At 59.3% G+C, this 46032-nt stretch carries 39 protein-coding genes (1 of these 39 running past the window's edge); 18 read left to right on the top strand and 21 right to left on the bottom strand.

Annotation, left to right across the window (positions count from 1 at the left end; all coding sequences use genetic code 11):
- Positions 1–206 precede the first annotated feature (206 nt).
- The 9 genes from msrQ to mrcB form a co-directional block, all read right to left on the bottom strand.
- Positions 207–827, bottom strand: coding sequence for a protein-methionine-sulfoxide reductase heme-binding subunit MsrQ (gene msrQ / locus HX868_RS22140; RefSeq protein WP_177004357.1), 621 nt, complete (start codon positions 825–827; stop codon positions 207–209).
- Positions 827–1840, bottom strand: coding sequence for a protein-methionine-sulfoxide reductase catalytic subunit MsrP (msrP, locus tag HX868_RS22135; RefSeq protein ID WP_177004356.1), 1014 nt, complete (start codon positions 1838–1840; stop codon positions 827–829). Before msrP ends, msrQ begins: the two co-directional genes overlap by 1 nt.
- A 63-nt stretch (positions 1841–1903) precedes the next feature.
- Complete coding sequence (pssA, locus tag HX868_RS22130) at positions 1904–2761, bottom strand: CDP-diacylglycerol--serine O-phosphatidyltransferase (RefSeq protein WP_177004355.1); 858 nt, start codon at positions 2759–2761, stop codon at positions 1904–1906.
- 144 nt (positions 2762–2905) lie between these two features.
- Complete coding sequence (ilvC, locus tag HX868_RS22125; protein ID WP_056859781.1) at positions 2906–3922, bottom strand: ketol-acid reductoisomerase; 1017 nt, start codon at positions 3920–3922, stop codon at positions 2906–2908.
- Positions 3923–3969: 47 nt separating this feature from the next.
- Positions 3970–4461, bottom strand: a complete 492-nt coding sequence (ilvN, locus tag HX868_RS22120) for an acetolactate synthase small subunit (RefSeq protein WP_003176102.1) — start codon at positions 4459–4461, stop codon at positions 3970–3972.
- Positions 4462–4463: 2 nt separating this feature from the next.
- Positions 4464–6188: an acetolactate synthase 3 large subunit gene (locus HX868_RS22115; protein ID WP_177004354.1), complete on the bottom strand. Its 1725-nt coding sequence runs from the start codon at positions 6186–6188 to the stop codon at positions 4464–4466.
- 431 nt (positions 6189–6619) lie between these two features.
- Positions 6620–6949 (bottom strand): YqcC family protein, encoded by a 330-nt coding sequence (locus HX868_RS22110; protein ID WP_021492878.1) that lies wholly within the window; start codon positions 6947–6949, stop codon positions 6620–6622.
- Positions 6949–7683, bottom strand: coding sequence for a tetratricopeptide repeat protein (locus HX868_RS22105; RefSeq protein ID WP_177004353.1), 735 nt, complete (start codon positions 7681–7683; stop codon positions 6949–6951). Before HX868_RS22105 ends, HX868_RS22110 begins: the two co-directional genes overlap by 1 nt.
- Before the next feature lie 16 nt (positions 7684–7699).
- A complete protein-coding gene (mrcB, locus tag HX868_RS22100; protein ID WP_177004352.1) occupies positions 7700–10024 on the bottom strand; it encodes a penicillin-binding protein 1B in 2325 nt (774 codons plus the stop codon).
- 118 nt (positions 10025–10142) lie between these two features.
- Between mrcB and HX868_RS22095 the strand changes: the two genes are divergently transcribed.
- The 3 genes from HX868_RS22095 (at position 10143) to HX868_RS22085 (ending at position 12601) form a co-directional block, all read left to right on the top strand.
- Positions 10143–11699, top strand: a complete 1557-nt coding sequence (locus HX868_RS22095; protein WP_177004351.1) for an AAA family ATPase — start codon at positions 10143–10145, stop codon at positions 11697–11699.
- Between the two features lie 93 nt (positions 11700–11792).
- Complete coding sequence (locus tag HX868_RS22090) at positions 11793–12137, top strand: pentapeptide repeat-containing protein (RefSeq protein WP_016976848.1); 345 nt, start codon at positions 11793–11795, stop codon at positions 12135–12137.
- A gap of 191 nt (positions 12138–12328) precedes the next feature.
- Positions 12329–12601: a TfoX/Sxy family protein gene (locus HX868_RS22085; protein WP_010206563.1), complete on the top strand. Its 273-nt coding sequence runs from the start codon at positions 12329–12331 to the stop codon at positions 12599–12601.
- A 243-nt stretch (positions 12602–12844) separates the two neighbouring features.
- Here HX868_RS22085 and HX868_RS22080 read toward each other — a convergent pair whose 3' ends face one another.
- Genes HX868_RS22080 through HX868_RS22070 form a run of 3 tightly spaced genes read right to left on the bottom strand, consistent with a single transcriptional unit; the run spans position 12845 to position 15524 of the window.
- Positions 12845–13612 (bottom strand): heme ABC transporter ATP-binding protein, encoded by a 768-nt coding sequence (locus tag HX868_RS22080; protein ID WP_016976846.1) that lies wholly within the window; start codon positions 13610–13612, stop codon positions 12845–12847.
- Positions 13612–14649, bottom strand: a complete 1038-nt coding sequence (locus HX868_RS22075; RefSeq protein ID WP_177004350.1) for a FecCD family ABC transporter permease — start codon at positions 14647–14649, stop codon at positions 13612–13614. The genes HX868_RS22080 and HX868_RS22075 overlap by 1 nt, the downstream gene beginning before the upstream one ends.
- On the bottom strand, positions 14646–15524 hold the full coding sequence (locus tag HX868_RS22070) for a heme/hemin ABC transporter substrate-binding protein (RefSeq protein WP_177004349.1): 879 nt from the start codon (positions 15522–15524) through the stop codon (positions 14646–14648). Before HX868_RS22070 ends, HX868_RS22075 begins: the two co-directional genes overlap by 4 nt.
- 156 nt (positions 15525–15680) lie before the next feature.
- Between HX868_RS22070 and HX868_RS22065 the strand changes: the two genes are divergently transcribed.
- On the top strand, positions 15681–15998 hold the full coding sequence (locus tag HX868_RS22065; RefSeq protein WP_016976843.1) for a Rieske (2Fe-2S) protein: 318 nt from the start codon (positions 15681–15683) through the stop codon (positions 15996–15998).
- Here HX868_RS22065 and sfsA read toward each other — a convergent pair.
- Positions 15995–16705 (bottom strand): DNA/RNA nuclease SfsA, encoded by a 711-nt coding sequence (gene sfsA, locus HX868_RS22060; protein WP_095013561.1) that lies wholly within the window; start codon positions 16703–16705, stop codon positions 15995–15997. The genes HX868_RS22065 and sfsA overlap by 4 nt on opposite strands.
- Positions 16705–17877 carry a pyridoxal phosphate-dependent aminotransferase gene (locus HX868_RS22055; RefSeq protein WP_177004348.1) on the bottom strand — a complete coding sequence of 391 codons (1173 nt, stop codon included), beginning with the start codon at positions 17875–17877 and terminating at the stop codon, positions 16705–16707. The genes sfsA and HX868_RS22055 overlap by 1 nt, the downstream gene beginning before the upstream one ends.
- 319 nt (positions 17878–18196) lie before the next feature.
- Between HX868_RS22055 and dksA the strand changes: the two genes are divergently transcribed.
- From dksA to HX868_RS21985, 14 genes are all read left to right on the top strand, one after another.
- Positions 18197–18640, top strand: a complete 444-nt coding sequence (gene dksA / locus HX868_RS22050) for an RNA polymerase-binding protein DksA (RefSeq protein WP_025857127.1) — start codon at positions 18197–18199, stop codon at positions 18638–18640.
- Between the two features lie 83 nt (positions 18641–18723).
- On the top strand, positions 18724–19611 hold the full coding sequence (gene gluQRS / locus HX868_RS22045; protein WP_177004347.1) for a tRNA glutamyl-Q(34) synthetase GluQRS: 888 nt from the start codon (positions 18724–18726) through the stop codon (positions 19609–19611).
- Positions 19612–19802: 191 nt separating this feature from the next.
- Complete coding sequence (locus HX868_RS22040; protein ID WP_003176118.1) at positions 19803–19979, top strand: hypothetical protein; 177 nt, start codon at positions 19803–19805, stop codon at positions 19977–19979.
- Positions 19963–22917, top strand: a complete 2955-nt coding sequence (locus tag HX868_RS22035; RefSeq protein WP_177004346.1) for a sensor histidine kinase — start codon at positions 19963–19965, stop codon at positions 22915–22917. The genes HX868_RS22040 and HX868_RS22035 overlap by 17 nt, the downstream gene beginning before the upstream one ends.
- A 22-nt stretch (positions 22918–22939) precedes the next feature.
- Positions 22940–24367 (top strand): sigma-54-dependent transcriptional regulator, encoded by a 1428-nt coding sequence (locus tag HX868_RS22030; RefSeq protein WP_016976837.1) that lies wholly within the window; start codon positions 22940–22942, stop codon positions 24365–24367.
- Positions 24368–25064: 697 nt separating this feature from the next.
- Positions 25065–26453, top strand: coding sequence for a polynucleotide adenylyltransferase PcnB (locus HX868_RS22025; protein WP_016976836.1), 1389 nt, complete (start codon positions 25065–25067; stop codon positions 26451–26453).
- 2 nt (positions 26454–26455) lie between these two features.
- Entirely contained in the window at positions 26456–26938 is a 483-nt protein-coding gene (gene folK / locus HX868_RS22020; RefSeq protein ID WP_177004345.1) for a 2-amino-4-hydroxy-6-hydroxymethyldihydropteridine diphosphokinase, read from the top strand.
- Positions 26939–27260: 322 nt separating this feature from the next.
- A complete protein-coding gene (gene panB, locus HX868_RS22015) occupies positions 27261–28061 on the top strand; it encodes a 3-methyl-2-oxobutanoate hydroxymethyltransferase (protein ID WP_016976834.1) in 801 nt (266 codons plus the stop codon).
- Complete coding sequence (panC, locus tag HX868_RS22010; protein ID WP_177004344.1) at positions 28058–28909, top strand: pantoate--beta-alanine ligase; 852 nt, start codon at positions 28058–28060, stop codon at positions 28907–28909. Before panB ends, panC begins: the two co-directional genes overlap by 4 nt.
- A gap of 225 nt (positions 28910–29134) precedes the next feature.
- Entirely contained in the window at positions 29135–30799 is a 1665-nt protein-coding gene (gene pgi, locus HX868_RS22005; protein WP_177004343.1) for a glucose-6-phosphate isomerase, read from the top strand.
- A gap of 105 nt (positions 30800–30904) precedes the next feature.
- Positions 30905–32842: an acetate--CoA ligase gene (gene acs / locus HX868_RS22000; RefSeq protein ID WP_177004342.1), complete on the top strand. Its 1938-nt coding sequence runs from the start codon at positions 30905–30907 to the stop codon at positions 32840–32842.
- Positions 32843–32858: 16 nt separating this feature from the next.
- Entirely contained in the window at positions 32859–33728 is an 870-nt protein-coding gene (locus tag HX868_RS21995) for an oxygenase MpaB family protein (RefSeq protein ID WP_177004341.1), read from the top strand.
- A 57-nt stretch (positions 33729–33785) separates the two neighbouring features.
- Positions 33786–34802 carry a class I SAM-dependent rRNA methyltransferase gene (locus tag HX868_RS21990; RefSeq protein ID WP_177004340.1) on the top strand — a complete coding sequence of 339 codons (1017 nt, stop codon included), beginning with the start codon at positions 33786–33788 and terminating at the stop codon, positions 34800–34802.
- An 87-nt stretch (positions 34803–34889) separates the two neighbouring features.
- Positions 34890–37808: a DUF748 domain-containing protein gene (locus HX868_RS21985; protein ID WP_177004339.1), complete on the top strand. Its 2919-nt coding sequence runs from the start codon at positions 34890–34892 to the stop codon at positions 37806–37808.
- A 246-nt stretch (positions 37809–38054) separates the two neighbouring features.
- Here HX868_RS21985 and HX868_RS21980 read toward each other — a convergent pair whose 3' ends face one another.
- The 7 genes from HX868_RS21980 to nusA all read right to left on the bottom strand — a co-directional run.
- Complete coding sequence (locus HX868_RS21980) at positions 38055–38675, bottom strand: BON domain-containing protein (RefSeq protein WP_016976827.1); 621 nt, start codon at positions 38673–38675, stop codon at positions 38055–38057.
- Positions 38676–38970: 295 nt separating this feature from the next.
- Positions 38971–41076, bottom strand: coding sequence for a polyribonucleotide nucleotidyltransferase (gene pnp / locus HX868_RS21975; protein ID WP_016976826.1), 2106 nt, complete (start codon positions 41074–41076; stop codon positions 38971–38973).
- 195 nt (positions 41077–41271) lie between these two features.
- The gene (gene rpsO, locus HX868_RS21970) at positions 41272–41541 is read right to left on the bottom strand and encodes a 30S ribosomal protein S15 (RefSeq protein WP_003177875.1); all 270 of its coding nucleotides are present in this window, start codon (positions 41539–41541) and stop codon (positions 41272–41274) included.
- A gap of 115 nt (positions 41542–41656) precedes the next feature.
- A complete protein-coding gene (gene truB / locus HX868_RS21965; protein ID WP_003235022.1) occupies positions 41657–42574 on the bottom strand; it encodes a tRNA pseudouridine(55) synthase TruB in 918 nt (305 codons plus the stop codon).
- Between the two features lie 3 nt (positions 42575–42577).
- Positions 42578–42973: a 30S ribosome-binding factor RbfA gene (gene rbfA, locus HX868_RS21960; RefSeq protein ID WP_016973761.1), complete on the bottom strand. Its 396-nt coding sequence runs from the start codon at positions 42971–42973 to the stop codon at positions 42578–42580.
- Positions 42974–43132: 159 nt separating this feature from the next.
- Complete coding sequence (gene infB / locus HX868_RS21955) at positions 43133–45658, bottom strand: translation initiation factor IF-2 (protein ID WP_016976824.1); 2526 nt, start codon at positions 45656–45658, stop codon at positions 43133–43135.
- A gap of 27 nt (positions 45659–45685) precedes the next feature.
- A protein-coding gene (gene nusA / locus HX868_RS21950) for a transcription termination factor NusA (protein WP_025857112.1) crosses the window boundary here: on the bottom strand, positions 45686–46032 show its 3' portion. 1135 nt of this gene lie beyond the right edge of the window; the window shows 347 of its 1482 coding nt (coding positions 1136–1482); its start codon lies off the right edge, out of view — the gene reads right to left on this strand; its stop codon occupies positions 45686–45688.

Below are 46032 nucleotides of genomic sequence, written 5' to 3'. Positions count from 1 at the left end.
CCGATCTCTCGTCAGCGGGAGGCGAATTCTACAGCGTTACACGCTGCTGTCAACACCTCTTTTTCAACTTCCTTTTGGCTTCGATGAACTGAAGCAACCTGCTGCCGAAACCTACATAACTCATTGTTTATCAAGGAGTTTTCCGTTTCGACTGCGCCGGAAGTGGGGCGAATTATAGACAGTTAATATTCGCCGTCAACCGTTAATTACGCTTTTGTGGCAGAAAGTGATTTTTTCGCAATAAGGCGCGGGATTCGACGCATTACAGGCGGGATCCGTAGCACCAGGAGCAGTGCACCTATAGAAGCATAGATAGCCCATTCCTTGAGGTCCGCACGCACAATCCACAACATGTGAAGCAAGCCAAGTCCCAGAATCACGTACACCAGACGGTGCAGCTTCTTCCAACGGCTGCCCAACCGACGCTGACTGTAACGATTCGACGTCACCGCCAATACTAACAGCGACAGGAAACCCAACGCGCCCACAATAATGTAAGGCCGCTTGCGCAACTCAACGCCTAGCTGCGACCAATCCAATCCAAGCACAAACACACAATAAGCAGCCAGATGCAGCACGACATAAGCAAAGCACCACAACCCAAGCTGCCGACGCACCGCTATCCACCCTGCCCAACCACTAAGCTTCTGTAGTGGGGTCATTGCCAGGGTGATCAACAACAGTATCAGCGTGCCGAGGCCCAGCAGATCAACCAACACCTTTCCCGGATCCGGCCCCAGGACAGAACTCCAAGCTTCATATAGCCAGAACAACGGCCATACCGCCGCCGCTATAAAGACGCCAATACGCCAGATTGGGTAACGCATCAGTAGTTCTTCCGCAGATCGAGATCGGTATATAGAGACGCCACCTCATCCGAGTAACCATTGAACATCTGCGTCTCGCGCACATTGGGGCTGAACAGGCCACTCGGTAGACGACGCTCCCGCGCCTGGGTCCAACGCGGGTGATCGACCGTAGGGTTCACATTTGCATAAAAGCCATATTCGTCCGCTGCAATGCTCTGCCAGGTGGTTTTCGGCTGCTCGCTGACAAGGCTGATGCGAACAATAGACTTCACACTCTTGAAGCCATATTTCCATGGCACTACCAAACGCAACGGCGCGCCATTCTGGTTAGGCAGTTCGCGTCCGTACATTCCCACAGCCAGGATCGCCAAAGGGTTCATCGCCTCATCCAGACGCAAGCCCTCTACATAAGGCCAATCGATCAAGCCAAAACTCGACCGCTGGCCCGGCATGCTCTTGGAATCTTGCAGCGTTTCAAAACGAATGTATTTGGCCTTGGAAGTCGGCTCAACCTGCTTGAGCAACGCCGAGATCGGAAAACCGATCCATGGAATAACCATTGACCATGCCTCAACACAGCGCAGACGGTAGATACGCTCTTCCAACTGATACGGCTTCATGAAGTCTTCCAGGGCATATCGACCTGGCTTCGCGACTTCGCCATCAATCACCACGCTCCAAGGCTCGGTCTTGAGTGAGCCCGCGTTCGTTGCTGGGTCGCCCTTGCCTGTACCGAACTCGTAGAAGTTGTTGTAGTGGGTCGCATCCTTGAACGGGGTGATCGCCTCGTCCTTTACCGTGACAGCCTGCCATTTCGTGCCTGGCAGTTTCTCGGCAAACCAGCCCGGCGCCCTGCCCGCTTCGACATCGGCATAACGCGAGGCTTCGTCCGCACTCGCCCAACGCGGCAAGCTGCTGGCAGCAACGCCGGCAAGCGCACCACCGAGCAAGCTGCGGCGAGAAAGATAGAAGGATTCAGGTGTGACATCCGATTCGTGGCAATCGGACGCTTTGGGCAATTTGATTAACATGGCAACTCCGCAGCATTGGAGAACTGATGCACCAATAGACTGCGGAGTATGGGGGAAATTACATTAAGGCAATGTTTTGTCGCGGCGCAGATGCAGCAAGTACTGAACCGGCCCCGAAGCGGCGTAAACCAGGAACGCCAGCAACAGAATACGCGGCGGGTCGCTGAACACCACGGCGAACACCAGCACCACGGCCAGAATCGCCACGAAAGGCACACGCCCCTTCAGGTCCAGCTCCTTGAAGCTGTTGTACTTGATGTTACTGACCATCAGCATGCCGGCCGCAGCCACCATCAAGGCCACGAGGAACGACATCTTCGAACCCTGGATGCCGTAATCACTGAACGCCCAGACGATACCCGCCACCACACCCGCAGCAGCCGGGCTGGCCAGACCGATGAAGTAACGCTTGTCGGCAGTTCCCACCTGGGTATTGAAGCGCGCCAGACGCAAAGCAGCACCCGCGACATAAATGAAGGCAACCATCCAGCCGACTTTCCCCATATCACCCAGCGCCCACGCAAATGCGAGTAACGCAGGGGCAACACCAAACGCGACCATGTCCGACAGCGAGTCATACTCGGCACCAAAGGCACTTTGCGTATTGGTCATGCGCGCCACTCGACCATCCAGACCGTCGAGCACCATGGCGACAAAGATGGCGATGGCCGCAAAACCAAAATACTTACTGGCACTCGCCGCGTCACCTGCCGCCAGTGCGCTTTGGGCGCTCATGGAGTTGATGATGGAATAGAAGCCGGCAAACAGGTTCGCCGTGGTGAACAGGTTGGGCAGAAGATAGATGCCACGATGCCGGACCTTGCGACCTTCCGCATCATGCCCTTCTTCGACATGCTCATCGATCGGCAGCAGGCTTTCGGCGTCAGAGGCCTGGTTTGGCTCTTCGGGACGTTCGGTCATGGACTTTACCTTGCAACGGTGTGAAAAGAATTCGACAAATACTTGCGGCGCGTGTTCGCCTGCAAACGATGCAGCTTTATACCAGAACCCGCCCCCAAACGAAAAAACGCGGCCTAAGCCGCGTTTTCCGTTGATGCGTACGACTTAGTTTTTGGCTTTGTCGACGATCTTGTTGGCACCGATCCACGGCATCATGGAGCGCAGTTGCTCGCCGATGACTTCGATACCGTGAGCGGCGTTGTTACGACGCTTGGCGGTCATCGAAGGGTAGCCGGTAGCGCCTTCGCTGATGAACATTTTGGCGTATTCGCCGTCCTGAATACGTTTCAGGGCGTTGCGCATGGCCTGACGGGACTCGGCGTTGATCACTTCCGGGCCAGTCACGTACTCGCCGTACTCGGCGTTGTTGGAGATCGAGTAGTTCATGTTGGCGATACCGCCTTCGTACATGAGGTCAACGATCAGTTTCAGTTCGTGCAGGCATTCGAAGTAGGCCATTTCCGGCGCGTAGCCGGCTTCAACCAGGGTTTCGAAACCGGCTTTTACCAGTTCAACGGTACCGCCGCACAGAACGGCTTGTTCGCCGAACAGGTCGGTTTCAGTCTCGTCCTTGAAGGTGGTTTCGATGATGCCGGTACGACCGCCACCGACGCCAGCAGCGTAGGACAGTGCCACGTTCTTGGCGTTGCCCGAAGCGTCTTGGTAGATCGCGATCAGGTCGGGGATGCCGCCGCCTTTGACAAACTCGGAACGCACGGTGTGGCCCGGGGCTTTCGGCGCGATCATGATCACGTCGAGGTCAGCGCGCGGCACAACCTGGTTGTAGTGGATCGCGAAGCCGTGGGAGAAGGCCAGGGTGGCGCCCTTCTTGATGTTCGGCTCGATTTCGTTCTTGTACAGCGCGGACTGGAACTCGTCCGGGGTCAGGATCATGACCAGGTCGGCAGCAGCAACGGCGGAAGCAACGTCAGTCACTTTCAGGCCGTGGGCCTCAGCCTTGGCAACAGTGGCCGAACCTTTACGCAGGCCAACAGTCACGTCAACGCCGGAATCTTTCAGGTTGCAGGCTTGCGCGTGACCCTGGGAGCCGTAGCCGATGATGGCGACTTTCTTGCCCTGGATGATCGACAGGTCACAATCTTTTTCGTAATAAACTTTCATGAGGTTCCTCTATATATCCAGGCCGTAAGGCCATTCGCTAATTTGGGTTAGATGCTGAGTACTTTGTCGCCACGGGCAATCCCGGTGACACCACTGCGTACCGTTTCCAGAATCGAGGCCGTCCCGATCGACTGGATGAAGCTGTCCAGCTTGTCGCTTGTACCGGTCAGTTGAACGGTATAAACGCTGGCGCTCACATCGACGATCTGCCCGCGATAAATGTCGGTGGTGCGCTTGATCTCGGCACGTTGGGCACCCGTGGCCTTGACTTTAACCAGCATCAGCTCGCGCTCGATGTGGGCACTTTCCGACAGGTCGACCAGCTTGACCACTTCGATCAGCTTGTTGAGGTTCTTGGTGATCTGTTCGATCACCTCATCGTGGCCCACAGTGGTCAACGTCAGGCGCGACAGGGTCGGGTCTTCGGTCGGGGCCACGGTCAGGCTTTCGATGTTGTAGTTACGTTGCGAAAACAGGCCGACAACACGAGACAGAGCGCCGGGTTCGTTCTCCAGAAGCAGGGAGATAATGTGCCGCATGATTAAGTACGCTCCGTCTTGTTCAGCCACATGTCGCGCATAGAGCCGTCTTTGATCTGCATCGGGTAGACGTGCTCGCTGGTATCCACCTTGATATCGATGAACACCAGGCGGTCCTTCATGGCGAACGCCTCTTCCATCTTCGGCTTCAGATCTTTCAAATCGGTGATGCGAATGCCGACGTGGCCATAGGCTTCAACCAATTTTACGAAATCCGGCAGCGATTCCATGTAGGAGTGGGAGTGACGGCTGTTGTAGCTCATGTCCTGCCATTGACGGACCATGCCCAGCACGCCGTTGTTCAAGCAGACGATCTTCACTGGAAGGCCATACTGCAGGCACGTCGACAGTTCCTGAATGTTCATCTGAATGCTGCCCTCACCGGTGACGCAAGCGACGTCGGTATCCGGGAAACTCAGTTTCACGCCCATGGCCGCAGGGAACCCAAAGCCCATCGTGCCCAGGCCACCGGAGTTGATCCAGCGGTTAGGCTTGTCGAACTTGTAGTACTGCGCGGCGAACATCTGGTGCTGGCCCACGTCGGAGGTCACAAAGGCGTCGCCCTTGGTCACTTCGCACAGGGTCTCGATCACGGTTTGTGGCTTGATGATGCTGCCGTCGCCCTTGTCGTAAGGGAACAGGCCGCGATCACCGCGCCATTCGTCGATCTGCTTCCACCAACTGGCAACGGATTCCTTGTTCGGCGCCTCGCCGATGTCCTTGAGCGCGGCAACCATTTCGGTCAATACGCTTTCCACCGGACCTACAATCGGCACGTCGGCCTTGATGGTCTTGGAGATGGACGCCGGGTCGATGTCGATGTGGATGATCTTGGCATTCGGGCAGAATTTGCTCGCGCCGTTGATCACTCGGTCATCGAAACGCGCGCCCACGGCCAGGATCACGTCGGCATGGTGCATGGCCAGGTTGGCGGTGTAGCTGCCGTGCATGCCGAGCATGCCGACGAACTGACGGTCCGTACCCGGGAAGGCGCCGAGGCCCATCAAGGTGTTGGTTACCGGCAGGTTGAGCAGCTTGGCCAACTCGGTCAACGGTGCGGAACCGCCGCCCAGAATGACGCCACCGCCCGAGTACAACACTGGACGCTTGGCCGCCAAGAGCATTTCTGCTGCCTTGCGGATTTGCCCCGAGTGCCCACGAACGGCCGGGCTGTAGGAGCGCAGCTTGGCTTTCTTCGGGAAGACGTATTCGAATTTTTCCGCCGGGTTGGTCATGTCTTTCGGGATATCGACCACGACAGGACCCGGGCGACCGGACTGTGCAAGGTAGAACGCCTTTTTCATGACATCCGGGATTTCCGAAGGATGCTTGATCATGAAACTGTGTTTCACGATCGGCCGGGAAATACCGATCATGTCGGTTTCCTGGAATGCATCGGTGCCTACCATGGTGCTAGGCACCTGGCCGGAAATGATCACCATCGGGATGGAGTCCATATACGCAGTCGCGATGCCGGTAATGGCATTGGTTGCGCCTGGGCCGGACGTTACCAGCACCACACCGGCTTTACCGGTGGCACGGGCATAACCGTCAGCCATATGGGTTGCCGCTTGTTCGTGGCGAACCAGGATGTGGGTAACAGCCGGTTCCTTGAACAGTGCGTCGTAGACATGCAGCAGAGCACCACCTGGGTACCCGTAGATATAGTCGACGCCTTCGTCACGCAAAAAGCGGACGAGCATCTCACCACCAGATAAAAGCTCCACGTTGTTCACCTCTAAAACGCCAGAATACCGTCCGTTGAAAACCGACGGGTCTTAATAGGTTTACTTCTCAACAGAGCATGAGCGACGGTGGTCGCCGACTACGTCAGCACTGACTGAGCAAGTATTGGGATCGTCCCAAGTGTTGCGGGCTTTTCCCACCCAGCGCGAGGTAACGCGTTGCGGGTGTAACAGGTCGGCGCGGATGTGCGCCTCATGATCTGCTGAGCGGGCCTGCTTCTGGCAGTCCCGATACAGCGGACTTTGGATTCTTCTGTTTCAGGCCCTTCAAGTCAAGCAATAATTGCGCTTTTTTCCAACTAAGCGCATGAGAACATAGAAGAAAGGGCTTTGAGGAGGGATAAAACTCGTCTGAATGTCGTCAAGCGGTAGAAATGTGCGCAAGACTGCCGGAAAACCCGGCAGTCAGGCAATTAACGAGCGTCGACGATCAGTTGGTCGAACTTTTTCAGCGCGTTACGCAAGCCAAGGCTCTCTTGCGGACGATCGGCGTAGACCATTTCGGCCATCTCCAAAATGCCCGAGGCATTGGGCAACGGCAGGTCCTGTTCGAGGATCTGCTTCATGCGCACCAGGAAGATCCATTGCAGCCACTGGTGAAAATCCAGGGTATCCACAGAAAAGGGCTCGACACTGCTGAGCGCCTCGACGCTGGGGGACACATCGTCCCACCAGCCCTGCACGCGCAACTCTCGCTCTATCAGCAGCAGCTGTTCGGCGATGGCGGGAAACCGTGCATCCATCAGAGGCTGACCTTTGCTTTTTGGCGTGCCTGGGCAGCGCCAGCGGCATCGCCTTGTGCGGCACGCGCATCGCCAATCAACGCCCACAGGCTGGCTTGCAGGTCGGGACGACCGTTGGCGAGCGACAAGCCGCGACGGGCGAACTGTTCGGCTTGCGGTGCATCACCCTGGGCCATGCGCACCTGGGCCAGGCGATACAACACTTGCGGCTCACGCGGCGCAACGCGTTGGGCACGCTCGAGACTCGAGGATGCGCCATTCAAATCGCCACCCGCCTGCTGTTGCTGGGCAGTGGTCAACAAAGCCAGCACCGGGCCATCCAGTTGCTCATCAGCCGACAAGCCGCCAGCGCTGGAGGACGATGGAATGCCACTCGGCGTTGACGGCATGTTGTAGGTGCCCTGGTTGATCGGGGTTGTCTGGATCGGCGTGGTATCGATCGGGCCAGATGTGCTTGGCCCTGGGGTCCACGGCTGCGTGCTGATGGGCGCCGATGTGGCTGCACCACCGCCCGGCACCATCACCACCACGCCCGAATCCTGCGGCATGGCCTGCGGCTTGGCTTGGGCAGGACGATTGGTGACGGTCTGGCGGAACCCGCCATTGGCCGAGATCCGGTCGTTATTGGAGACGGCCGTGCTCGAGTCCACCACGGGAATGGAGCCGCGCTGCACGCTGGAGCAACCGCCGAGCAAAGCCAGAGCTGTAATAGCTGGAAACAACCACTTGTTCACTTGAAACCCTCTTTGCTTAATTCATCCAGCCCTTGACCCAATCCATCACCGATTCCGCATCAGCGGGGGCACTGCCACCGCATGCGGCGCCGGGTGGCGGTTCGCTGCCGCGAATATACGGCATCTGTACCGCGCCCGGACAGTTGGCATCGGAGCCCTGCCCCGTGTGCGGATCAATCCAGGCCTGCACGATGTTATCCGGCTGCGGCATATTCAACGGCAGCGGGTCGGCCTTGCGCATGAAACTGGTCCAGACCTGCAGCGCACCGGTAGCACCGGTGAACGGGGTCTTGCCGTTATCGTCACGCCCCAGCCACACCACTGCCAGCACATCCTGGCCGAAACCGGCAAACCAGCTGTCACGCGAATCGTTACTGGTACCCGTCTTGCCCGCCAAGGTCAGGTTCGCCGGCAGCACGCTGTAGACCGAGCGCCCCGTACCTTCACGCATCACGCGCTGCATTGCGTTCTGGATCAGGTAGATGGAGCCCGCATCAAAACGTTGCTGAATCTGGAACGGGTAGCGCTTGAGCGGCTCGCCCTCGGCGGTCAAAACACTGCGGATTCCGCGCATCGGGGTATTGAAACCACCGTTGGCGAGGGTCTGGTACATGGTCGCGACTTCCATCGGGGTCATCGCACCCGCGCCCAGCAGAATCGAAGGGAAGGCCGGGAACTCACGGGTAACGCCCAGCCGCGCAATGGTCTTGAGGACGTTCGGGACGCCGACTTCAAGGCCGAGTCGCGAAGTGGATATGTTGTAGGAGTGCGCAATCCCCTGATACAGGAATACGGTACCGTGAGAGCGGCGGTCGAAATTCTGCGGCGTCCACACCTGACCACCCGCACCTTTGACCGACAGCGGATCATCCGACAACCAACTGGTCAGCGTGTATTTGCTCGGCTTTTCCAAAGCCGTCAGATAGACCGCTGGCTTGACCAGCGAACCGATCGGCCGCACTGCATCCAGCGCACGGTTGAAGCCGGCAAAGCTAGCCTGGCGACTGCCGATCATGGCCTGGACTTCACCGGTTTCCGGGTTGGTCACCACCATGGCCGCTTCGACTTCATCGGAACCTTTACGGCCCGTCAGGCGCTTGAAGGTGTCGTTCACCGACGCTTCGGCCTTCATCTGCAGGATCGGATCGAAACTGGTAAAGATCCGCAGGCCTTCTTCGGTCAAGTCTTCGTCGCGATAGTCTTCACGCAGTTGGCGTTTGACCAGATCGATAAAGCCTGGGAAGGAGCTGTCTGCCAGCTTGCCGCGAGTGGTTACACCCAGTGGCATTTTCTTGGCCGCGGCGACTTGTTCAGCCGTGGCGACGCCCTGCTGCTCAAGTACGTCGAGCACCAAGTTGCGGCGTTCCAGCGCACGCTCGGGATTGCGGCGAGGGTTGTAGTAGGAAGGCCCCTTGACCATGCCCACCAACAACGCGACCTGGTGCAACTTCAATTCGGACAGCGGCTGACCAAAGAAGAACTGGCTGGCCAAACCGAAACCGTGCACGGCGCGCTGCCCATCCTGACCGACGAACACCTCGTTGAGGTACGCCTCAAGGATTTCCTGCTTGCTGTAGTGCAACTCCAGCAGCATCGCCATCATTGCTTCGGTGAGTTTGCGGGTCAGGCTGCGCTCGTTGGTCAGGTAGAAATTCTTGACCAATTGTTGCGTCAGCGTACTGCCGCCCTGGGTCATCTTGCCGCCGGAGGTGTTCACCCAGACTGCGCGGGCAATCGACTTCGGCGACACACCCCAGTGACTGTAGAAATCGCGATCTTCAACGGCAACCAAGGTTTCCAGCAGATACGGTGGCACCTGATCAAGTTTGATCAGGATGCGGTCTTCAAGGTTTTTCGGGTAAATGCCACCGATCATCAACGGTTCGAGGCGAACCACTGGCAACTTTGAACCGTTGAGCGACGACAGTTCAGCTACATAATCGCCAGAGAAGCGCACGCGCACCGGCTGGGCTTTCTCCAGGCCTTCGTAGAACTGGAAGCCACGGGTATTCAGGTCGACAGTGTTACCACTGACGGCTGCGGCCCCCGGACCGTTGCTCACGGGTTCGCGGCGGTAGCCCAAGGCGTCGAGTTCGGTGAGGAAGTCATCCTTGCTCAGCTTCTGGCCGGTGAACAGTTCCAGCGGGCGCGCGTACACCTTGGCCGGAATGGTCCAGCGCTTGCCGGAGAACTTCTCCTGCACCACGGCGTCGAGATACACCGCAAAGCCGGCGAGCACGACGAGGCCTACAAGGCCGAGCTTGAGCGCCCAGCCCAGCCAAGGGCGCAAGCCGCGGGAAGGAGGTTTTTTACGGGAACGGGGAGATCGGGTTCGAGTCATGGCGGCGGATTATACGCACTTTATTGATGATCAACATGAGCCGGACAGCGGTTTGCACGACCGCTCGTAGCGGCCATAATGCCCGCCATGTTTTTCCCCAGACTCTGAAGGATCGCCCGTGAGCCAGTCCCTGATCGCTGCCCTGCAAAACCCGGCTTTATACCCTCACCCGGTTGAAGCGTTCCAAGTCATCGAGACCCATATTTCCTGGGTCGTCCTGACCGGCCCGTACGCCTATAAGCTGAAGAAGCCGATGAACTTCGGCTTTCTCGACTTCACCGACCTGGAAAAACGCGGCCACTTCTGCCGGGAAGAATTACGCCTCAACCAGCGCCTGACCGAAGATTTGTACCTTGAAGTGTTGCCGATCACCGGCACCGCCGAAGCGCCGCAATTGGGCGGCGACGGCCCGGTCGTCGAATACGCGCTGAAAATGCGCCAGTTCCCACAAAGCCAACTGCTCAGCACCTTGCAGGCCAACGGCGAACTGACCAGCGCGCACATCGATGAGATGGCCAAGCAAATCGCGCACTTCCACCTCACGGCGCCAAAAGTCCCGCAGGAACACCCGGCCGGCACCCCGGATGAGGTCATGGCACCGGTTCGCCAGAACTTCGACCAGATCCGTCCGTTCCTCAGCGACAAGGCCGACCTGACTCAGTTGGACGCTCTGCAGGCCTGGGCCGAAAGCAGCTTCGAGCGCCTCAAGCCACTGTTCTCCCAGCGCAAAAAAGACGGTTTCACCCGCGAATGCCACGGTGATATTCACCTGGGCAATGCCACCTTGATCGATGGTCATGTGGTGATCTTCGACTGCATCGAGTTCAACGAGCCGTTCCGCTTCACCGATGTGTATGCCGATACCGGCTTCCTCGCGATGGACCTTGAGGACCGTGGCCTCAAGTCTCTGGCTCGCCGCTTTATCAGTCAGTACCTGGAACTGACCGGTGACTATCAAGGCCTGGAAGTACTGAACTTCTATAAAGCCTATCGTGCTCTGGTCCGCGCCAAGATCGCGCTGTTCAGCATGCCGAGCGAAGCCAGCCCGGTGCAACGCGCCACGACCCTGCGCCAATACCGCAACTACGCCAACCTGGCGGAAAGCTACAGCACCATCCCGTCGCGGTTCCTGGCCATTACCCACGGTGTTTCAGCCGTAGGCAAAAGCCACGTGTCCATGCGCTTGGTGGAAGCATTGGGCGCCGTGCGCTTGCGTTCGGATGTGGAGCGCAAGCGCCTGTTCGGCGAGCAACAGGTGGAAAACACGCCACAGGCTGGTATCTATGCGGCCGACGCCAGTGCGGCAACTTACGCACGCTTGAATGACATTGCCGATACCGTGCTGCGCGCCGGTTACCCGGTGGTGCTGGATGCGACTTTCCTGAAACGCGAACAACGCGATGCAGCGGCCAAGGTAGCTGAAGCCACCGGTGCGCCCTTCCTGATCCTGGATTGCAATGCGCCGCAAGCCGTTATCGCCAGCTGGTTGGCGCAACGTCAGGCGGACAAAAACGATCCTTCCGACGCGACATTGGCGATTATCGAAGAACAGCAGGCCAAGCGTGACCCGCTGACTGCCGAGGAATTACTCCTCAGCAAACGCGTCGAGACCAATGAAAGTGGCACCCTCGATGCGCTGGTGGCGCATATTCGTCAGCGCCTGCCTGGCCTGTAAGAAAAATTTCTTGGTCGTGTCGTCTACTTAGGGGGCACGGCCAAGCAATAGTGGCACTATAATGGCGTCATAAATCCAACAGGAGTCGCCGTCATGAGTCACCCCAAGCTTCTTGATACGCCGCTTTACTCGCTCCTGCATAAAGACGATATCCGTGGCTTCAATCAGGAACGCCCGAAAGATGGCGTCATCGACATGCGTGGTGGCGACTTCCGCGGGCTGGATTTGCGCGAACTGAACACTGCTGGCGTGGACTTCACCGATGCCTACTTCCGTTCCGCCGACCTGCGCGGCCTGGACCTGCGCGACTGCCCACTGGAAGGCGCCAGCCTGGCCCACGCACAGATTTCCGGTACCTACTTCCCGCCAGAACTGACTGCCGATGAGATCCTCATGTCGGTTAATTTCGGGACTCGCCTGCGCTACCGCACCCGCTGAAACCCTCTGCTTAAGCCCCGGTTCGCTCAGCCGAGCCGGGGATTTCCCGCCTGTCTGCCCTCGTCGTACTTATAAGCTTTAGGCCGTTTCCGACTAAAGAACTACGCTTTTCCTACTGAGCGCTACACTCCTTTGCAGGCTTGCCTGGTCTCGATACCCACCGCACCATTCGGCCGTCGCAAGGAGGCTTGATGAACGATGAGCTGCAACACCTGAAAAACCTCGGCAAGACGTCAGCACAGTGGCTGCATGCGGTGGGCATCCACAGCGCGTCGGACTTGCGCCGCCTGGGAGCGGTCGATGCATACCGGGCCGTCAGGACACGCGGATTCCGCGCGTCGAAAGTATTGCTGTATGCAATCGAAGGGGCCCTGATGGATGTGCACTGGAATGACATTCCTGCCGAACGCAAGGAAGCATTGAACCGTCAATTGGACGCGCTATCTGCACGCCAGAAGAATTAGCTCGTGAACTAACCCCAACATCTATAGGCATTCCGAACAAGCGTTTGAGAAAACGCAGAGCACAGGCAAAAACAACTGTTGACTCTCAAATGAGAATCGTTATGATTATCACAACTGATCGCGAGATCAGCCGATAACTGAAAGACCATTGGTTCGGACTCTCAGATTATCTCCTCATCAGGCTAATCACGGTTATTTGACCCGGCTCTTGCCGGGTCTTTTTTTGCCTATAAAAAGCCGACTTCAGCGCGCAATGATCAACGGATGCCCACGCTCCGGGTGTGGTTGCACCAGCACATCCAAGCCAAATACCGCTTTCAACGGTTCAGGCCGCATCACCTGCGCCGGCGTATCCAACGCGTGTGGCCGCCCCGCTTCCAGCAGCAGAATGCGATCGCAGTAACGCGCCGCCAGGTTCAAGTCGTGAAGAATCACCAACACTGCCGCACCCCGATCAGCGAAGGTACGAATAGCCTGTAAGGTGGTGTGTTGATGCAAAGGATCCAGCATCGACGTCGGCTCATCCAACAGCAACGTCTGCCCTGCCTCGCCCGGCCATAACTGCGCCAGCACGCGTGCCAGATGCACCCGCTGGCGCTCGCCACCAGACAGCGCCAGGTAGCTGCGGCCGCTCAAGTGGCCGACATCTGCTGCCTGCAACGCCGCCTCAATGATCTCATCATCGCGGGCTCGCCCGGTCTGATGAGGCAGGCGGCCCATGCCGACCACCTCTTCGACACGGAAAGCAAAGTCCAGCGTCGAGCTTTGCGGCAATACCGCCAGGCGCTGCGCCCGCTGCGCGCCACTCCACTCACTCAACGGGCGTTGATCCAGCCACACGTTGCCTTGGTCGGGGTGCAGCTCACCGCACAACCCACCGAGCAGCGTACTTTTGCCCGCACCATTGGGACCCAACACGCCGAGCACTTCGCCCGGTAACAGGTCGAGGGTGACATCCGCCAATACAGTTTTGCGACCGCGACGGATCTGCAGGTCTTCCACACGCAGCATCAGGCACGCCCCCGCAACAACAGGTAAAGAAAAAACGGCGCGCCGATAAATGCAGTGACGATACCGATCGGCAACTCAGCCGGCGCCAGCGCGAGCCGTGCGACCAGATCGGCAAACAACAACAGGCTCGCACCTGCCAGAACCGATGCCGGCAACAACACCCGATGGTCCGGCCCCGCCAGCAAACGCACCAGATGCGGCACCACCAACCCCACAAAACCGATCATGCCCGCGGCAGCCACCGCAGCCCCGACGCCCAGCGCCGTGCAGAAAACCAGTTCGCGCTTGAGCCCTTCTACATCGATGCCGAGATGATTGGCCTCCGACTCACCGAGCAACAGGGCATTCAGCGCTTTGGCCCGGCGCGGCAGCCACAGCGCCACACCTGCACTCACCAACAACAGCGGCCATAACCGTGAATAGCTGGCACCGTTGAGGCTGCCCAGGTTCCAAAACGTCAGGGTGCGCAAAGTGGCGTCGTCCGCCAGATAGGTAAACAATCCCACGGCCGAACTGGCGAGCGCTGTCAGGGCAATGCCGGCGAGCAGCATGGTTGCGACGTTGGTCTGCCCGTTGCGCCGCCCCAGTCGATAAACCAGCGCGGTGACGCCCAGGCCGCCAAGGAATGCGCAGAGTGACAAAAGATAAGGCCCGAACGCATCGGGCAGCCCACCAAAAAACGAACCGCCGACGATCGCCACCGCAGCCCCCAGCGCAGCACCGCTGGAAACCCCGACTAACCCCGGATCAGCCAGGGGATTGCGAAACAACCCCTGCATCGCCACGCCTGACAAAGCCAACACACCGCCGACAGCCAAGCCCAGCAGCGTACGCGGCAAACGGATCTGCCCCAGGATCAGCTCAGCCTGCTCCAGCCCTTGGGCCTCGATCGGCAACCCCATCAAGCGCAAGGCAGCTTTGAGCGTATCCATCAACGGTAAGCTGACCGGCCCCAGTGCCAGCGAAAGCCAGATCGCCAAGACACACAACAGCGCCAGCCCAACAAACAGCGTCTTCGGTTTTACCAGAGTGGTCATGGGGCTGGCTTGGCCTGGGACGGGTAAAACCCGGCAGACAGGTCAGCGAGGCTTTGTGGCAAACGCGGCCCAAGCCCGCCGACCAGCAAGGTAGGATCCACCTCAAATACCCGCCCAGCCTTGGCCGCCGGCGTGGACGCCAGGATCGGATTCTCCTTGAACAGTGCCGCACGCGCCGCATCTCCGGTCAGGGCACGATCGGCAAACACCAGCACATCCGGGCTCAACCCCGCCAACGACTCCACCGAAAACGGTTTGTAGCCCGTATGCGTCGCCAGATTGCGCCCGCCCGCCTGCTGCAACATCCAGTCAGCCGCCGTGTCTTTGCCAGCGATCAGTGGCTTGCCGCCTGCATGACCCAGCAACAGCAATACGCCGGGGGCCTTTTGGGTGGCCTGAGCCTTGGTGACCCAGCGTTTCTGCTGGTCCAGCGCCTGCTCATATCCGGTAAACAATTCGTTGGCCTTGGCCTCGGCGCCCAGCAACTTGCCCAAGTGCTGAAGGTTGCCCTTCAGCGTCGGCAAGTCAGGCTCCGCCGAAAACATCTCCACCTGCACACCTGCGCTGCGAATCTGCGCCAGTATCGGCGGCGGGCCCATTTCCTCAGTACCTACCAACACCTGCGGGCGCAAACTCAAGATGCCCTCGGCGGATAACTGTCGCTGGTAACCAATGCTCGGCAACGCCTTGAGAGACTCAGGGTGCTGGCTGGTGGTATCCACCCCCACCAACTTCGACTCGCCGCCCAGCGCCGTTACCCACTCCGACAGCGCCCCACCGGCACTGACCCAGCGTTGTGGCAGTTCAGAGGCTTGAGCCCCCGGGTTGACCAGCAGTCCGACAACAAGCGCAATAGCGCTGGCACTCAGGCGCATAACAGGGTTTCCTTCCAAGGGCAGGGCCGCTCAAACGCTCATCAATGTGACAGATAACCCCTGCCCCGCATCGTATTGAGCGCCCGGTCAGCTAACGGGCGAAGCCGGCATTTGATAATTGTTTGCATTTGAACGTCAAGGCACTTAAGGATTGAAATGAAGTTTCTCTGCTCCTCCGATACCCTCGCGCCAGACAGCAGCCTCGGTTTTGAAATCGATGGTTGCAAATTGTTGGCCGTGCGCCGGGACGGCATTGCCTACTTCTATATCAATCGCTGCCCCCATCGTGGCATTCCACTTGAATGGCAGCCCGACCGGTTTCTCGACGACAGTGCCAGCATGATCCAGTGCGCCACCCACGGCGCGCTGTTCCTGATCGAGAACGGCGAGTGCATCGCAGGCCCTTGCGCCGGGCAAAGCCTGACCGCCTTGCCTGGACGCGAAGACGCCCAGGGGCTGTGGGTGCAACTCTAGTCGAGGAGCACGTCCAGGCGCCGGTCCACACAAATTTCTTCGGCTGTCACGCGCACGCCATACGCCAGCACTTCCACGCCGGCCGCCTTGGCTTCGCGCAGGGCAGCAGCGTAGGCCGCGTCGATCTCCACGGCCGGGCGCACAGCATCAATCCCCGAGAGGTTGACGCAATACAACTGCACCGCTCGCACACCGTCACGCGCCAGATGGGCCAGTTCGCGCAAATGCTTGGCGCCACGCTGGGTCACTGCATCCGGGAAAGCGGCAACCGAAGTGCCGTCAAAACCCAGGGTTACACTTTTGACTTCGACGTAGGCCGCACCGTCGGGATAGTCCAGGCGGAAGTCGATGCGGCTTTTCTCCTGACCATAAGGCACTTCGCGCTTCAAGGCGGTAAAACCGTTCAGCTCGGTGATGACACCCGCACGTAACGCCTCCTCGACCAACTGATTGGCACGCGCCGTGTTCACACACGCCAAGCGACCCTGGGGCGTCTCGGCGATTTCCCAGGTGCCCGGCAACTTGCGCTTGGGGTCATTGGAGCGACTGAACCAGACCTGCCCACCTTCGACCATGCAATTGAGCATCGAGCCGGTGTTGGGGCAATGAATGGTCAACAACTCGCCGGTAACGGTTTCGATATCGGTAAGAAAACGCTTGTAGCGACGAATCAGCCGCGCTTCTTCGAGGGGAGGATGAAAGCGCATCAGCCTTGCCAGCTCCGTAAGCCACGGGCGATCCGCTCTACCGCTTCCTGTAGCCGATCGAGGTTTTGCGTGTAAGCAAAACGCACATGGTGGCCGGCTTGATAGCGACCAAAATCCAGGCCGGGCGTAAACGCCACATGTTCGGTTTCGAGGAAGTGACGGCAGAATGCGAAGGCATCACCGCCGAACGCGCTGATATCGGCATATAAATAGAACGCGCCCTCCGGCTCGACCGCGATGCCAAACCCAAGCTCGCGCAAGGCGGGCAGCAGGAAGTCGCGACGATGGCCGAACTCAGCGCGGCGCTCTTCCAGAATGCTAAGGGTTTGCGGGGTAAAACAGGCCAATGCCGCATGCTGGGCCATGCTAGGCGCACTGATGTAGAGATTTTGCGCGAGTTTCTCCAATTCACCCACCGCCGCCGGCGGTGCCACCAGCCAACCCAGGCGCCAACCGGTCATGCCGAAATACTTCGAAAAACTATTCAGGACGAATGCATCGTCGTCGACTTCCAGCACGCTGGCCGCATCGGTGCCATAGGTGAGGCCATGGTAAATCTCGTCCACCACCAAATGACCGTTGCGCGCCTTGATCGCGCCGGAAAGCTCGGCCAATTCGTCGCGTGTGAGGATCGTGCCGGTCGGGTTGGCCGGGGATGCCACCAATGCGCCCACACTGTCCTGATCCCAGTGTTTGGCCACTAGGTCAGCGGTCAACTGATAGCGCACTTCAGGACCGACCGGCACCAGCTGCGCCGCGCCCTCCACCAATCGCAGGAAGTGACGATTGCAGGGGTAGCCAGGGTCGGCGAGCAGCCAATGCTTGCCCGGGTCCACCAGCAAACTGCTGGCGAGCAGCAATGCGCCGGAGCCGCCGGGCGTGATCAGGATACGCTCGGGGTCCACGTCCAACCCATAGCGCTGCTGGTAGAAACCGCTGATGGCCTCGCGCAACTCGGGCAAGCCACGGGCGGCGGTATAGCGCGTCTTGCCGTTGGCCAACGCTGCCTGGCCGGCCTGGATGATCGGCTCGGCGGTGGTGAAGTCCGGCTCGCCGATTTCCAAGTGAATCACGTCATGGCCGGCGGCCTGAAGCTCATTGGCGCGCGCCAGCAATGCCATGACATGAAAAGGTTCGATGGCGCGACTGCGCGCACTGTAGGGCTGAGCCATTAGCCTTCCTTAACGGTGAGGACAAATTCTGGATTCTACCGAACCCGCGCCGTAAAACATGTTCTATTGCCTGCCCGACGGCCTGTGCCGTCCGGGCAAGTGCCCGCAAAACGACTAAAATCAACATTCGAGAGGATACATACCCAGTCACGACGGGCTGTCGCAGTTTGCGACACTGACGCGATGGGCCTCGACAACCGGGAGTGGCGCACCCCGAATCTATCTGGTAAGTTCGCCCGCTTGCAGCCGCAGGGCCGGCAGGTGTCGGTGACGTTGCAATCCTGCGCAATGGATTAGAAGAGTGAGAGGCGGTCTATTCATGTCCACCCAAGCAAAGCAACAGCAGACTCAAGGCCTCAATGGCTTCGAACCTTACGTAGAAAAGAAAGGTGAGGAGTACATGGGCGAGCCCATGCGCGAGCACTTCACCAAAATCCTGAACAAGTGGAAACAGGACTTGATGCAGGAGGTCGACCGTACGGTTGACCATATGAAGGACGAAGCAGCCAACTTCCCTGACCCGGCCGACCGTGCCAGCCAGGAAGAAGAATTCGCCCTTGAACTGCGCGCCCGTGATCGCGAGCGCAAGTTGATCAAGAAGATCGACAAGACGCTGCAGCTGATCAAGGACGAAGAATATGGCTGGTGCGAGTCCTGCGGTGTCGAGATCGGCATCCGTCGCCTGGAAGCCCGCCCAACCGCGGACCTCTGCGTAGACTGCAAGACCTTGGCTGAAATCAAGGAAAAACAGGTCGGCAAGTAATCCCGCCGAGCTGAACGAATGGGGCGTGCGAACGCCCCATTTTTGTTGCTGGCGTTTACCGAATTTCCAGTAGTATCCGGCCCATGACAGCCTCTACCTATATTGGGCGCTTTGCCCCCACACCCAGCGGCCACTTGCATTTCGGCTCCCTGGTCGCCGCCCTTGCCTCCTACCTCGACGCCCGCGCCAACCATGGCCTATGGCTGATGCGTATGGAAGACCTCGACCCACCCCGTGAAGAACCTGGCGCACAGGCAGCAATCCTGCACGCGCTGGAAAGCTATGGCTTCGAGTGGGACGGTGGACTGGTCCGGCAAAGCGAGCGGCACGAGGCCTACGCCAAAGTACTGAACGACCTGTTCAACCACGGCCTGGCATACGCTTGTACCTGCTCACGCAAACAGCTTGAACCCTACAACGGCATCTATCCGGGTCTGTGCCGCAATGCTGGCCACGACCAACAAGATGGGGCCATCCGTCTGCGTGTTCCCGAGCTTGAGTACCACTTTACTGACCGCGTCCAAGGCGAATTCCGACAGCACCTGGGCCGCGATGTAGGCGATTTCGTCATCCGTCGCCGCGACGGCCTGTACGCCTATCAACTGGCCGTGGTGCTCGACGATGCGTGGCAAGGTGTGACCGATATCGTGCGTGGCGCCGACCTGCTGGACTCGACGCCACGCCAACTCTACCTGCAAGAACTGCTCGGCCTGCGCCAACCGCGCTACCTGCACGTGCCGCTGATCATCCAGCCGGACGGCAATAAACTGGGTAAATCCTACCGTTCCCCGCCGTTGACACCCGACCAGGCCACGCCTTTGCTACTGAGGGCATTGCGCGCCCTCGGCCAGCAACCCAGTGACGAACTGTTGCACGCCAGCCCGAGGGAACTGCTGGATTGGGGCATTGCGCACTGGGATGCCACGCAGATCCCGCGCACACTCACGCTGGCCGAAGCACAATTGAGCTGAAGGCGCTTGCAGCTTGCCAAGCATCCGTTACCATCGCCGCAACTTTCACACTGTAGGAGCGAGCTTGCTCGCGAAAATCGTCAAGGCGCCACGCTCATCCAGGATGGACGCGTTATCGTTAACGACCTTCGCCGGCAAGCCAGCTCCTACAGTAAAGCGTGGCATTTTCGAGTTCTCAATCAGAGGCCAACATGTACATCTATCGATTGGTCCTGCTGCTGGTCGTCGGGATCTACCTGTTCTCCCCCGCCATCATGGATTGGTGGATCGACGCCACGGGCGCTTGGTATCGCCCTTATCTGCTGTGGTTGATCCTGATCGTCGTGACTTTCATCCTGCAGAGCCAAAAAGATGCCGATGAGCTTTAGCCTCACCCAGATGCTGCTGATCAGCGCCGCCTACCTGGCCGCGTTGTTCGGAGTCGCCTGGATCAGTGAGCGCGGAATGATTCCGCGGGCGATCATTCGCCATCCGTTGACCTACACCTTGTCCCTCGGCGTATACGCCAGTGCCTGGGCGTTCTATGGCACCGTGGGCCTGGCCTATCAGTACGGTTATGGCTTTCTGTCCAGCTACCTCGGGGTCTCCGGCGCATTTCTGCTGGCGCCGGTGCTGCTGTACCCGATCCTGAAGATCACCCGCACCTACCAATTGTCTTCCCTGGCCGACCTGTTTGCCTTCCGCTTTCGCAGCACTTGGGCCGGCGCGCTGACCACTATTTTCATGCTGATCGGCGTGTTGCCGTTGCTGGCCCTGCAAATTCAGGCCGTAGCCGATTCCATCAGCATCCTGACCCGCGAGCCGGTGCAACACCGCGTCGCGCTGGCCTTCTGCGCGTTGATCACGCTGTTCACGATTTTCTTCGGCTCGCGCCATATCGCCACCCGCGAAAAACACGAAGGCCTGGTATTTGCGATTGCCTTCGAGTCGGTGATCAAGCTGATCGCCATCGGCGGCGTCGGCCTCTATGCGCTCTACGGCGTGTTCGATGGCCCACAGCAGCTTGAGCTTTGGTTGCTGCAAAACCAGACCGCCCTCGCCGCCCTGCACACGCCGCTGCAGGAAGGCCCGTGGCGCACGTTGCTGCTGGTGTTTTTCGCCTCGGCCATCGTGATGCCGCACATGTACCACATGACCTTCACCGAGAACCTCAACCCGCGCTCGCTGGTCAGCGCCAGCTGGGGCTTGCCGTTGTTCCTGCTGTTGATGAGCCTGGCGGTGCCGCTGATCCTGTGGGCCGGTTTAAAACTGGGGGCCACCACCAACCCTGAATACTTCACCCTCGGCATCGGCATTGCGGCCAATAGTCCGGCACTGGCGATGCTCGCCTATGTCGGTGGTTTGTCGGCGGCGAGCGGGTTGATCATCGTCACGACCCTGGCACTGTCCGGCATGGCGCTCAACCACCTGGTGCTGCCGCTGTACCAGCCGCCGGCCGAGGGCAATATCTACCGCTGGCTGAAATGGACACGCCGCGCGCTGATCGTCGCGATCATCATGGCCGGCTACGGGTTCTACCTGTTGCTGGGTGCCGGGCAGGACCTGGCCAACCTGGGTATCGTCGCATTTGTCGCCACCTTGCAGTTCCTGCCGGGCGTGTTGTCGGTGCTGTACTGGCCGACCGCCAATCGCCGTGGCTTCATCGCTGGTTTGCTGGCCGGGATCCTGGTGTGGATCGTGACCATGCTGTTGCCGCTGGTCGGTAACCTGCAGGGCTTCTACATCCCGCTGCTGAACATGATCTACGTGCTCGATGACACCAGTTGGCACATGGCCGCGATTGCCTCCCTGGCCGCCAACGTCCTGATGTTCACCCTGATTTCCCTGTTCACCAACGCCAGCCCGGAAGAAACCAGCGCCGCCGAAGCGTGCGCGGTGGATAACGTGCGTCGTCCGCAACGCCGCGAACTGCACGCGGCATCACCCCAGGAGTTCGCCACGCAACTGGCCAAGCCCCTCGGCGCCAAGGCGGCGCAGAAGGAAGTTGAACAGGCGCTGCGTGATCTGTATCTGCCATTCGATGAACGGCGCCCCTACGCCCTGCGCCGTCTGCGTGACCGCATTGAAGCCAACCTGTCCGGCTTGATGGGGCCGAGCGTGTCCCAGGACATGGTGGAAACCTTCCTGCCCTATAAAGCCGGCGGCGAAAACTATGTGACCGAAGACATCCATTTCATCGAAAGCAGGCTGGAGGATTACCACTCACGCCTCACCGGTCTCGCCGCCGAACTCGATGCCTTGCGCCGCTACCACCGCCAGACCTTGCAGGAATTGCCCATGGGCGTGTGCTCCCTGGCCAAGGACCAAGAGATCCTAATGTGGAACAAGGCCATGGAAGAACTCACTGGCATCGCCGCGCAGCGGGTCGTCGGTTCACGCCTCAATACGTTGGGCGATCCCTGGAAAGAATTGCTGCAAGGTTTTATCAACCTGCCCGACGAGCACTTGCACAAGCAGCACCTGGCACTCGACGGCCAGACACGCTGGCTCAACCTGCACAAAGCCGCTATCGACGAGCCCCTGGCACCCGGTAACAGCGGCCTGGTGTTGCTGGTCGAAGACCTGACCGAAACCCAGATGCTCGAAGACAAACTAGTGCATTCCGAGCGCCTGGCCAGCATTGGCCGGCTGGCGGCGGGCGTGGCCCATGAAATCGGCAACCCGATCACCGGTATCGCCTGCCTGGCGCAGAACCTGCGGGAAGAGCGCGAAGAAGACGGCGAAATCACCGAGATCAGCGGGCAGATCCTCGAACAGACCAAGCGCGTTTCTCGCATCGTGCAGTCGCTGATGAGCTTCGCCCACGCCGGCGCCCATCAGAACCAGGACGAAGCGGTATGCCTCGCCGAAGTGGCGCAGGATGCCATTGGGCTGCTGGCCTTGAACCGGCGCAACTTCGAAGTACAGTTCTTCAATTTATGCGATCCCGACCACTGGGTGGATGGCGACTCACAACGTCTGGCCCAAGTGCTGATCAACCTGCTGTCCAACGCCCGTGACGCCACTCCGGCCGGCGGTGCGGTACGCGTCAAGACCGAGGCTTTCGAACATACGGTCGATCTGATCGTCGAAGATGAAGGTAGCGGTATTCCACAGAACATCATGGACCGATTGTTCGAACCCTTCTTCACCACCAAGGACCCAGGTGAAGGTACCGGTCTGGGCCTTGCACTGGTCTATTCCATCGTTGAAGAGCATTATGGACAAATCACCATCGACAGCCCGGCTGACACCGAAAGCCAACGCGGCACCCGTATTCGGGTGACCTTGCCGCGTCATGTCGAAGCGACGTCCGCTGTGAACTGAGACCGTCGAGAGAATTGAATCAATGCCGCACATTTTGATCGTCGAAGACGAAACCATTATCCGCTCTGCCTTGCGTCGCCTGCTTGAACGTAATCAGTACCAGGTCAGCGAAGCCGGCTCGGTGCAGGAAGCCCAGGAGCGTTTCAGCATTCCCACGTTCGACCTGATTGTCAGTGACCTGCGCCTGCCTGGCGCGCCTGGCACCGAGTTGATCAAGCTCGGCCAGGGCACCCCGGTGCTGATCATGACCAGCTACGCCAGCCTGCGCTCGGCGGTCGACTCCATGAAGATGGGCGCGGTGGACTACATCGCCAAGCCTTTCGACCATGACGAGATGCTCCAGGCCGTGGCTCGCATCCTGCGTGACCGTCAGTCGGCCAGCAGCGCGCCGGCCGAACAGCGTCCTGCGGGCAAAGCCGCCGACAAGCCAGGCGTCGACAACAGCAACGGCGAGATCGGCATCATCGGCTCCTGCCCACCGATGCAGGACCTGTACGGCAAGATCCGCAAAGTCGCGCCGACGGACTCGAATGTCTTGATCCAGGGCGAGTCCGGCACCGGTAAAGAACTGGTGGCCCGTGCCCTGCACAATCTGTCCAAGCGTGCCAAGGCGCCGATGATCTCGGTGAACTGCGCAGCGATCCCCGAATCCCTGATCGAGTCCGAACTGTTCGGCCACGAGAAAGGCGCGTTTACCGGCGCCAGCGCCGGGCGGGCGGGCCTGGTGGAAGCGGCGGACGGCGGCACGCTGTTCCTCGATGAAATCGGTGAGCTGCCACTGGAAGCACAAGCGCGGTTACTGCGTGTGCTACAGGAAGGTGAAATTCGCCGCGTGGGCTCGGTGCAGTCGCAGAAGGTCGATGTGCGTCTGATCGCGGCGACTCACCGCGACCTCAAGAGCCTGGCCAAGATCGGCCAGTTCCGTGAAGACTTGTATTACCGCCTGCACGTGATCGCTCTCAAACTGCCGGCCCTGCGTGAGCGTGGCGCCGACGTCAACGAGATCGCCAACGCTTTCCTGCTGCGCCAGAGCGCGCGCATCAACCGTACCGACCTCAAGTTTGCGCCAGACGCCGAGCAAGCGATTCGCCATTACTCGTGGCCGGGTAACGTGCGGGAGCTGGAGAATGCGGTGGAGCGTGCGGTGATCCTGTCGGAGAGCCCGGAGATTTCCGCCGAACTGCTGGGCATCGATATCGAGCTGAGCGACCTGGAGGACGACGACTTCATCGGCCTGGCCCCACAGCAGGGCGGTAGCAATACCAGCCATGAACCGACGGAAGATTTGTCACTGGAAGATTACTTCCAGCATTTCGTCCTTGAGCACCAGGACCATATGACCGAGACCGAACTGGCGCGCAAACTGGGCGTTAGCCGTAAATGCCTGTGGGAACGCCGCCAGCGCCTGGGCATTCCACGGCGCAAGACCGGTGTGGCCAGCGAGAGTTGAGGGCGCGCGCCCACAGGTAACACCCACAGATGTGAAAAAACTGTTACCGCGGATATTTCGCGTAACAAAAGCCGGGGCTTACGGTAACGAAGCCCCGGCTTTTTTTGGCCCGTCAAAAACCCGAAACCGCCTCAACCCCCTGATTTTGCTGGGTGGCGCAAAAGTTGGCACGCACCCTGCTATATGCTTAGTACAAAAACAATAACAAGCTTTGTACAAGACAATAAAAATAAGACGAATCGACTCACGCATAACAAAAACAACACGGCGGAGGCGCAGCTAACTGATTCTTTTGGAGAGGCGTTGCATTTGGGGCTTGCCCCGCAACCAGGCCGAGAACAACAAAAACTGCCCTAAGGCAGAGCCTGAACTGGTTGGATCGTAGATCAGCAACACAGCGACCAAAGCAATCCGTTTGCTCTTGACTCCCAATTGGGAGTGTCATGAAAGTGAAGCTTCATGACGAGGGCGATCAACAAAAACAAGAAGCCCGAAATCAATAATAAAAATAGAGCACGCAACTACTTCTGGGGGAGCTTCGGCTCCCCTTGTAGTTTCTGCGATTTGACCTCTCAAGGCTTATGGCGCAATGCCTGTAGCTTGTTCCTACACCATCCCCTGACTAAATGCTAGAATCCCCGCCCATCATGCGGTCATTCTTCGTTATGGCCGAACATTCCTTCAAACAGTGCATCCCATGCTGAAGAAGTTGTTCCAGTCATTCCGTTCTCCCTTGCGTCGTACGCAACACAAACGCAGCACGCCTGAAGTGCTCAACAGCAGCCAGCATTCGCTGCAGCGCGCTCAATTCAGCCGTTATGCAGTGAACATCGTCGAACGTTTGCAGAACGCCGGCTACCAGGCTTACCTGGTGGGCGGGTGCGTACGCGACATGCTGCTCAATATCACGCCCAAGGACTTCGACGTCGCCACCAGCGCCACGCCTGAGCAAGTGCGTGCGGAATTCCGCAACGCGCGGATCATCGGCCGACGCTTCAAGCTGGTGCATATCCACTTCGGTCGCGAAATCATTGAAGTCGCAACGTTCCGCGCCGGTCACCCGCAAAACGATGAAGAGGAAGACACCAATCAGTCCTCCCGCAACGAAAGCGGGCGCATCCTGCGCGACAACGTCTACGGCACCCTGGAAGAAGACGCGCAACGCCGCGACTTCACCATCAACGCCCTGTATTACGACCCGGTCAGCGAGCGCATCCTCGATTACGCCAATGGCGTACACGATATTCGCAATAACCTGATCCGCCTGATCGGCGACCCGGTCCAGCGTTACCAGGAAGACCCGGTACGCATGCTGCGAGCCGTGCGGTTTGCCGCCAAGCTGAACTTCGGCATCGAGCGCCATACCGCTGCGCCGATTCGCGAACTGGCGCCAATGCTGCGGGAGATCCCCTCGGCACGCCTGTTCGAAGAAGTGCTCAAGCTGTTCCTCTCAGGTCATGCCGCCGACACCTTTGAAATGCTGGTGGACCTGCAGTTGTTCGATCCATTGTTCCCGGCCAGCGCCGAGGCTTTGGAATATAACCCGACGTACACTCACACCCTGATCAGCGAGGCGCTGATCAATACCGACTTGCGCATCAAGCAGAACAAGCCGGTCACCCCGGCGTTCCTGTTTGCCGCGCTGTTGTGGCCAGCCTTGCCTAAACGCGTACTGCGCCTGCAGGAGCGCGGCATGCCGCCGATCCCGGCCATGCAGGAAGCTGCGCATGAGCTGATCGCCGAACAGTGCCAGCGCATCGCCATTCCGAAACGCTTCACGATGCCGATCCGCGAGATCTGGGACATGCAGGAGCGTCTGCCACGCCGCAGCGGCAAACGCGCCGACCTGTTGCTGGACAACCCGCGCTTCCGCGCCGGCTACGACTTCCTGCTGCTGCGTGAAAGCGCTGGCGAGCAGACCGATGGCCTGGGCGAATGGTGGACCGATTACCAGGACGCCAATGACAGCGAGCGCCGCGACATGATTCGTGACCTCGGCAGCAAAGGCGACGGCGAAGGCCCGAAGAAGCGTCGTCGCAGTGGCAGCAAGCGCAAGCGCAGTTCGGCTGACGCCTCGGGCGAATAAACGTGGAACGCATCTACATCGGCATGGGCAGCAACCTGGCTGCCCCGGACCAGCAATTGCGCAGCGCTATCGAAGCACTGGCGCAGTTGCCGGGCACCACGGTCGCTGGTGTGTCCGCCTTTTATCAAAGTGACTCCCTGCTCCCAGGCCAGCCGCGCTACACCAATGCGGTTGCCGCCCTGGACAGCGATTTGGCGCCCCTTGAGTTGCTGGATGCACTGCAAACCATCGAAAACGACCAGGGCCGCGAACGCCTTGAGCGCTGGGGCCCGCGCACGCTCGACCTGGACATCTTGCTGTTTGGCGATCACCTGATCGACGAACCGCGCCTCAAGGTCCCGCACTATCAGATGCACCTGCGTGCTTTTGTGTTGTACCCGTTGGCCGAACTGGCGCCCGCCACTCTGCAATTACCCAATAGCCAGCAACTAAGTGACCTACTGGCTGCGTGCCCATTCGTCGGACTGGAACGCCTCCCCCTGTAGGAGCGAGCTTGCTCGCGAAAATCGTTAACGATAACGCGCGCAACCTGATTCAACGCGGGGCCAACACGTTCTTCGCGAGCAAGCTCGCTCCTACAATCGCGTCAGTAACAGCGGTAACACCGCCATCGTAACAATGCGGTAACACATCCAATTGACTTCCCGTGTCCTCCTCACGACTATAGGCGTCCCGCTGCCGCCAACCCGGCGCTAAAGGGCGCAATCCAGGCCATATAAGCACTGCTCTCAAGACCGTGCGCCTGTATAAACGAAGACTCACGCGCGTTACTCGCTGTTTCCAAGCGCCTGAATGAGGACCCTTTTCATGCCAGACATTACCCTGACCACCTTGCAGAGCCTCAAGCTCAAAGGTGAAAAAATCGCCATGCTGACCTGCTATGACGCCACCTTCGCCCACGCCAGTTGCCAGGCCGGGGTTGAAGTGTTGCTGGTGGGCGACTCCCTGGGCATGGTTCTTCAAGGGAATGACAGCACCCTACCCGTCACCACCGATGAACTTGCGTACCACACCGCCAGCGTCAAGCGCGGTAACGATGGCGCCTTCATCATCGCCGACCTGCCGTTCATGGGTTACGCGACACTCGAACAGACCTTCCAGAATGCCGGCAAGCTGATGCAAGCCGGGGCGCACATGATCAAAGTCGAAGGCGCAGTGTGGCTGGCCGAGTCGATCCGCCTGCTGGCGGAACGCGGCGTGCCGGTGTGCGCACACATGGGCCTGACGCCACAGTCGGTGAACATCCTCGGCGGCTACAAGGTACAAGGCCGCAATGAGGCCCAGGCGCGGCAGATGCGCGCGGATGCCATCGCTCTGGAACAGGCTGGCGCGGCAATGATCCTGCTCGAATGCGTGCCGAGCGAACTGGCGGCAGAAATCACCCAGGCCGTCAAAGTGCCGGTGATCGGGATTGGCGCAGGCTCGGCCACCGATGGCCAGGTGCTGGTGCTGCACGACATGCTCGGCCTGTCGATCAGCGGCCGTGTGCCGAAGTTCGTCAAGAACTTCATGGCCGGCCAGGACAGCATTCACGCCGCATTGAGCGCCTACGTCGCCGAAGTCAAAGGCGTGACCTTCCCTGGCGCTGAACACGGATTCTCTGCATGAACACCGTAAGAACCGTACGTGAACTGCGAGCCGCCGTTACCCACGCCCGCAATGCCGGCAAGCGCATTGGCTTTGTGCCGACCATGGGCAACCTGCACAGCGGCCATGCCACGTTGGTGACCAAGGCCGCCCAGCAGGCGGATTTCGTGGTCGCCAGCATCTTCGTCAACCCGCTGCAGTTTGGTGCTGGCGAAGACTTGGACAAGTATCCACGCACCCTGGCCGCCGACCAGGAAAAGCTGCTGCAAGCAGGTTGCAACCTGTTGTTTGCGCCCACCGTCGAGGAAATGTACCCCGGCGGCATGACCGGCCAGACGCGCGTCAGCGTGCCGCAATTGTCTGAAGGCCTGTGCGGCGCCAGCCGTCCCGGGCATTTCGAAGGCGTGGCGACGGTGGTCAGCAAGCTGTTCAACATGGTTCAGCCGGACATGGCGGTGTTTGGCCAGAAGGATTACCAGCAACTGGCCGTGATCCGCGCCATGGTCCACGACCTGAACATGCCGATCCAGATCATCGGCGAGCCCACCGTGCGCGCCGAGGACGGCCTCGCGCTGTCGTCGCGCAACGGCTACCTCACCGACGAGCAACGCGCCATTGCGCCGGTGCTGTACCGCAGCCTCAGCCAGATTGGCGCCGCGATCAAAGCCGGTGACCACGACTTCGGCAAGCTGCGCGCCGAACAGGTCCAGCAGATCGAAGCCGCCGGGTTGCGCCTGGACTACCTCGAAGTGCGCCAAGGCGTGCATTTGCGCCCGGCCACGGCCGAAGATCGGGATATCGTGATCCTGGTAGCCGCCTATCTCGGCGCTACCCGACTCATCGACAACCTGCACCTGACCCTCGACTGACCCCTTTCAGTCACCTTCCTCGCTGCGTCAATAAAAAGGGCCGGTATAAAAAAGTACCGGCCTTAGCGCAGACAAAGCCAAGACATATCGACACGCTAGGTTTAATGTAATCGCCCTGCGCTATGGTTAGCGCTGTCCGGAACCCAATGCTTGATCAAAGACTGGACGTTCCGGACTTAGAAGTGTCCTAAAGGCAGTCCCCGTAATAAAAGGAAACCCGCAGCGATGGCGTACTACCGCACTCCTCATGACGTTACCGCTCTGCCCGCCTGGCAAGCGCTCAATCAACATCGCCAAGCCATGCAGGATTTCAGCATGCGCGAAGCGTTCAATGCCGATCCTCAGCGTTTTTCCCAGTTCACCCTGAGCAGCTGCGGACTTTTCCTCGATTACTCGAAAAACCTGATCACCAGCGAAACCCGTGACCTGCTCGTAGGCCTGGCCAAAGAAGTCGGCCTGAAAGACGCGATCAACTCGCTGTACGCCGGCGAGCCGGTCAACTCCTCCGAAGGCCGCCCGGCCCTGCACACCGCACTGCGTCGCCCGGTGGGCGACAAGCTGTCGGTGAACGGCGTGAACATCATGCCGGACGTGCACAAGGTGCTGAACCAGATCACCGACCTGGTCGGCCGCATTCACGACGGCCTGTGGCGTGGCTACACCGAGAAGCCGATCACCGACGTGGTGAACATCGGTATTGGTGGCTCGTTCCTCGGCCCGGAGCTGGTCTCCGAAGCGCTGTTGTCCTACGCCCACAAAGGCGTGCGTTGCCACTACCTGGCGAACATCGACGGCAGCGAGTTCCACGAGCTGACCATGAAGCTGCGCGCTGAGACCACCTTGTTCATCGTCTCGTCGAAATCCTTCAACACCCTGGAAACCCTGAAAAACGCCCAGGCCGCCCGCGCCTGGTACCTGGCCCAGGGTGGCTCGGAAGCCGAGCTGTACCGCCACTTCATCGCCGTATCGAGCAACAACGCGGCGGCGGTGGCCTTTGGTATCCGCGAAGAAAACATCTTCCCGATGTGGGACTGGGTCGGCGGTCGTTACTCACTGTGGTCGGCCATCGGCTTGCCCATCGCCCTGGCGATCGGCATGTCCAACTTCAAGGAACTGCTGTCCGGTGCCTACACCATGGACCAGCATTTCCAGAACGCCCCATTCGAACAGAACATGCCGGTGCTGCTGGGTCTGCTGGGCGTGTGGTACGGCAACTTCTGGGGCGCGCAGAGCCATGCGATCCTGCCGTACGACCACTACCTGCGTAACATCACCAAACACTTGCAACAGTTGGACATGGAATCCAATGGCAAGAGCGTGCGCCAGGACGGTACACCCGTCGCCACGGATACCGGCCCAGTGATCTGGGGTGGCGTAGGTTGCAACGGCCAGCACGCTTACCACCAGTTACTGCACCAGGGGACCCAACTGATCCCGGCCGACTTTATCGTGCCGATCGTCAGCTTCAACCCGGTGTCCGACCACCATCAGTGGCTGTACGCCAACTGCCTGTCCCAGAGTCAGGCGCTGATGCTCGGCAAGACCCGCGCCGAAGCCGAAGCCGAGCTGCGCGACAAGGGCATCCCGGAAGACGAAGTGCAGAAGCTGGCACCGCACAAGGTGATCCCGGGCAACCGTCCGAGCAACACCATTGTGGTTGAGCGCATCAGCCCGCGTCGCTTGGGCGCTCTGGTTGCCATGTATGAGCACAAAGTGTTCGTGCAGAGCGTGATCTGGGGTATCAACGCCTTCGACCAATGGGGTGTGGAACTGGGTAAAGAGCTGGGCAAGGGCGTCTACAACCGCCTGACCGGCGCCGAGGAAACCCTGGCCGACGATGCGTCGACCCAGGGCCTGATCAACTACTTCCGCGGTCGTCACCGCGGCTGATCCAGGTATGGCAGGGCCAACGTCCGTTTGGACGTTGGCCTTGAACCCTCCCCTTGCAGGGTGCATCTTTATCACTTGTGGCCAAAACAAGAATAAGGATCGCTCATGTTCGATATCAGCACGTTCCCCACCGCCGATGCCGTCCGCCGGGCTGCGCAACTCAGTCAAGAGGACTATCAGCGCCTCTACCGCCAATCCATCGAACAGCCGGACACCTTCTGGGCTGAACAGGCCAAAGGCTTTCTCGACTGGATCACCCCGTGGCACACCGTTCAAAGCTCAGACATCAAGACGGGCGCAGCCCAGTGGTTTGCCGGCGGCCAACTGAACGTCAGCTACAACTGCATCGACCGTCACCTGTCGCAACGCGCCGATCAGCCGGCCTTCATCTGGGAAGGCGATGATCCGACAAAATCTTCCAACATCACCTACCGCCAACTGCACCAGAACGTCAGTCGCCTGGCCAATGTGCTGAAGAGCCGTGGTGTGAAAAAAGGCGATCGGGTGTGCATCTACATGCCGATGATCCCGGAAGCGGCCTACGCCATGCTCGCGTGTACGCGGATTGGCGCGGTGCATTCCGTGGTGTTTGGCGGCTTCTCGCCGGACGCCTTGCGTGACCGTATTCTCGACGCCGACTGCCGCACGGTGATCACCGCTGACGAAGGCGTGCGCGGTGGAAAGCCGGTGGCGCTGAAACAGAATGTCGACAAAGCCCTGACCAGTTGCCCGAATGTGAGCACGGTGCTGGTGGTGGAGCGCACCGGAGCGACCGTTAACTGGAGCGAAGGCCGCGATCTCAAGTATCAACAAGCCCTGGATGCGGCCAGTAGCGACTGCCCGCCCGAGCCAATGGACGCCGAAGACCCGCTGTTCATCCTCTACACCTCCGGCAGCACCGGCAAACCCAAGGGCGTGCTACACACCACCGGCGGCTACCTGCTGCAAGCCGCGATGACCTTCAAATACGTGCTCGACTACCGCGAGGGCGAGGTGTTCTGGTGCACCGCCGATGTGGGCTGGGTCACCGGCCACAGTTACATCGTGTACGGCCCGCTGGCCAATGGTGCGACGTCGCTGATGTTCGAAGGCGTGCCGAGCTACCCGGACAGCTCGCGCTTCTGGCAGGTGATCGACAAGCATAAGGTCAACATCTTCTACACCGCGCCCACCGCCTTGCGTGCTCTGATGCGTGAGGGTCACGGCCCGCTAGAGAACACCTCGCGCGCGAGCCTGCGCCTGCTGGGCAGTGTTGGCGAACCGATCAACCCGGAAGCCTGGGACTGGTACTTCAATGCCGTCGGCGAACAACGCTGCCCGATCGTGGACACCTGGTGGCAGACCGAGACCGGCGGCATCATGCTCAGCCCCCTGGTCAGCGCGCAGCGCATCAAGCCCGGCTGCGCGACCCAGCCGATGTTTGGCGTACAGCCCGTGTTGCTTGACGAACAGGGCAAGGAATTCAGTGGGGCCGGCAGCGGCGTACTGGCGATCAAAGCGAGCTGGCCCGGACAGATCCGCAGCGTGTACGGCGATCCGCAGCGCATGATCGACACCTATTTCAAACCCTACCCCGGCTACTACTTCACCGGAGACGGCGCACGGCGCGATGAAGACGGCGACTACTGGATCACCGGGCGCATCGACGATGTGATCAACGTGTCCGGCCACCGCATCGGCACCGCAGAGGTGGAAAGCGCGCTGGTGCTGCATGATCTGGTGGCCGAGGCCGCCGTGGTGGGCTACCCCCATGACGTTAAAGGCCAGGGCATCTATGCGTTTGTCACGCCCATGAATGGGGTGGAACCCGATGACGCGCTGAAAAAACACCTGCTGGAGCTGGTCAGCAAGGAAATCGGCAGCTTTGCCAAGCCGGAACTGATCCAATGGGCCCCAGCCTTGCCGAAAACCCGCTCCGGCAAGATCATGCGCAGGATTTTGCGCAAGATCGCCTGCAACGAACTCGACAGCCTCGGTGACACCTCGACCCTGGCCGACCCGAGCGTGGTGGATGGCCTGATCGATAAACGCCTGAACCGATAGGAACCTCTGAGTCGCCATGGAATTTATCCGCAGCCGTATCGAAAACCAGTTGATGAGCCTGACTGGCCTGTCGCTGGGCCAATTGGACCTGGAAAACCCCAAGGGCGACCCCGGTCTGTTCGGGCCCGATTCGGTGAGCTGGCAAGTCCATGGCGACTTCAGCAGCATGCTTATCGGCGGTATCAGCGCCTTGATGCTGCAAGCCTTGCACCCATTGGCCCTGGCGGGCGTGTGGGACCATTCAAATTTTCGTCAGGACATGCTCGGGCGGTTGCGGCGCACCTCGCAGTTCATCTCGGGCACGACGTTTGGTTCGCGCAAAGACGCCGAATGGCTGATCGAAAAAGTCCGCACCATTCACCTGCAGGTCGTCGGCCATGCTCCGGACGGGCGACCTTATGCGGCCAGCGACCCGGAGTTGCTGACCTGGGTGCATGTGGCCGAGGTCAGTAACTTCCTCGCCGCTCACCTGCGCTATCGCAACCCGAATCTATCCGGTCGAGACCAGGACCGTTACTACAGTGAAATTGCCTTGGTCGCCGAACAGTTGGGCGCGCGGCATGTTCCGCGTTCTCGGCAGGAAATCTCGGATTATCTGGCACGCATCCGCCCACAATTACTGTGCGACGATCGCAGCCGCGAAGTACTGCGCTTACTGCTTGACGCGCCCTCCCCCAGCCTGCTGGCCAAGCCCTTTGGCAGCCTGATGATGCAGGCCGGGATCGACCTGCTGCCGGATTGGGCCAGCGCCATGCTCGACCAGCACCAGAGCCCGCTGCAACGCCAGATGATCCGTGCCGGGGTCAAGCGCAGTGCGCCGATGCTACGTTGGGCGATGCGCAACGGTTCGGTGCAACGCGCCCATCGGCGGATGGGGTTGATGTAGGCGACAGCGCATAGCTGTTAAACTTCGCGCCCTCATTTCCCCAGCAAGGCGCGCTCCATGTCTCCTCTGAATCAGGCGCTGCGCGCCGCCCTCGATCATCGCCAAGACCTGATCCATGAGCTGCACGCCCAAGGCACCGACTGCTATCGCCTGTTCCATGGCAGCCAGGAAGGCGCCGGCGGCCTGACCATCGACCGCTACGGCCCGCAATTGCTGGTGCAGAGCTTCCACCAATCCCTGGAAACCGCAGAGTTGCTGGACCTGTATCAACAGGTCAACCAGTCCATGGGACTGGAGTTATTGCTGGTGTACAACGACCGTTCCCGGGGCAATTCGCGCATCGACCGTGAAGACACGGTTTATCGTGCCGAGCCTGCTGCGCTGGAAGACCTGATCGGCCACGAGTGGGGCCTCAATTACCGCGTGCGCGGGCGCCATGCCGGGCAGGACCCGCTGCTGTTCCTGGATTTGCGTAACACCCGTGGCTGGGTCAAGGCCCACAGCGCCGGCAAAAGCGTGCTGAATCTGTTCGCGTATACCTGCGGCGTCGGCCTGAGCGCAGCCGCCGGTGGTGCGCGTGAGGTGTGTAACCTGGACTTTGCCGAGGGCAACCTGGCGGTAGGTCGCGAAAACGGTTTGCTGAACCCGCAATTGCCGACCATGGAATTCGTCCAGTCCGACTACTTCCCGGCCATTCGCCAATTGGCTGGCCTGCCGATCACCCAACGACGCGGGCAAAAGCTGCCGAGTTACCCGCGTCTGGAACAACGTCAATACGACTTGGTGCTGCTCGACCCGCCAGCCTGGGCCAAGAGTGCTTTCGGCACCGTCGACCTGCTGCGCGATTACCAGAGCCTGCTCAAGCCCGCACTGCTGGCCACCGCCGACAATGGCGTGTTGATCTGCTGCAACAACCTGGCGAAAGTCAGCATGGAGGACTGGCGCGAACAGGTGCTGCGTTGCGCGGAAAAGGCCGGACGCCCCGTACGAGACTGGAAAATCATGACGCCAGGCGCGGACTTTCCCTCACAGGATCAACAACCCCCGCTGAAAACCCTGATACTGCAACTGTAAGACGTTTCCCAAAGGACCCGTTCTTCGGAACCGAAAACCCGTGCCATACTCCAAGGCACTCCTGTTTGACATAGATGGCGCCGCCCCATGCCCAAAGGATTGATTCGCGCCGCTGGCGCCTTGTTGATTGCCCTTGCCCTGTACAGCTTGCTGGGTTTCCTGATTCTCCCTGGTGTCGCGCTGCGCATTGCCAACCAGCAACTGGCCAATTACGCCACGGTGCCGGCGCGGATCGAGCGGATCGAGCTCAACCCGTTCAGCCTGGAAGTAACGGCATGGGGGCTGAAAATCGGTGAACCCGGCAAGGAACAGGTGGGTTTCGAGCGCCTCTACGCCAACCTGCAGATCGACAGCCTCTGGACACGCGCCCTGCATCTTGCGGATGTACAGCTGGACAAACCCAAGACCGAGCTGTTGTTCGACAAGTCCGGCCAGTTGAACCTCGCGCAGTTGTTCAAGCTGCCGCCCAGCGAGCCCACCCCGACCGATCCGAATGCCAAGCCGTTTCCGCTGCGCATCGACAGCATCAAGCTGGCCGGCGGCTATGTGCATTTTGAAGACTTGCGCCCCAGCGAACCCATCGAATTCCTTTACGACAAGCTCGACTTCGAGCTGAAAAACCTCAGTACCCTGCCTGAAGACAACGCCGACATGACGTTGGTAGCGGCCGGGCCTGCTGGCGGGCAGATCGACTGGAAAGGTAATTTCAGCCTGGTGCCGATCACCTCCGAAGGCACGTTGAAAGTCACCGATGGCAAGATGAAAGCCTGGTGGCCCTACGTACGCGACGCCCTGCCATTGGTGCTGGAAGACGGTGTGCTCAACTTCAGCACCGAGTACAAGTTCAGCCTGGCCAAAGAGACTGAACTGAACCTGACCAACACCGCCGCGAGCATTGCGCCATTTGCCATCAAGGCACCGGATGGTCGCCCACTGGTGCGCCTGGAACGCCTGGATGTCAGCGAGACCACGGTGGATCTGGCCAAGCAGCAAGTGGTGGTAGGCAAGATCCGCAGCAACAAACTGGAAACCTGGGCGGCACTTGAGTCCGACGGGCAACTGGACTGGCAAAAACTATTCGCCAGCCAGCCGAGCAAACCGGCCAAGGCACCTGAACCTGCCACCGCACCAGCCACCGCCGACTCGCCAAAGGCTGAACCCACGGCGCCAAGCAAACCCTGGCAAGTGCTGCTCAAGGACGTGCAACTGCGTAACTATCAGGTGCACTTGGCTGATCGCCAGGCCAAGCCTGCGGTCGCGCTGGAAGTCGGCCCGCTGAATGTCGATGTGCAGAATTTCGACAGCCTCAACCAGAGCCCCTTCACGCTGAAAGTCGACACCGGCCTGGGCAAGCAAGGCAAGGTCCAGGCAACGGGCGAGGTCAACCTCAACCCGGTCAGCGCCAAGCTGAAAGTGAATACCCAGGACATTGATCTGCGGGTCGCCCAGTCCTATATCAGCCCGTTCATCCGTCTGGAACTGCGTAGCGGTATGCTCGGCAGCAATCTCGATGTGAACCTGAAAAGCACTGATCCTTTGAAGCTCCAGGTCACAGGCAGAGCGCAGGTCGACCAGTTGCACACCCTGGACACCCTCAAGACCCGCGACTTCCTCAAATGGCAGCGCCTGGTGCTAGAAGGCGTGAACTATCAGCACGGTGACAGCCTGTCGATCGACAAGGTCAACCTGCTGCAGCCGTACGCACGTTTCATGATCAACGATGACCGCACCACTAACGTGGATGACCTGTTGATCCCGCAACCCGCCGACAAAACACCCAAGCCCGCCAGCAAGGAAAAACCCTTGGGCATTCGTATCGGCCAGATTGCGATCAATGACGGTTCGGCCAACTTTGCCGACTTCAGCCTCACACCCAACTTCGCCACGGCGATTCAACAGCTCAACGGGCAGATCGGCACCATCGACAGTCGCCAGGCCAAACCGGCCAGCGTCGATATCAAGGGTAAGGTGGATCGTTATGCGCCGGTGACCATCAAGGGCAGCGTGAACCCGTTCGACCCGATGGCGGCGTTGGATATTGCAACCAGCTTCAAACGCGTAGAACTCACCACACTCACGCCTTACTCTGGCAAGTTCGCCGGTTTCCGTATCCGCAAGGGACGGCTGAACCTCGATCTGCACTACGTGATCACCAAGGGCCAGCTAAAGGCCGAGAACAAAGTGGTGGTCGAGCAATTGCAACTAGGCGAGAAAGTTGACAGCGCCGATGCCGTGGACTTGCCGATTCGCCTGGCAATTGCGTTGCTCAAGGACACTGACGGCAAAATCTCGATCGAACTGCCGGTGACAGGTGATCTGAATAACCCGCAGTTCAGTGTGATGCCGATTGTCTGGCAGACCCTGCGAAACCTGGTGGTGCGTGCAGCGACGGCGCCGTTCAAGTTTATCGGTGGGCTGGTGACGGGCGGCGGCTCGGAAGACCTCGGCAATGTATCGTTCGCCGCCGGTTCCAGCGAACTGAACAAGGATGCTGAGGGCGCCCTGAACACCTTGGCCAAAGCACTGAAAGAACGCCCTACCCTGCGCCTGGAGATCGAAGGCACAGCGGCAGCCAGCAGCGATGGACCTTTCCTTGCCGCTCAGCGACTGGAACGTGAATACCAGTACAACTACTACAAGATTCTTCAACGTCGTGGCGACAAGGTTCCAGCTCAGGCGTCCCTGCTTGTCGTGCCCGAAAAGGAAAAAGCGCCGTTGCTGGAAGGCATCTACCGAACTCGCCTGAAACAGCAACCGCCGGCCGAATGGAAGGACCTGAGCAGCGATGATCGTAGCGCCAAACTTCGTGACGGCGTGATCAAGTTCTGGAGTGGCAGCGACGTGCTGCTGCGCCAACTCGGCCAGGACCGCGCCAGCACCATCAAGGACTACCTGGTGGACAAAGGTCAGTTGGAAGATGATCGGGTGTATTTCATTGATGCCAACTTGGGCCAGGCCGAGAAGGATGGTCGGGTAGTGACGCCGATGCATCTGGACGCCGAATAACAACCCTTGTAGGAGCTGGCTTGCCGGCGATGCGACCTTGAAACCAGTGATGGACCCAAGGGCCTAATCGCCGGCAAGCCGGCTCCTACAATTATTGCCGCCCAAAATAGAACAGGCCCCGACACAAGTGCCGGGGCCTGTAATGACCACATCCGTGTGGTCGGTCGCATGAACTCCAGAGGTGCATCAGGTGGATATCTAGCTCACCCTAAGCCGCCGCCATTCAGTTCAGACGAAACGGGTGCGTTACTCTGCTTTCAGGCCGTCGGCCGATACAGCTTTAACGCCTTTGATTTTCTTGGTGATGTTCACCGCGGTGGTTTTCTGGGCTTCGGTCACGGCAGTGGCCGACGACAGGGAAACAACACCTTTGTTGGTTTCGACTTTGATGTCGGTGCCAGGAATGCCTTTCTCGGTTACCAGATCAGCTTTGACTTTGGTGGTGATCCAGGTATCGGAAGTCGACTCTTTAGCGCTAGCAGCTGCGCCCTTGGTTTTATCGATACCGTCAGCTTTGGTAGCGCCGCCAGCCAGCAGGCCATCAGCAGAAACAGCAGTGACACCTTTGATTTTCTTGGTGATGGCTACAGCGGTCGCTTTTTGCGAGTCCGAAATAGCGACTTCGGAGGACAGGGAAACCACGCCTTTGTTGGTTTCTACCTTGATGTCCGAACCAGGAATACCTTTCTCGGTCAGCAGGTCAGCTTTCACTTTGGTGGTGATCCAGGTATCCGAGGTGGACTCTTTAGCCTTGGTCACTTCACCGGCCGCCAGCGTCATAGGGGCTTGGGAAGTCTGAGCAAAGGCTACGTTAGCACCCATGGCCAGGGTCAGAGCGGTAGCAGTAGCGAGAGCGAACTTCTTCATACGAGTAACTCCTGTTTTATTAAAAGTCTGCAGTACGTAAACCTTGATGCTGCAGCGTTAACAGGGTTATTGCAGGCAGTGTGCCAAGTCTGAACAGCCAATAAAATCCATATAAAACAATAACTTATAAAAACAACGAATTTCCGAAATCGTGCAAGTTGCATGAATGCCATCGTGTCTGCATGCAAGTTGCGGCTTTTGTCTTCAGCTAAACGGCTGATTTCCCGGCATTTTCCAACGCCCATAAAAAAAGGACTCCGAGGAGTCCCTTTTTTAGCTGAAAGCTCGGGGGTGATTAAACGCCCGAAGCCTTGGCTGCTGCTACGTCCTTGATGGACAGCTTGATACGGCCGCGGTTGTCCACGTCCAGTACCAGCACTTCCACTTCCTGGCCTTCCTTCAGGATGTCGGTCACTTTCTCAACGCGAGCGTCGCTCAGCATGGAGATATGAACCAGACCGTCCTTGCCCGGCAGGATGTTGACGAATGCGCCGAAGTCGACGATGCGCTCAACCTTACCGACGTAGATCTTGCCGATCTCGGCCTCAGCAGTGATGCCCAGGACGCGCTGACGTGCTGCTTCAGCCGCTTCCTTGGTTTCGCCGAAGATCTTGATCGAGCCATCGTCTTCGATGTCGATCGAAGCCTTGGTCTCTTCACAGATCGCACGGATAGTCGCGCCGCCTTTACCGATGACATCACGGATTTTGTCGGTGTCGATTTTCATCGCGATCATGGTCGGAGCATTTTCCGACAGTTCGGTGCGGGACTGACCAATGATCTGGTTCATCTGACCGAGGATGTTCAGGCGCGCTTCCAGGGCTTGGCCCAGGGCGATTTCCATGATTTCTTCGGTGATGCCCTTGATCTTGATGTCCATCTGCAGCGCGGTAACACCTTTAGCGGTACCGGCTACTTTGAAGTCCATGTCGCCCAGGTGGTCTTCGTCACCCAGGATGTCGGTCAGGATGGCGAACTTCTCGCCTTCTTTAACCAGGCCCATGGCGATACCGGCAACCGGCGCCTTCATCGGCACACCTGCGTCCATCAGCGCCAGGGAAGCACCGCAAACGGAAGCCATGGAGCTGGAACCGTTGGACTCGGTGATTTCCGACACAACACGGATGGTGTACGGGAACACGTCAGCGGCAGGCAGCATGGCAGCGATCGAGCGACGGGCCAGACGGCCGTGACCGATTTCGCGACGACCAGCGCCACCCATGCGACCACACTCGCCCACCGAGAACGGAGGGAAGTTGTAGTGCAGCATGAACGGGTCTTTTTTCTCGCCTTCCAGGGTGTCCAGCAGTTGTGCGTCACGGGCGGTGCCCAGGGTCGCGACTACCAGAGCCTGGGTTTCACCACGGGTGAACAGCGCCGAACCGTGAGTCTTCGGCAGAACGCCGACTTCGATGTTCAGCGGGCGTACGGTGCGAGTGTCGCGACCGTCGATACGTGGCTTGCCGTTAACGATGTTTTCGCGAACGGTGCGGTATTCGATTTCACCGAAAGCCGCTTTCACATCGCTGGAGGAAGGCTGGCCTTCTTCACCGGACAGCTTGGCCACAACCTGGTCCTTCAACTCGCCCAGGCGAGCGTAACGGTCGGCCTTGACGGTGATGGTGTAGGCGTCGGAGATGGCAGCGCCGAACTCGGAGCGGATAGCGCCCAGCAGCTCGGTGGCTTCGGCTTGTGGAGCCCAGGTCCAGGTTGGCTTGGCAGCTTCGGCAGCCAGCTCGGTGACGGCCTTGATGACAGCCTGGAACTCGTCGTGGGCGAACAATACGGCACCCAGCATCTGGTCTTCGGTCAGCTCTTTGGCTTCCGATTCAACCATCAACACGGCTTCCGAGGTACCAGCAACGACCATGTCCAGGCTCGACGCTTTCTGTTGCTCGTAAGTCGGGTTCAGCAGGTAGCCGGTGCTTTCGTGGAAAGCAACGCGTGCTGCGCCGATCGGGCCATCGAAAGGAATGCCGGAGATGGCCAGGGCAGCCGAAGTACCGATCATCGCAGCGATGTCCGGATCGGTCTTTTTGCTGGTGGAAACGACGGTGCAGACAACCTGCACTTCGTTCATGAAGCCTTCTGGGAACAGCGGACGGATCGGACGGTCGATCAGTCGGGAAGTCAGGGTTTCTTTCTCGGAAGGACGGCCTTCGCGCTTGAAGAAACCGCCAGGGATCTTACCGGCAGCGTAAGTCTTTTCCTGGTAGTGAACGGACAGAGGGAAGAAGCCTTTGCTCGGGTCAGCGGTCTTGGCGCCAACTACGGTCACCAGAACGGTAACGTCGTCGTCAACGGTAACCAGCACTGCGCCGGAGGCTTGACGGGCGATACGGCCTGTCTCGAGGGTAACGGTCGACTGACCGAACTGGAATTTTTTGATAACCGGGTTCACGGTGTCCTACCTTCTTTGTGGCTCTTGGGGGAACTTGTCTTCTTGCGAAATTCTTGGGCAATGTCGGGAATCGGCCCGAACCTGGTCCAGGGTAAAACGTGTGTCCAGATAAAACTTGAGGCTGGGAGCCTACCATGCGCCAGCGGGAATCCCACTGACACACGGCAGACAACCAACCTCTAGCGCAATCGCTTATTAGCGACGCAGACCCAGGCGACCGATCAGAGTCTGATAACGACCCAGATCCTTGCCTTTCAGGTAGTCCAGCAGCTTACGGCGCTGGTTTACCATGCGGATCAGACCACGACGGGAGTGGTGATCTTTACCGTTGGCCTTGAAGTGACCTTGCAGCTTGTTGATGTTGTGGGTCAGCAGTGCAACTTGCACTTCTGGCGAACCAGTGTCACCAACAGCTTGCTGATAGTCAGCAACGATTTGTGCTTTTTCTTGAACGTCGAGAGCCATGAGGCAATCCTTTTTTCAGGAAACCACCCAAAGGGCAGTTTCAACAGGCCAGGGACAAATCCCTGTATCTAAAAATGAGTGTTGACCGTGCCTGTTAACAGCCACACTCGTCCGGTCATTCTGACCGAATCAGTCGACGTGGCGCGATGCGCCCGTCTTCGCTCACTTCACCGATACCGATGAAGCGACCGTTATGATCCTGTACCCGCACCATGCCGAACTTCGGGGCATCCGGGGCACGTACCGGCTGGCCGTTGAGCCAGTAGAACGCGCTGTGCTCCGAAAAGTGCAGCAATGGCCAATCCAGCAAACCGCTGTCCGATGGCATCAGGAAGCGATCAACCGCTTCGTTGCCGCCTTCGGCGTGTACGGCTTCCAACTCTTCCAGCGTGACCGTCTGGGCCAGGCTGAAAGGGCCAGCCTGGGTGCGTCGCAGTTCTGCAACGTATGCACCGCAACCGAGCTGCTCACCGATATCTTCCACGAGGGTACGGATATAGGTGCCTTTGCTGCAGTCCACGGCCAGGCGGGCAGTGTCGCCTTCACAGGCGAGCAATTCCAAGCGCGCAATAGTAACAGAACGCGGTTCGCGCTCCACTACTTCGCCCGCACGTGCCAGCTTGTAAAGAGGCTGGCCATCACGCTTGAGCGCCGAGTACATCGGCGGTATCTGACTGATTTGCCCACGAAAACCGGGTAAAGCCGCTTCAATATCTGCACGACCAACGGTCACATCGCGAACCTGCAGAACATCACCTTCGGCGTCGGCCGTGGTGGTGGTCTTGCCCAATTGCATCAGGGTTTCGTAACCCTTGTCGGAATCGAGCAGGTATTGCGAAAACTTGGTGGCCTCGCCAAAGCACAAAGGCAGTACACCGGTGGCCAAAGGATCGAGGCTGCCGGTATGCCCGGCCTTTTCGGCGTTGAGCAGCCAGCGGACCTTCTGCAACGCGGCATTGGAGGTAAAGCCAATGGGCTTGTCGAGCAGGATTATGCCGCTGACGTTGCGACGGATACGTTTGACCTGAGCCACCGCTTACTCCTTGGCGTCTTCAGGTGTGGACGGGTGCTGGCTGTCTTCAGCCACGGCGCGCTCGATCAGTGCCGACAGGTGCGCACCCCGCACGACGCTTTCGTCGTAGTGGAAGTGCAACTGAGGAACACTGCGCAGCTTCATTTCACGGGCCAACTGCATGCGCAGGAAACCTGCGGCCGAGTTGAGCACCTTGATGCTTTGTGCGATTTCTTCGCTGCTGTCCTGCCCCATCACGGTGATGAAGATCTTGGCGTGACCCACGTCACGGCTCACTTCTACGGCGGTGATGGTGACCAGGCCAACGCGAGGGTCTTTGACTTCGCGACGGATCAGTTGGGCCAGCTCGCGCTGCATCTGATCGCCGATACGCTGGGTACGGCTGTATTCTTTTGCCATGTCTTGTTACCTGTTACTGCCACACGGTGAAACCCGTGGGGTCTGAAAGCGGCAAACGCCCGGCCTGACAAAAGCCAGACCGGGCGTTGCGTTTAGAGTCCGTACGCTGCGCGGGGCATTTGCATGCCCACACGCGGCGTGGCTCCGGAAGTGCGCGAGTTAGAGGCTGCGAGCAACCTGAACCTTCTCGAAGACTTCGATCTTGTCGCCAACCTTGACGTCGTTGTAGCTCTTGACGCCGATACCGCATTCCATGCCGGCACGTACTTCGGAAGCGTCATCCTTGAAGCGGCGCAGGGATTCCAGCTCGCCTTCGAAGATAACGATGTCTTCACGCAGTACACGGATTGGACGGTTACGGTGCACAACACCTTCGATAACCATGCAACCGGCGATCGCGCCGAATTTTGGCGAGCGGAACACGTCACGCACCTCGGCCACACCCAGGATGTTCTCCCGGACGTCGCTGCCAAGCATGCCGGTGAGGGCTTTCTTGACGTCTTCGATGATGTCGTAGATGACGTTGTAGTAACGCATGTCCAAGCCTTCTTGCTCGACAATCTTGCGAGCGCCGGCATCGGCACGCACGTTGAAGCCGAACAGTACAGCGTTGGAAGCCAGTGCCAGGTTGGCGTCGGATTCGGTGATACCACCGACACCGCCACCGACAACGCGCACTTGCACTTCGTCGTTACCCAGGCCATTCAAGGCGCCGTTCAACGCTTCGAGGGAACCACGTACGTCAGATTTGAGGACGATGTTAAGCGTCTTCTTCTCTTCCTGGCCCATGTTCTCGAAGATGTTTTCCAGCTTGCCGGCGTGAGCACGGGCCAGCTTGACTTCACGGAACTTGCCTTGACGGAACAGAGCCACTTCACGGGCTTTCTTCTCGTCGGCAACCACGCTCATCTCGTCACCAGCGTCCGGCGTACCATCCAGGCCGAGGATCTCGACCGGGATAGCAGGACCTGCTTCCTTGATTGGCTTGCCGTTCTCGTCGAGCATGGCACGTACACGGCCGTAGTTCGAACCGACCAGTACCATGTCGCCTTGGCGCAGGGTACCGTCTTGAACCAGAACGGTAGCAACCGGGCCACGGCCCTTGTCGAGACGGGACTCAACCACAACACCACGGCCAGGAGCCGATGGCGTAGCGGTCAGTTCCAGAACCTCGGCTTGCAACAGAACAGCTTCGAGCAGTTCGTCAACGCCGGTACCCATCTTCGCGGAGACCGGTACGAATGGAGTGTCGCCACCCCACTCTTCGGAGGTCACGCCGTGAACCGACAGTTCGCTACGGATGCGATCAAGATCGGCGCCCGGCTTGTCGATCTTGTTCACTGCGACCACCAACGGAACACCAGCTGCCTTGGCATGCTGAACGGCTTCGATGGTTTGTGGCATCACGCCGTCGTCCGCTGCAACCACCAGGATCACGATGTCGGTCGCCTTGGCACCACGGGCACGCATTGCGGTAAACGCGGCGTGACCAGGGGTGTCGAGGAACGTCACCATTCCACGGTCGGTTTCAACGTGGTACGCACCGATGTGCTGGGTGATACCACCGGCTTCGCCAGCAGCAACCTTGGCACGACGGATGTAGTCGAGCAGGGATGTTTTACCGTGGTCAACGTGGCCCATTACGGTCACGACTGGTGCACGGGAAACCGCCTCACCTTCAAACTTCAGGGACTCGGCCAGGGAATCTTCCAGGGCGGTGTCGCTGACCAGGGTCACTTTGTGGCCCAATTCCTCAGCCACAAGCTGGGCAGTTTCCTGATCCAGTACCTGGTTGATGGTGGCCGGAGTGCCCAGCTTGAACATGAACTTGATGATTTCAGCTGCCTTGACCGACATCTGTTGGGCCAGATCGCCCACAGTGATGGTCTCACCGATCTTCACTTCACGCACGACAGGGCCGGTTGGGCTCTGGAAACCGTGGGCGTTGCGTTTCTTCAGCTTGGCCTTGCCGCGACCACCACGACGGAAGCCATCGCTTTCTTCGTCGGTAGTACGTGGGGCAACGCGTGGAGCAGGCGCTTTCTCTTTGACCGAGGCACGATGCGGAGCGTTTTTGCGCTCGCCATCACCACCACCGCCACGACGATTGTTATCGTCGGCACGCGGCTTGTCTGGGCGACGAGGTTCGTCACGCTTACGAGCGTCAGCAGCAGGCGCTGGTGCAGCGGCAACCGGAGCGGCCTCACGCACAGCTTCTACAGGAGCGCTAGGCGCGGCGACCGCTTCAGTGGCAGCAGGTTGCGCAGCAGCAGGCTGGCGACGCGCTTCTTCTTCGGCGCGACGCTTGGCTTCTTCTTCAGCCTTCTGACGTGCAGCATTTTCTACTGCGCGACGTTCTTCCAGTTCGCGTTTGCGCTCGGCTTCGATTTCTTCCGGGCTGCGCTGTACGAAGACTTTCTTCTTGCGTACTTCAACGCTGATGCTCTTGCTACCCGCAACACGCAGGGTGCTGGTGGTTTTGCGCTGCAATGTAATCTTGCGCGGTTCTTCCACTTTCGCCTTGTGGCTGCTCTTCAAGTGAGTCAGCAAAGACTGCTTCTCACTGTCGCTCACACCTTCATCGGCGGCGGTGTGCGGCAGACCTGCCTCACGCATCTGCTGCAACAGGCGCTCTACCGGTGTTTTGACCTCATCGGCCAGTTGTTTCACCGTGACTTGCGTCATGCACTTCTCTCCTCAGGCCGCGCCTAGTTACTCGAACCAATGGGCTCGGGCGGCCATGATCAACTTGCCGGCACGATCATCGTCAATGCCGTCGATGTCGAGCAGATCGTCAATAGACTGCTCGGCCAGGTCTTCGCGGGTAATTACGCCGCGCACCGCCAGTTCCATCGCCAAATCCTTGTCCATACCCTCAAGCGAGAGCAGGTCTTCGGCCGGATGGGCGTCTGCCAGCTTTTCCTCAGTAGCGATGGCTTTAGTCAACAAACGATCCTTGGCCCGAGCGCGAAGCTCGTTGACGGTGTCTTCGTCAAAGCCGTCGATGTTGAGCATTTCTTCCAACGGTACGTAGGCAATCTCTTCCAGGCTGGTGAAGC

Source organism: Pseudomonas reactans, from assembly GCF_013385825.1.
GTDB lineage: Bacteria > Pseudomonadota > Gammaproteobacteria > Pseudomonadales > Pseudomonadaceae > Aquipseudomonas > Aquipseudomonas reactans.
This window is presented reverse-complemented; position numbering and strand designations above follow the sequence as displayed.

Coding starts and splice junctions, on each gene's coding strand:
- msrQ (WP_177004357.1), bottom strand. CDS start 827: ATGCGTTACCCAATCTGGCGTATTGGCGTCTTTATAGCGGCGGCGGTA.
- msrP (WP_177004356.1), bottom strand. CDS start 1,840: ATGTTAATCAAATTGCCCAAAGCGTCCGATTGCCACGAATCGGATGTC.
- pssA (WP_177004355.1), bottom strand. CDS start 2,761: ATGACCGAACGTCCCGAAGAGCCAAACCAGGCCTCTGACGCCGAAAGC.
- ilvC (WP_056859781.1), bottom strand. CDS start 3,922: ATGAAAGTTTATTACGAAAAAGATTGTGACCTGTCGATCATCCAGGGC.
- ilvN (WP_003176102.1), bottom strand. CDS start 4,461: ATGCGGCACATTATCTCCCTGCTTCTGGAGAACGAACCCGGCGCTCTG.
- HX868_RS22110 (WP_021492878.1), bottom strand. CDS start 6,949: ATGGATGCACGGTTTCCCGCCATCGCCGAACAGCTGCTGCTGATAGAG.
- mrcB (WP_177004352.1), bottom strand. CDS start 10,024: ATGACTCGAACCCGATCTCCCCGTTCCCGTAAAAAACCTCCTTCCCGC.
- HX868_RS22090 (WP_016976848.1), top strand. CDS start 11,793: ATGAGTCACCCCAAGCTTCTTGATACGCCGCTTTACTCGCTCCTGCAT.
- HX868_RS22085 (WP_010206563.1), top strand. CDS start 12,329: ATGAACGATGAGCTGCAACACCTGAAAAACCTCGGCAAGACGTCAGCA.
- HX868_RS22080 (WP_016976846.1), bottom strand. CDS start 13,612: ATGCTGCGTGTGGAAGACCTGCAGATCCGTCGCGGTCGCAAAACTGTA.
- HX868_RS22075 (WP_177004350.1), bottom strand. CDS start 14,649: ATGACCACTCTGGTAAAACCGAAGACGCTGTTTGTTGGGCTGGCGCTG.
- HX868_RS22070 (WP_177004349.1), bottom strand. CDS start 15,524: ATGCGCCTGAGTGCCAGCGCTATTGCGCTTGTTGTCGGACTGCTGGTC.
- HX868_RS22065 (WP_016976843.1), top strand. CDS start 15,681: ATGAAGTTTCTCTGCTCCTCCGATACCCTCGCGCCAGACAGCAGCCTC.
- sfsA (WP_095013561.1), bottom strand. CDS start 16,705: ATGCGCTTTCATCCTCCCCTCGAAGAAGCGCGGCTGATTCGTCGCTAC.
- HX868_RS22055 (WP_177004348.1), bottom strand. CDS start 17,877: ATGGCTCAGCCCTACAGTGCGCGCAGTCGCGCCATCGAACCTTTTCAT.
- dksA (WP_025857127.1), top strand. CDS start 18,197: ATGTCCACCCAAGCAAAGCAACAGCAGACTCAAGGCCTCAATGGCTTC.
- gluQRS (WP_177004347.1), top strand. CDS start 18,724: ATGACAGCCTCTACCTATATTGGGCGCTTTGCCCCCACACCCAGCGGC.
- HX868_RS22040 (WP_003176118.1), top strand. CDS start 19,803: ATGTACATCTATCGATTGGTCCTGCTGCTGGTCGTCGGGATCTACCTG.
- HX868_RS22035 (WP_177004346.1), top strand. CDS start 19,963: ATGCCGATGAGCTTTAGCCTCACCCAGATGCTGCTGATCAGCGCCGCC.
- HX868_RS22030 (WP_016976837.1), top strand. CDS start 22,940: ATGCCGCACATTTTGATCGTCGAAGACGAAACCATTATCCGCTCTGCC.
- HX868_RS22025 (WP_016976836.1), top strand. CDS start 25,065: ATGCTGAAGAAGTTGTTCCAGTCATTCCGTTCTCCCTTGCGTCGTACG.
- panB (WP_016976834.1), top strand. CDS start 27,261: ATGCCAGACATTACCCTGACCACCTTGCAGAGCCTCAAGCTCAAAGGT.
- panC (WP_177004344.1), top strand. CDS start 28,058: ATGAACACCGTAAGAACCGTACGTGAACTGCGAGCCGCCGTTACCCAC.
- pgi (WP_177004343.1), top strand. CDS start 29,135: ATGGCGTACTACCGCACTCCTCATGACGTTACCGCTCTGCCCGCCTGG.
- acs (WP_177004342.1), top strand. CDS start 30,905: ATGTTCGATATCAGCACGTTCCCCACCGCCGATGCCGTCCGCCGGGCT.
- HX868_RS21995 (WP_177004341.1), top strand. CDS start 32,859: ATGGAATTTATCCGCAGCCGTATCGAAAACCAGTTGATGAGCCTGACT.
- HX868_RS21990 (WP_177004340.1), top strand. CDS start 33,786: ATGTCTCCTCTGAATCAGGCGCTGCGCGCCGCCCTCGATCATCGCCAA.
- HX868_RS21985 (WP_177004339.1), top strand. CDS start 34,890: ATGCCCAAAGGATTGATTCGCGCCGCTGGCGCCTTGTTGATTGCCCTT.
- HX868_RS21980 (WP_016976827.1), bottom strand. CDS start 38,675: ATGAAGAAGTTCGCTCTCGCTACTGCTACCGCTCTGACCCTGGCCATG.
- rpsO (WP_003177875.1), bottom strand. CDS start 41,541: ATGGCTCTCGACGTTCAAGAAAAAGCACAAATCGTTGCTGACTATCAG.
- rbfA (WP_016973761.1), bottom strand. CDS start 42,973: ATGGCAAAAGAATACAGCCGTACCCAGCGTATCGGCGATCAGATGCAG.
- infB (WP_016976824.1), bottom strand. CDS start 45,658: ATGACGCAAGTCACGGTGAAACAACTGGCCGATGAGGTCAAAACACCG.